The 56,812-nt window shown below is 39.1% G+C and carries 72 protein-coding genes and 2 other annotated features (1 of these 74 cut by a window edge); of the genes, 2 read left to right on the plus strand and 70 right to left on the minus strand.

Annotation, left to right across the window (positions count from 1 at the left end; genetic code table 11):
- Positions 1-224 precede the first annotated feature (224 nt).
- Positions 225-443 (minus strand): hypothetical protein, encoded by a 219-nt coding sequence (locus SB773_RS25350; RefSeq protein ID WP_033708173.1) that lies wholly within the window; start codon positions 441-443, stop codon positions 225-227.
- Positions 444-636: 193 nt separating this feature from the next.
- Here SB773_RS25350 and pdaB point away from each other — a divergent pair, with 193 nt between their 5' ends.
- Positions 637-1,401, plus strand: coding sequence for a polysaccharide deacetylase family sporulation protein PdaB (gene pdaB, locus SB773_RS25355; protein ID WP_002091556.1), 765 nt, complete (start codon positions 637-639; stop codon positions 1,399-1,401).
- A 124-nt stretch (positions 1,402-1,525) separates the two neighbouring features.
- Here the strand turns inward: pdaB and kbaA are convergent, their stop codons facing one another.
- Positions 1,526-2,137: a KinB signaling pathway activation protein KbaA gene (kbaA, locus tag SB773_RS25360; RefSeq protein WP_002091555.1), complete on the minus strand. Its 612-nt coding sequence runs from the start codon at positions 2,135-2,137 to the stop codon at positions 1,526-1,528.
- Between the two features lie 139 nt (positions 2,138-2,276).
- On the opposite strand from kbaA, the gene gerD reads away from it, so the two are divergent.
- The gene (gerD, locus tag SB773_RS25365) at positions 2,277-2,894 is read left to right on the plus strand and encodes a spore germination lipoprotein GerD (protein ID WP_410592889.1); all 618 of its coding nucleotides are present in this window, start codon (positions 2,277-2,279) and stop codon (positions 2,892-2,894) included.
- Between the two features lie 50 nt (positions 2,895-2,944).
- Here the strand turns inward: gerD and SB773_RS25370 are convergent, their stop codons facing one another.
- The 68 genes from SB773_RS25370 to mcsB form a co-directional block, all read right to left on the minus strand.
- Entirely contained in the window at positions 2,945-4,012 is a 1,068-nt protein-coding gene (locus tag SB773_RS25370) for an Mrp/NBP35 family ATP-binding protein (RefSeq protein WP_410592892.1), read from the minus strand.
- Positions 4,013-4,156: 144 nt separating this feature from the next.
- Complete coding sequence (cwlD, locus tag SB773_RS25375; protein WP_002009721.1) at positions 4,157-4,870, minus strand: N-acetylmuramoyl-L-alanine amidase CwlD; 714 nt, start codon at positions 4,868-4,870, stop codon at positions 4,157-4,159.
- Positions 4,871-4,936: 66 nt separating this feature from the next.
- Positions 4,937-5,365 (minus strand): DUF2521 family protein, encoded by a 429-nt coding sequence (locus SB773_RS25380; protein ID WP_410592894.1) that lies wholly within the window; start codon positions 5,363-5,365, stop codon positions 4,937-4,939.
- 161 nt (positions 5,366-5,526) lie between these two features.
- Entirely contained in the window at positions 5,527-5,919 is a 393-nt protein-coding gene (rpsI, locus tag SB773_RS25385; protein ID WP_002009728.1) for a 30S ribosomal protein S9, read from the minus strand.
- Positions 5,920-5,940: 21 nt separating this feature from the next.
- Entirely contained in the window at positions 5,941-6,378 is a 438-nt protein-coding gene (rplM, locus tag SB773_RS25390) for a 50S ribosomal protein L13 (protein WP_002029337.1), read from the minus strand.
- A 152-nt stretch (positions 6,379-6,530) separates the two neighbouring features.
- Entirely contained in the window at positions 6,531-7,274 is a 744-nt protein-coding gene (gene truA, locus SB773_RS25395) for a tRNA pseudouridine(38-40) synthase TruA (RefSeq protein WP_410592897.1), read from the minus strand.
- Between the two features lie 14 nt (positions 7,275-7,288).
- Positions 7,289-8,083 carry an energy-coupling factor transporter transmembrane component T family protein gene (locus SB773_RS25400; protein WP_002124692.1) on the minus strand — a complete coding sequence of 265 codons (795 nt, stop codon included), beginning with the start codon at positions 8,081-8,083 and terminating at the stop codon, positions 7,289-7,291.
- Positions 8,071-8,952, minus strand: a complete 882-nt coding sequence (locus tag SB773_RS25405; protein WP_002124690.1) for an energy-coupling factor ABC transporter ATP-binding protein — start codon at positions 8,950-8,952, stop codon at positions 8,071-8,073. The genes SB773_RS25400 and SB773_RS25405 overlap by 13 nt, the downstream gene beginning before the upstream one ends.
- Entirely contained in the window at positions 8,928-9,770 is an 843-nt protein-coding gene (locus SB773_RS25410) for an energy-coupling factor ABC transporter ATP-binding protein (RefSeq protein ID WP_002009740.1), read from the minus strand. The genes SB773_RS25405 and SB773_RS25410 overlap by 25 nt, the downstream gene beginning before the upstream one ends.
- 104 nt (positions 9,771-9,874) lie before the next feature.
- A complete protein-coding gene (rplQ, locus tag SB773_RS25415; RefSeq protein WP_000331490.1) occupies positions 9,875-10,237 on the minus strand; it encodes a 50S ribosomal protein L17 in 363 nt (120 codons plus the stop codon).
- 35 nt (positions 10,238-10,272) lie between these two features.
- Positions 10,273-11,217: a DNA-directed RNA polymerase subunit alpha gene (locus tag SB773_RS25420; protein WP_002009743.1), complete on the minus strand. Its 945-nt coding sequence runs from the start codon at positions 11,215-11,217 to the stop codon at positions 10,273-10,275.
- Positions 11,218-11,397: 180 nt separating this feature from the next.
- The gene (gene rpsK / locus SB773_RS25425; RefSeq protein WP_002009745.1) at positions 11,398-11,787 is read right to left on the minus strand and encodes a 30S ribosomal protein S11; all 390 of its coding nucleotides are present in this window, start codon (positions 11,785-11,787) and stop codon (positions 11,398-11,400) included.
- A 24-nt stretch (positions 11,788-11,811) separates the two neighbouring features.
- Complete coding sequence (gene rpsM, locus SB773_RS25430; RefSeq protein WP_002009746.1) at positions 11,812-12,177, minus strand: 30S ribosomal protein S13; 366 nt, start codon at positions 12,175-12,177, stop codon at positions 11,812-11,814.
- A 21-nt stretch (positions 12,178-12,198) separates the two neighbouring features.
- Positions 12,199-12,312 carry a 50S ribosomal protein L36 gene (gene rpmJ / locus SB773_RS25435; protein ID WP_000868344.1) on the minus strand — a complete coding sequence of 38 codons (114 nt, stop codon included), beginning with the start codon at positions 12,310-12,312 and terminating at the stop codon, positions 12,199-12,201.
- Between the two features lie 35 nt (positions 12,313-12,347).
- Complete coding sequence (gene infA / locus SB773_RS25440; RefSeq protein ID WP_001029884.1) at positions 12,348-12,566, minus strand: translation initiation factor IF-1; 219 nt, start codon at positions 12,564-12,566, stop codon at positions 12,348-12,350.
- A gap of 68 nt (positions 12,567-12,634) precedes the next feature.
- On the minus strand, positions 12,635-13,381 hold the full coding sequence (map, locus tag SB773_RS25445) for a type I methionyl aminopeptidase (protein WP_000582542.1): 747 nt from the start codon (positions 13,379-13,381) through the stop codon (positions 12,635-12,637).
- On the minus strand, positions 13,381-14,031 hold the full coding sequence (locus tag SB773_RS25450; RefSeq protein WP_002009751.1) for an adenylate kinase: 651 nt from the start codon (positions 14,029-14,031) through the stop codon (positions 13,381-13,383). The genes map and SB773_RS25450 overlap by 1 nt, the downstream gene beginning before the upstream one ends.
- A 54-nt stretch (positions 14,032-14,085) precedes the next feature.
- Complete coding sequence (gene secY, locus SB773_RS25455; RefSeq protein WP_002091534.1) at positions 14,086-15,387, minus strand: preprotein translocase subunit SecY; 1,302 nt, start codon at positions 15,385-15,387, stop codon at positions 14,086-14,088.
- Entirely contained in the window at positions 15,387-15,827 is a 441-nt protein-coding gene (gene rplO, locus SB773_RS25460) for a 50S ribosomal protein L15 (protein WP_002009754.1), read from the minus strand. The genes secY and rplO overlap by 1 nt, the downstream gene beginning before the upstream one ends.
- Before the next feature lie 33 nt (positions 15,828-15,860).
- Positions 15,861-16,043 carry a 50S ribosomal protein L30 gene (rpmD, locus tag SB773_RS25465; RefSeq protein WP_002009757.1) on the minus strand — a complete coding sequence of 61 codons (183 nt, stop codon included), beginning with the start codon at positions 16,041-16,043 and terminating at the stop codon, positions 15,861-15,863.
- A gap of 13 nt (positions 16,044-16,056) precedes the next feature.
- A complete protein-coding gene (rpsE, locus tag SB773_RS25470) occupies positions 16,057-16,557 on the minus strand; it encodes a 30S ribosomal protein S5 (RefSeq protein ID WP_002009759.1) in 501 nt (166 codons plus the stop codon).
- A gap of 21 nt (positions 16,558-16,578) precedes the next feature.
- Positions 16,579-16,941, minus strand: coding sequence for a 50S ribosomal protein L18 (rplR, locus tag SB773_RS25475; RefSeq protein WP_002009761.1), 363 nt, complete (start codon positions 16,939-16,941; stop codon positions 16,579-16,581).
- Between the two features lie 31 nt (positions 16,942-16,972).
- Positions 16,973-17,512: a 50S ribosomal protein L6 gene (gene rplF / locus SB773_RS25480; RefSeq protein WP_002009762.1), complete on the minus strand. Its 540-nt coding sequence runs from the start codon at positions 17,510-17,512 to the stop codon at positions 16,973-16,975.
- 32 nt (positions 17,513-17,544) lie between these two features.
- Positions 17,545-17,943 carry a 30S ribosomal protein S8 gene (rpsH, locus tag SB773_RS25485; RefSeq protein ID WP_002009764.1) on the minus strand — a complete coding sequence of 133 codons (399 nt, stop codon included), beginning with the start codon at positions 17,941-17,943 and terminating at the stop codon, positions 17,545-17,547.
- A gap of 29 nt (positions 17,944-17,972) precedes the next feature.
- Positions 17,973-18,158, minus strand: coding sequence for a 30S ribosomal protein S14 (gene rpsN / locus SB773_RS25490; protein ID WP_001085700.1), 186 nt, complete (start codon positions 18,156-18,158; stop codon positions 17,973-17,975).
- 33 nt (positions 18,159-18,191) lie between these two features.
- Positions 18,192-18,731, minus strand: a complete 540-nt coding sequence (gene rplE, locus SB773_RS25495; RefSeq protein WP_002091528.1) for a 50S ribosomal protein L5 — start codon at positions 18,729-18,731, stop codon at positions 18,192-18,194.
- A gap of 26 nt (positions 18,732-18,757) precedes the next feature.
- Positions 18,758-19,069: a 50S ribosomal protein L24 gene (gene rplX / locus SB773_RS25500; protein WP_000558201.1), complete on the minus strand. Its 312-nt coding sequence runs from the start codon at positions 19,067-19,069 to the stop codon at positions 18,758-18,760.
- A gap of 38 nt (positions 19,070-19,107) precedes the next feature.
- Positions 19,108-19,476: a 50S ribosomal protein L14 gene (gene rplN, locus SB773_RS25505; protein ID WP_000615912.1), complete on the minus strand. Its 369-nt coding sequence runs from the start codon at positions 19,474-19,476 to the stop codon at positions 19,108-19,110.
- Between the two features lie 43 nt (positions 19,477-19,519).
- Positions 19,520-19,783, minus strand: a complete 264-nt coding sequence (gene rpsQ, locus SB773_RS25510; RefSeq protein WP_002091526.1) for a 30S ribosomal protein S17 — start codon at positions 19,781-19,783, stop codon at positions 19,520-19,522.
- A 20-nt stretch (positions 19,784-19,803) separates the two neighbouring features.
- On the minus strand, positions 19,804-20,004 hold the full coding sequence (gene rpmC / locus SB773_RS25515; protein ID WP_002091523.1) for a 50S ribosomal protein L29: 201 nt from the start codon (positions 20,002-20,004) through the stop codon (positions 19,804-19,806).
- Complete coding sequence (gene rplP, locus SB773_RS25520) at positions 19,994-20,428, minus strand: 50S ribosomal protein L16 (protein WP_000928969.1); 435 nt, start codon at positions 20,426-20,428, stop codon at positions 19,994-19,996. The genes rpmC and rplP overlap by 11 nt, the downstream gene beginning before the upstream one ends.
- Before the next feature lies 1 nt (position 20,429).
- The gene (rpsC, locus tag SB773_RS25525) at positions 20,430-21,089 is read right to left on the minus strand and encodes a 30S ribosomal protein S3 (RefSeq protein ID WP_002009771.1); all 660 of its coding nucleotides are present in this window, start codon (positions 21,087-21,089) and stop codon (positions 20,430-20,432) included.
- Positions 21,090-21,092: 3 nt separating this feature from the next.
- Complete coding sequence (gene rplV, locus SB773_RS25530; RefSeq protein WP_002009773.1) at positions 21,093-21,434, minus strand: 50S ribosomal protein L22; 342 nt, start codon at positions 21,432-21,434, stop codon at positions 21,093-21,095.
- Positions 21,435-21,451: 17 nt separating this feature from the next.
- Entirely contained in the window at positions 21,452-21,730 is a 279-nt protein-coding gene (rpsS, locus tag SB773_RS25535) for a 30S ribosomal protein S19 (protein WP_000124452.1), read from the minus strand.
- A 60-nt stretch (positions 21,731-21,790) separates the two neighbouring features.
- Positions 21,791-22,621 (minus strand): 50S ribosomal protein L2, encoded by an 831-nt coding sequence (gene rplB / locus SB773_RS25540; RefSeq protein ID WP_000511584.1) that lies wholly within the window; start codon positions 22,619-22,621, stop codon positions 21,791-21,793.
- A gap of 28 nt (positions 22,622-22,649) precedes the next feature.
- The gene (rplW, locus tag SB773_RS25545) at positions 22,650-22,940 is read right to left on the minus strand and encodes a 50S ribosomal protein L23 (protein WP_001205557.1); all 291 of its coding nucleotides are present in this window, start codon (positions 22,938-22,940) and stop codon (positions 22,650-22,652) included.
- Positions 22,940-23,563 (minus strand): 50S ribosomal protein L4, encoded by a 624-nt coding sequence (rplD, locus tag SB773_RS25550; RefSeq protein ID WP_001127261.1) that lies wholly within the window; start codon positions 23,561-23,563, stop codon positions 22,940-22,942. The genes rplW and rplD overlap by 1 nt, the downstream gene beginning before the upstream one ends.
- A gap of 25 nt (positions 23,564-23,588) precedes the next feature.
- Entirely contained in the window at positions 23,589-24,221 is a 633-nt protein-coding gene (rplC, locus tag SB773_RS25555) for a 50S ribosomal protein L3 (protein ID WP_000160209.1), read from the minus strand.
- A gap of 34 nt (positions 24,222-24,255) precedes the next feature.
- The gene (gene rpsJ / locus SB773_RS25560) at positions 24,256-24,564 is read right to left on the minus strand and encodes a 30S ribosomal protein S10 (RefSeq protein WP_001040595.1); all 309 of its coding nucleotides are present in this window, start codon (positions 24,562-24,564) and stop codon (positions 24,256-24,258) included.
- 400 nt (positions 24,565-24,964) lie between these two features.
- A complete protein-coding gene (gene tuf, locus SB773_RS25565; protein WP_002009778.1) occupies positions 24,965-26,155 on the minus strand; it encodes an elongation factor Tu in 1,191 nt (396 codons plus the stop codon).
- Positions 26,156-26,272: 117 nt separating this feature from the next.
- The gene (fusA, locus tag SB773_RS25570; protein WP_002113318.1) at positions 26,273-28,351 is read right to left on the minus strand and encodes an elongation factor G; all 2,079 of its coding nucleotides are present in this window, start codon (positions 28,349-28,351) and stop codon (positions 26,273-26,275) included.
- A 206-nt stretch (positions 28,352-28,557) separates the two neighbouring features.
- Positions 28,558-29,028 carry a 30S ribosomal protein S7 gene (gene rpsG / locus SB773_RS25575; RefSeq protein ID WP_001137492.1) on the minus strand — a complete coding sequence of 157 codons (471 nt, stop codon included), beginning with the start codon at positions 29,026-29,028 and terminating at the stop codon, positions 28,558-28,560.
- 29 nt (positions 29,029-29,057) lie between these two features.
- Entirely contained in the window at positions 29,058-29,480 is a 423-nt protein-coding gene (rpsL, locus tag SB773_RS25580; protein WP_001142341.1) for a 30S ribosomal protein S12, read from the minus strand.
- A 114-nt stretch (positions 29,481-29,594) separates the two neighbouring features.
- Entirely contained in the window at positions 29,595-29,843 is a 249-nt protein-coding gene (locus tag SB773_RS25585; RefSeq protein WP_060750890.1) for a ribosomal L7Ae/L30e/S12e/Gadd45 family protein, read from the minus strand.
- A gap of 113 nt (positions 29,844-29,956) precedes the next feature.
- Entirely contained in the window at positions 29,957-33,568 is a 3,612-nt protein-coding gene (rpoC, locus tag SB773_RS25590; protein ID WP_002009783.1) for a DNA-directed RNA polymerase subunit beta', read from the minus strand.
- A 37-nt stretch (positions 33,569-33,605) separates the two neighbouring features.
- Positions 33,606-37,139: a DNA-directed RNA polymerase subunit beta gene (gene rpoB, locus SB773_RS25595; RefSeq protein ID WP_002113316.1), complete on the minus strand. Its 3,534-nt coding sequence runs from the start codon at positions 37,137-37,139 to the stop codon at positions 33,606-33,608.
- A gap of 291 nt (positions 37,140-37,430) precedes the next feature.
- Entirely contained in the window at positions 37,431-38,030 is a 600-nt protein-coding gene (locus SB773_RS25600; protein ID WP_002124684.1) for a class I SAM-dependent methyltransferase, read from the minus strand.
- A gap of 76 nt (positions 38,031-38,106) precedes the next feature.
- Positions 38,107-38,466, minus strand: coding sequence for a 50S ribosomal protein L7/L12 (rplL, locus tag SB773_RS25605; protein WP_002009788.1), 360 nt, complete (start codon positions 38,464-38,466; stop codon positions 38,107-38,109).
- Between the two features lie 67 nt (positions 38,467-38,533).
- A complete protein-coding gene (rplJ, locus tag SB773_RS25610) occupies positions 38,534-39,034 on the minus strand; it encodes a 50S ribosomal protein L10 (protein ID WP_002009790.1) in 501 nt (166 codons plus the stop codon).
- A gap of 39 nt (positions 39,035-39,073) precedes the next feature.
- Positions 39,074-39,219: a sequence feature (ribosomal protein L10 leader region), on the minus strand.
- 49 nt (positions 39,220-39,268) lie between these two features.
- Complete coding sequence (gene rplA / locus SB773_RS25615) at positions 39,269-39,961, minus strand: 50S ribosomal protein L1 (RefSeq protein WP_002009792.1); 693 nt, start codon at positions 39,959-39,961, stop codon at positions 39,269-39,271.
- A 180-nt stretch (positions 39,962-40,141) separates the two neighbouring features.
- The gene (rplK, locus tag SB773_RS25620; protein WP_001085872.1) at positions 40,142-40,567 is read right to left on the minus strand and encodes a 50S ribosomal protein L11; all 426 of its coding nucleotides are present in this window, start codon (positions 40,565-40,567) and stop codon (positions 40,142-40,144) included.
- A gap of 168 nt (positions 40,568-40,735) precedes the next feature.
- On the minus strand, positions 40,736-41,269 hold the full coding sequence (gene nusG, locus SB773_RS25625; RefSeq protein ID WP_002009795.1) for a transcription termination/antitermination protein NusG: 534 nt from the start codon (positions 41,267-41,269) through the stop codon (positions 40,736-40,738).
- A 131-nt stretch (positions 41,270-41,400) separates the two neighbouring features.
- Positions 41,401-41,580 carry a preprotein translocase subunit SecE gene (gene secE, locus SB773_RS25630; protein ID WP_002009797.1) on the minus strand — a complete coding sequence of 60 codons (180 nt, stop codon included), beginning with the start codon at positions 41,578-41,580 and terminating at the stop codon, positions 41,401-41,403.
- 32 nt (positions 41,581-41,612) lie between these two features.
- Positions 41,613-41,759 (minus strand): 50S ribosomal protein L33, encoded by a 147-nt coding sequence (rpmG, locus tag SB773_RS25635; RefSeq protein ID WP_012260172.1) that lies wholly within the window; start codon positions 41,757-41,759, stop codon positions 41,613-41,615.
- Between the two features lie 128 nt (positions 41,760-41,887).
- The gene (locus SB773_RS25640) at positions 41,888-42,547 is read right to left on the minus strand and encodes an RNA polymerase factor sigma-70 (protein ID WP_410592921.1); all 660 of its coding nucleotides are present in this window, start codon (positions 42,545-42,547) and stop codon (positions 41,888-41,890) included.
- Positions 42,548-42,614: 67 nt separating this feature from the next.
- Positions 42,615-43,127 carry an NYN domain-containing protein gene (locus SB773_RS25645; protein ID WP_002009801.1) on the minus strand — a complete coding sequence of 171 codons (513 nt, stop codon included), beginning with the start codon at positions 43,125-43,127 and terminating at the stop codon, positions 42,615-42,617.
- A gap of 3 nt (positions 43,128-43,130) precedes the next feature.
- Positions 43,131-43,874 (minus strand): 23S rRNA (guanosine(2251)-2'-O)-methyltransferase RlmB, encoded by a 744-nt coding sequence (gene rlmB, locus SB773_RS25650; protein ID WP_002091503.1) that lies wholly within the window; start codon positions 43,872-43,874, stop codon positions 43,131-43,133.
- A complete protein-coding gene (locus tag SB773_RS25655) occupies positions 43,871-44,278 on the minus strand; it encodes a Mini-ribonuclease 3 (protein WP_002009804.1) in 408 nt (135 codons plus the stop codon). Before SB773_RS25655 ends, rlmB begins: the two co-directional genes overlap by 4 nt.
- Before the next feature lie 2 nt (positions 44,279-44,280).
- On the minus strand, positions 44,281-45,678 hold the full coding sequence (cysS, locus tag SB773_RS25660; RefSeq protein ID WP_410592925.1) for a cysteine--tRNA ligase: 1,398 nt from the start codon (positions 45,676-45,678) through the stop codon (positions 44,281-44,283).
- Complete coding sequence (gene cysE, locus SB773_RS25665; RefSeq protein ID WP_002091498.1) at positions 45,659-46,324, minus strand: serine O-acetyltransferase; 666 nt, start codon at positions 46,322-46,324, stop codon at positions 45,659-45,661. Before cysE ends, cysS begins: the two co-directional genes overlap by 20 nt.
- 137 nt (positions 46,325-46,461) lie before the next feature.
- Positions 46,462-46,707: a binding site (T-box leader), on the minus strand.
- Positions 46,708-46,754: 47 nt separating this feature from the next.
- Complete coding sequence (gene gltX, locus SB773_RS25670) at positions 46,755-48,212, minus strand: glutamate--tRNA ligase (protein WP_002091496.1); 1,458 nt, start codon at positions 48,210-48,212, stop codon at positions 46,755-46,757.
- Positions 48,213-48,301: 89 nt separating this feature from the next.
- A complete protein-coding gene (ispF, locus tag SB773_RS25675) occupies positions 48,302-48,778 on the minus strand; it encodes a 2-C-methyl-D-erythritol 2,4-cyclodiphosphate synthase (protein WP_000488386.1) in 477 nt (158 codons plus the stop codon).
- Positions 48,779-48,891: 113 nt separating this feature from the next.
- Positions 48,892-49,572 carry a 2-C-methyl-D-erythritol 4-phosphate cytidylyltransferase gene (gene ispD / locus SB773_RS25680; RefSeq protein ID WP_410592929.1) on the minus strand — a complete coding sequence of 227 codons (681 nt, stop codon included), beginning with the start codon at positions 49,570-49,572 and terminating at the stop codon, positions 48,892-48,894.
- A 16-nt stretch (positions 49,573-49,588) separates the two neighbouring features.
- The gene (locus SB773_RS25685) at positions 49,589-50,692 is read right to left on the minus strand and encodes a PIN/TRAM domain-containing protein (RefSeq protein WP_002063406.1); all 1,104 of its coding nucleotides are present in this window, start codon (positions 50,690-50,692) and stop codon (positions 49,589-49,591) included.
- A 160-nt stretch (positions 50,693-50,852) separates the two neighbouring features.
- Positions 50,853-51,926 (minus strand): DNA integrity scanning diadenylate cyclase DisA, encoded by a 1,074-nt coding sequence (gene disA / locus SB773_RS25690; protein WP_000392162.1) that lies wholly within the window; start codon positions 51,924-51,926, stop codon positions 50,853-50,855.
- Positions 51,927-51,929: 3 nt separating this feature from the next.
- On the minus strand, positions 51,930-53,306 hold the full coding sequence (gene radA / locus SB773_RS25695; protein WP_002009817.1) for a DNA repair protein RadA: 1,377 nt from the start codon (positions 53,304-53,306) through the stop codon (positions 51,930-51,932).
- Between the two features lie 94 nt (positions 53,307-53,400).
- Positions 53,401-55,836 (minus strand): ATP-dependent protease ATP-binding subunit ClpC, encoded by a 2,436-nt coding sequence (clpC, locus tag SB773_RS25700; RefSeq protein WP_002009819.1) that lies wholly within the window; start codon positions 55,834-55,836, stop codon positions 53,401-53,403.
- Positions 55,837-55,858: 22 nt separating this feature from the next.
- A protein-coding gene (mcsB, locus tag SB773_RS25705; RefSeq protein ID WP_002169332.1) for a protein-arginine kinase McsB crosses the window boundary here: on the minus strand, positions 55,859-56,812 show its 3' portion. Its footprint extends 111 nt past the window's final position; the window shows 954 of its 1,065 coding nt (coding positions 112-1,065); its start codon lies beyond the right edge, outside the window — the gene reads right to left on this strand; its stop codon occupies positions 55,859-55,861.

Here is a 56,812-nt window from a genome sequence, read left to right on the forward strand (position 1 = left end):
AGTTAGTTTGTCTAGCATCTAAAAATAAAAATTGACGTTCACGTTGTTTGTTTCGTTCAGTTTTCAAAGAACTACTTGGTCGCTCATTTGCGACTTCCTTATGTTAACATCTTCATTTTTCGATGTCAACCAAGTTTTTTAATTTCTTTTTTGTCGTTTTCTGCGTTTCTGCATCAGCGACGTTTATTAATTTATCATATCCTTACTCTTAGCGTCAACACTTTTTAATAAAAAATTCTTTTTCTTACATAACGAATACATTCTTCTCTATTAGCAACTCTCCGAAATAAACAAAAAATGATTTTATACCTTTCTTCCATCGCCTTTTTTACAACGCTATGTATACGCTCATCTTCAAAATCAAATAAAAGTTCCTCTAACTCTCTCTTCAGTATGTATTCAATTTCTTTTTTCTCTTCCTTCGTCAACATAATCCCAAGCAAATTATCACCCCAATAACTCCTTACGTGTACCGATAAACGCCCCACTCATTTTCAATTATCAATACTGTATCATCAAAAAACAAAATTCTATCACTCATTATATCCACCACTTACGATATTAATCCCTTGTTCTCTTTTTTTAATTTAAAGCATATATGTAACTGAAAAGGATTGGACAAAGGGGCGTAATATTATGTTTTTCTTTTTTATTACGAGTAAAAGAACATTTAAACACATTAGCTTAATAATCGTACTTTCCTTATTTACAGCATGGCTACTCTTTTTAAAAACATATTCACATGAATCTGCTTTTTCAACTGCTACTGGCCCTAAAGTGATTTACAAAGGGGACACTGCAAAAAAACAAGTTGCATTCACGTTTGACATTAGTTGGGGGGACAAAAAAGCTATTCCAATCCTTAATACACTCAAAGAAAGAGAAATTAAGAATGCAACCTTCTTTCTCTCTGCTGCATGGGCTGAAAGACACCCTGATATTGTCGAACGCATCATGAAAGATGGACATGAGATTGGTAGTATGGGCTATAATTACACATCCTACACTTCACTAGAAGCAAATGAAATACGACGAGATCTTTTGCGGGCACAAGATGTTTTTACGAAACTTGGCGTAAAACAAGTCAAGCTATTACGTCCACCTAGTGGCGATTTTAACAAAACAACTCTTAAAATAGCGGAATCACTCGGATACACCATCGTTCATTGGAGTAACAATTCAAATGACTGGAAAAATCCCGGCGTAAATAAAATCATTTCCACAGTCTCTAGCAATTTAAAGGGTGGAGATATCGTCTTATTACATGCTTCTGATTCTGCCCTTCAAACAAATAAGGCTTTACCATTACTCTTACAAAAATTAAAGAGCGACGGATATGAACAAACATCTGTATCACAACTTATTTCCAACACAAGTACAAAAAGTGAAGATATTAAGTAGTTCCTTTCTACACGGTTCTTCACACATAAAAAGCTCTGCTATCTTTTGTTAAGATAGCAGAGCTTTTTTATCCTAGCATTTACAGACGATAAGAATCTGGATAATTAAAAATCCACTCTCCTCATTAAGCTGACTTACTCTTTTGTCCAATTAAACGATGCAATACAAGTAACTGATATGAATTACATAATAAAAGTGGTATCACCATTAAATATAACCAATCTGTATCATTAATCCGGAGCGCTGGTACCCATTCAAGAATTGTTACAACAACCATAAAGAACAGAGCGGGAACAAAAGCTTTTTTATTCGTTTCTTTACTCTTTATATAAGCGACAATTGCCCCAAACATAAATAACATCCCAGCAACAAGTATGTTATTCCCTAATGAAACTTCCCCATTTGCAACAAGTACTGACCTTAAATAAACGAAATCAAACAATACGAACGCAATAAAGAACAGTTGCACGGTATTCCATAAAGAAGATGACCGAAACATCCCTAATCCAAAACGATGGATCGTTAAATACGCAAAGAACCCCATTTGACTTATAACACTAAAAATAAATCCTACGCCCATCAACCAAAAGGAAATTGCTAAAATCTCTTTTCCGTCGAAATTTTGAAAAAATTTAGCGTACTTGTCCCACTCTAAAACAAAACCAATAAAGACTGTGCTAATCCCACCAAGAAACAACGTCGTAAAAAATAGTCGTACCCACTTGCGGCTATTCACAACACATCCCCCATTATTCTTATATTTCTAATTAAATTGTAACAATGACAATTTCAAAAAGCTAGCCATGTTAATGTATAAATTCCTTAAAGAGATTTATATTAAAAAAAGAGAACTTTGCTGAAAGGAGCTCCAACTTATGAAACGGATGCTGCTCGTTTTGATTTCTTCTTTTCTATTTATAGCACTAGCGGCATGTGCACAAGAAAAAGAAGCAAAATCCGAACTTGATTATGATCAAACAAAAAAAATGATTGTTGATATTTTAAAAACCGATCAAGGAAAAAAAGCGATCCAAGATGTATTAACTGATGAAAAAATGAAACAAGCACTCATACTAGATGAAACAGTAGTAAAGAAAACGATTGAAGATGCACTGGTATCTGAAAAAGGGCAACAATTCTGGGAAAAGCTCTTTAAAGACCCTGAGTTCTCATCGAAATTTGCTAAAAGTATGGGAAAAGAACAAACAAACTTAATGAAAACTTTACTAAAAGATCCTGAATACCAATCAGGTGTTATAGAGATTATGAAAAATCCTGAAGTAGAGAAAATTATGTTACAAACAATGAAGAGTAAAGAATATCGTCAATATTTACAGCAAGTACTAACTGAAACTGCCGAAAGCCCTCTCTTCCAAGCTAAGATGATTGACATCATTAGTAAAGGTGTACAAAAAGCCGAAAAAGGTGGGGCTGATAAGAAAGGCGCAGGTGGTGAAGGCGGTTCTCAAGATGGGAACAAAGAACAACAATAAAAATTATAGCAATGAGTGGACAATGTATATATTGTCCACTCATTACTACTTTACTTTTGCGCGACAGCTGTTTTATCAATAACTGTCTCAGCTATCGTACGATAAATGAGACCCGTTGTATGTGTATCTTCATATACCGACGGCGCAAAGTCCTCTTTATTCCAATCAGGTTGTTGAAGTGGAATTCGGCCAAGTACATCCGTTTGGAGTTCCGTAGCCAATTTATCTCCTCCACCTCTTCCAAACACATACTCTTTTTCACCAGTTGCTTTACTTTCAAAATACGCCATATTTTCAACAACACCAAGAATACTATGTTCTGTACGTAAAGCCATGGCTCCAGCGCGCGCTGCTACAAATGCCGCTGTTGGATGCGGCGTTGTTACAATAATCTCTTTACAAGCCGGCAACATCGAATGTACATCTAAAGCAACATCACCCGTACCTGGTGGTAGGTCCAATACTAAGTAATCTAAATCACCCCACTCTACTTCTGTGAAAAAGTGATTTAACATTTTCCCAAGCATCGGTCCTCTCCAAATAACAGGTGCGTTATCTTCTACAAAGAATCCCATTGAGATTACTTTCACGCCTAGACGCTCCACTGGTATTATCTTATCACCTCTTACGATTGGACGTTTTTCTATACCCATCATATCCGGTACACTAAAACCGTAAATATCCGCGTCGATGATACCAACCTTTTTGCCTAAACGAGCTAAAGCAATTGCAAGGTTAACAGAAACAGTTGATTTCCCTACTCCACCTTTTCCACTTGCCACTGCTAAAAATGTTGTATTTGAGTTCGGTGATAATAAGGATTCACTTTTCTCTTCCTCTTGCGGTGGTGCAAACTGAGCTAATTCCTCTTCTGTAAATTCTGCAAAACGAAGTCCCACTGTTGTTGCTCCAAGTTCTTTTACTAACTTTACAATTCCAGACTGCAACTGCATTTGTTCCGCTGTACCCGTCTTTACAATTGCAATTTTAACACTTACATGTTCCTTCTCAGGCTTGACTGTCACCTCTTTAATTGCATTTGTTTCTTTTAACGTTTTATGTATAAACGGATCTAAAATCCCTTCCAATGCTTCCACTACCTGCTCTTTTGTTACCATAATTAGCCCAGCCCCCTGTATGAAAAATAACGTATTGTTAATTAAATTTATCTCTCTTTATTTTTGAAATAAATGCGTTTACATTTCCAGTATAACATATTTTCGGAAAACTTCGTTAACGAGAGAAACTCGAAAAAATCCTCCTTATTCTGGAGGATTTCCTTTTTCCGTAAAATAACGTAATATACCACGATATATTGCAGCAGCTACTTTTTGTTGGTATTTCTCCGAATTTAACATATATCTTTCATTCACATTCGATAAAAAGCCAGCCTCAATTAAAGCACCTGGTGTTTTGGCATACTTCAATAAATACACGTGAGGAATTGTTTTAGCAGAACGATTCGTATTTTCTAAGCTTGTTCTCAATTCAGCTTGTATAAATTTCGCAGCCCGTTCATTTTCAATAGAAGAACGATAGTAGAACGTTTGTGCGCCCTTAGATCCACTACTAGTTAGGGCATTTAAATGAATACTCGCAAAAAAGTCTACATCAGGCTTATTAATGATCTCAACACGCTTTTTTAAATCCTCTGCTTTACGTCTACTATATGACTTTGTATCTTTATTAGCTAAATCATAATCTCCTTCACGCGTTAAAATAACTAAAGCACCTTGTTCTTGTAAATAATCTTGTACCTTTTTTGTAATCTCAAGTGTAATATCTTTTTCTACAATATCCTTTCCACCAACAGCCCCTCCGTCTGGCCCACCATGCCCAGCATCTAGTACAATCACTTTCCCTGATAAGGGTAAATTCCAAGCTCGCCACGATTTTGTAATTTGAAATTCTTGTTTAACTAAAAAAAACAAAACAACCGCAGCGAGCGCAAAAGAGATAATTCGAATTCTCTTCATACCTTTCCTCCTCCAGCTAGTCCCTCTAATTACTTATATGGGACAAGAGGAAAGTTTATGCTTGTCTTAGTGTAGCTTTAATCGATATCTTCTTTCGCCTTTTTCATAGCCTTCCTGCCACCACAAGCCGATAAACTGCTGGCAAGATTCAAAAAGCAATTCCTCGTCTTGCAACCTAATTTCACGTATAGTCATACTCGTTAAAAATTGAAATAGCGTTTCAGTTAATTGTTGTTCTTCTTCTAAAGCCCTATATTTCACATCAAAGAATGATTCGCCATGATAACCAAATTTACTGTATCTCGCTCCTAATAAATAAGATTCTATCCCTAGTTCAATGCAATAATCTTCATACTGACGATGAAGTTCTTGCATTTGAAAGGCATCACGAATATTTAAACGCAATGTTTTTAATGATAATTCTCGCAGCATCTTCCGCTCGTATTTTAACTGCTTTTCTTTTTGTTTTTCTTGTAAGCTGACAATGACATTCATAGTACTTATAAACCTCCCTAATACGTATTAGTCTAAACTTCTAAAGAAGAAGCATACGTAGGACGGTAGCACTAAAATATTCCAAGCTAAAAAAATTACAAAAGAAGAATTAAACATAAAAAACCCCAACCAAAATGGTTGGGGTTTGTAGTTCGCAAAAATTAACGTTTTGAGAACTGAGGTGCACGACGTGCGCCTTTAAGACCGTATTTTTTACGCTCTTTCATACGTGCGTCACGAGTTAATAGACCCGCACGTTTTAATGTTAGACGGTATTCTGGATCAGCTTTTAATAAAGCGCGAGAAATACCGTGACGAATAGCACCAGCTTGACCAGTGTATCCACCACCATTTACGTTTACAAGTACATTGTAGTTACCTAAAGTTTCTGTTGCAACTAGAGGTTGTTTCACTACTTCACGTAATGCAGCAAATGGGATATAGTTTTCAAAATCACGACCGTTAATAATAACGCGTCCTTCGCCTGGAACTAGGCGTACGCGCGCTACTGAACTCTTACGACGTCCAGTGCCATAGTATTGAACCTGTGCCAAAGTAAGCCCTCCTTTAATTAATTATCCGCGAAGTTCGTAAACTTCTGGTTGTTGTGCTTGGTGTGGATGCTCTGCTCCAGCATACACGTTTAATTTCTTAGACACTTGACGTCCTAAACGTCCTTTTGGAAGCATGCCTTTAATTGCAAGCTCTAACATTTGTACAGGGTAGTTTGTACGCATTTCTAGAGCTGTTCTTTGCTTAAGTCCACCTGGGTGGTTAGTGTGACGGTAGTAAATTTTATCGTTTAATTTATTACCTGTTAAATGAATTTTCTCAGCGTTAATAATAATTACATGATCACCCGTGTCAACGTGTGGTGTAAATGTTGGTTTGTGTTTACCACGTAAAATGGATGCTACTTCAGTAGATAGGCGACCTAAAGTTTGACCTTCAGCATCAACCACATACCATTTACGCTCAACTTCGTTAGCTTTTGCCATAAAAGTCGTACGCATGTGTTTCCCTCCTCGTTATCTTTTCCATAGAAAAAATCTATTGTTTATCTTAAACACGATTTCCTTCCGGGGCTAATCGTGGTTTTAGAAACAATACCATATGTTATGATATACTTTTGAGTTTCTAATGTCAAGCAAATGTTACACCAGGATTAGTTGTTATAGTTTACCTGCCATAAGTAAAGTCCATGACCTGGAGCCATCTTTCCAGCAAACTGGCGATTTTGCTTCGCTAAAATCTCTGGAATACTATCCGGATCAAGCTTTCCTTGACCTACGCTAAGTAACGTACCAACAATAATTCTGACCATATTATATAAAAATCCATTACCTACAAAGCGAAAAATTAATTCATCGTCTTGCTCAATTAATTCGATTTCATAAATTGTTCGTACTTTATCTTTTTTGTCAGTTTTTGCCGAACAAAAAGAAGTAAAGTCATGCGTTCCAATAAAATAAGGAATCGCTTTTCTTATAGAGTTTATTTCGAGTGGATATGGATATTGATATACGTAATTTCTACGGAATACATCCGCAGTCTTTGATAATAATACACGATAGCGATATTCTTTTTTCTCGACACCGTAACGTGCATGAAATTCTTCTGTTTTCTTCTCTACCTGCCTGATAATAATATCATCCGGTAACATTGTATTTAAAGCATTACTCCATTGCCACTCTTCAAGAGACAAAGGTGTATCAAAGTGTATCACTTGTCCTTTGGCGTGAACAGTAGAATCCGTTCTGCCTGATGCCTGCACACCAACAAGTTCTCCTTTATGCAACTTCTGCAATGCTTTCTCTATTTCTTGTTGAACAGTCCGATGCTGTGGTTGAATTTGGTAACCACAAAAATGAATGCCATCATATGCAACTGTACATTTTATTCTTTCCATTTCTCTATTCTCCATTACGACCGCACCCATGCCAAAATACAAGCTAAACAAAGTAAGCTTACAATTGTTACTGTATCACTTATTTTCCAGCGTAGTTGCCTAAATTTAGTACGTCCTTCGCCACTTTTATATCCACGAGATTCCATCGCAATCGCTAAGTCCTCTGCACGCTTAAAAGCACTGATAAATAATGGAACGAGTAGTGAGATAATAGCTTTCATCCTATCTTTTATAGGTCCCCCGGCGAAATCAATGCCCCGTGACGCTTGTGCTTTCATAATTTTACTCGTTTCATCCATTAATGTCGGGATAAAACGTAGTGAAATTGACATCATTAATGCGATTTCATGAACAGGAACTTTTATACGCTTGAACGGCTTTAATAACGTCTCCAACCCATCTGTAATTTCAATAGGTGTCGTCGTTAACGTTAATAATGTCGTCATTAAAATAATAACGAAGAATCGTATAGAAATGTATATCCCTTGCTCTAATCCTTTTTCATGTATCGAAAACCAACCAAGCTGGAATAGTACTTCCCCTTCTTTATTTGTAAAAATATGCAGGAAAAATGTAAAAAGAAAAATCCACAGAATTGGTTTTAAGCCCGAAAGTACATAACGAATCGGCACTTTTGCAAAAAATAAAGCAATGAGTGCATATAAAAATAAAAATCCATATGAAATCGCATTATTTGCTAAGAAAACAACAAATACATATAAAAAGACAATCAACAGCTTCGTACGAGGATCAAGTTGATGAATGAGTGACTGACCTGGAATATATCTCCCAATAATCAACTGCTGCATGATTCATGACCACCTTTTCGTAACACCTGTACAACTTCATGAGTAAGATCCTCTAAAGATAAGGTAGCCTTCGAAATTGAAATACCAAACTTCTCTTCAATTGCACGTTTATACTTTAAAGACATTGGAAGATCCACACCGATTTGTTCTAATTCATCAGCATATGAAAATACTTCCTCTGCTCTTCCTTGCAAAAAGACCGTTCCTTTATGCATGACCACTATTTGATCTGCATACTTAGCGGCATCCTCCATATTATGGGTAACAAGAATGACTGTAAGCCCCTGTTCCTTATGCAAATTGTAAAACATCTCCATGAGCTCGTGCTGTCCTTTTGGATCAAGCCCTGCTGTAGGTTCATCTAATACAAGCACTTCGGGTTCCATCGCAAGTACGCCTGCTATTGCAACACGCCTCATTTGCCCACCGCTTAATTCAAACGGAGAACGTGCTAATAACTCTATGTCCAATCCAACAAGCTGGATTGCATCTTTCGCCTTTTGTTTTGCCTCTTCTTCAGATACACCAAAATTAGTCGGTCCAAAACAAATGTCCTTTTCAACTGTTTCTTCAAATAGTTGATGTTCTGGAAACTGAAAGACAACCCCTACTTTTTTTCGTAGCGGCTTAAGCTTTTTCTCTTTCTTCCCTGCTGAAATTAAATGTTCACCAATTTGAACCGTACCATTTGTCGGCTGCAATAAACCATTTAAATGTTGAATCATCGTCGACTTACCTGAACCAGTATGACCGATAATGGCATAATAGCCCCCACTTGGAAACGACACGTCTACATCATAAAGTGCGCGTCTTTCAAATGGAGTTTTATATTGATAACGATGTTCTACTTTTTGGAATGTAATCTCCAAAGTTCGTTCACCAAGCTTTCCATTGTAAGATGCGTATTTTGCAAGTGAATTTCATTTCTTTTTAATAATTCTGCTATTTTCACCGAAAAAGGTACATCTAATCCAATCTCTTGGAGCATATGAGAGGATTTGAAAATTTGCTCTGGAGTACCTTCCTCTAGTATTTCTCCCTTGTTCAAAATAATAATACGGTCTGACTGTGCCGCTTCTTCTAAATCGTGCGTAATCGATAATACCGTAATACCCTTTTGATCAACAAGTTGTCTGACTGTTTCTACTACTTCACGTCTCCCCTGAGGGTCTAACATTGAAGTTGCTTCATCTAGTATTAAAATAGATGGTTGAAGTGCTAGAACACCTGCTATTGCGACTCGCTGCTTTTGTCCACCAGATAACGAATGGGGTTCTTCATTTAAAAAATCTTCCATACGGACAAGTTGCAGAGCTTGTTCTAGTCTTTCTATCATCTGCTCCCTTGGCATTCCGATGTTCTCTAGGCCGAATACAACGTCATCTTGTACTGTCGTTCCAACAAATTGATTATCTGGATTTTGAAATACCATGCCAATTTGCTTTCGAACATCCCATACTGTTTCCTCTGATAAAATCATTGTATCATTTAAAGTAATTTTCCCTGATTCCGGTAAAAATAAGCCATTCAATAATTTTGCAAGTGTAGACTTCCCTGAACCATTTTGTCCAATAACAGATACCCATTCTCCTTCATATAAGGAAAACGAAACATCTTTTAATGCATAAGAGGCTGCCCCAGGATATTGAAATGATATATTTTCTGTCCGAAGTTTCTCTTTTTTCAATACAAGGCACCCTTTCTTTCGTCAAGTTAGCCTATTTTTATACTTAAAAAAAAAGGGCCATGACCAGTTACTTGAAAAGAACTGTCCTGCCCTTTTAATCATCATTATACTAACTCGATAATTACCATTGGTGCTGCGTCTCCGCGACGTGGACCAATTTTTGCAATACGAGTGTATCCGCCTTGGCGCTCAGCATAGCGTGGAGCTACATCAGCGAATAATTTTTGAAGTGCATCTTGACCAGTCTCAGCGTTAGCAACCTCATTACGGATGAAAGCTGCTGCTTGACGACGAGCATGAAGATCTCCGCGTTTACCTAAAGTGATCATTTTTTCCACTACAGAACGAAGTTCTTTTGCACGAGTTTCTGTCGTTTGGATGCGCTCGTTGATAATTAAATCAGTAGCTAAATCACGTAACATAGCTTTACGTTGCGCACTTGTACGGCCTAATTTTCTGTATGCCATTCGTAGTTCCCTCCTTTGTTGATGGGTTTAAATCCTCAGTCGTCTTTACGTAAACCTAAACCTAATTCCTCAAGTTTATGTTTAACTTCTTCTAAGGATTTACGTCCTAAGTTACGAACTTTCATCATATCTTCTTCTGTTTTGTTCGCAAGCTCTTGTACAGTATTAATTCCTGCACGTTTTAGGCAATTATAAGAACGAACAGAAAGATCTAGTTCTTCGATAGTCATCTCAAGAACTTTTTCTTTTTGATCTTCTTCCTTCTCGACCATAATCTCAGCATTTTGTGCTTCGTCAGTTAAACCAACAAAGATATTTAAATGCTCAGTTAAGATTTTGGCACCTAAAGAGATAGCTTCTTTTGGCCCGATGCTTCCATCCGTCCATACATCAAGCGTAAGCTTATCATAATTAGCCACTTGTCCGACACGTGTCTTTTCCACTTGGTAAGTCACACGTGATACTGGAGTATAAATAGAATCAATAGGAATTACTCCTATTGGTTGATCTTCGCTTTTATTTGCATCAGCTGGCGTATACCCACGGCCACGCTTTGCAGTTAAACGCATGCGGAAATGCGCATTTTTTGCTAACGTCGCAATGTGTAAATCTGGATTTAAGATTTCAACATCACTATCGTGAGTAATATCAGCAGCTGTGACAATACCTTCGCCCTGTACATCGATTTCCAACGTCTTCTCTTCTTCAGAGTAGATTTTAAGAGCTAACTTTTTCAAGTTTAAGATCATCGTCGTAACGTCTTCTACTACGCCCTCAACTGTTGAAAATTCGTGTAAAACGCCATCGATTTGGATAGCAGTTACAGCGGCACCAGGGAGTGAGGATAAAAGAATACGACGTAAGGAGTTACCCAAAGTAGTACCATATCCACGCTCAAGCGGTTCAATCACGAATTTGCCATACTTAGCATCTTCGTTAAGTTCAACCGTTTCGATTTTCGGTTTTTCGATTTCAATCATTAACTAAACCCTCCTTCAAAACGTCGAAACCCCGGTTAAACAAAGGAAGAACCTCTGTTTAACCGAAAGTCCCCCTTAGGCAGTTCCCGATTGTGCACAACAAGCGATGTTTCTGTACGAAATTTCTCGATAATGCATCATATCCATTATAGACAAAAGGGAAAATTCTATACAGAAAAATTACACACGACGACGTTTTGGTGGACGACATCCATTATGAGGAACTGGAGTAACATCTCTAATTGCTGTTACTTCTAGACCTGCCGCTTGAAGAGCACGAATTGCAGCTTCACGACCAGCACCAGGACCTTTAACAGTAACCTCTAAAGTTTTTAAACCATGCTCCATTGCAACTTTAGAAGCAGCTTCAGCAGCCATTTGCGCAGCGAATGGAGTAGATTTACGAGATCCACGGAAACCAAGTGCACCAGCACTAGACCAAGAAAGTGCGTTACCATGAGTATCTGTAAGTGTTACGATTGTGTTGTTGAAAGTAGAACGAATATGAGCTATACCAGCTTCAATATTCTTTTTCACACGTTTTTTACGAGTGTTTGTTTTACGTGCCATTGTTAGTTCAACCTCCTTTACTTATTATTTCTTTTTATTTGCTACTGTACGACGTGGACCTTTACGTGTACGAGCATTGTTTTTAGAGTTTTGACCACGAACTGGTAAACCACGACGGTGACGAAGACCACGGTAAGAACCGATCTCCATTAGACGTTTAATGTTAAGAGATACTTCACGACGAAGGTCTCCCTCAACTTTAATACGATCGATGATATCACGGATACGTCCTAATTCATCTTCCGATAAATCACGAACTCGTGTTTCCGAAGAAATACCAGCTTCTGTAAGAATTTTTTCAGCAGTTGTGCGACCAATGCCGAATACGTAAGTTAAAGAAATAACAACGCGCTTGTCACGAGGAATATCTACACCTGCGATACGTGCCATTTTGAATGCACCTCCTTCTGATTAACCTTGTTTTTGTTTATGTTTAGGGTTTTCACAAATAACCATTACTTTTCCACGTCTACGAATAACTTTACATTTTTCGCAGATTGGTTTAACTGACGGTCTTACTTTCATGTCTCGAACCTCCTTAAAGATTACGGAGTGCTATATTATTTAAAACGGTACGTAATACGACCACGATTTAAATCGTACGGAGATAATTCTACCGTAACTTTGTCTCCTGGTAAAATACGAATGAAGTTCATACGGATTTTACCAGAAACGTGAGCCAATACGACATGCCCATTCTCTAATTCTACTTTGAACATAGCATTTGGCAACGTTTCAAGAACGGTACCTTCGACTTCAATTACATCATCTTTAGCCATTCAATAGTTCTCCCTTCTTCAAATCAGTAACATTTTACACTGCTCTGAAATCCCGGAGAGCCAGCTACTTATAAAGTGGTAAGGATTTCGTATCCTGCTTCTGTAAGAGCAATCGTGTGCTCAAAATGGGCACACCATTTACCATCTACCGTTACCACTGTCCAGTCATCAGATAGTGTTTTTACATATCGTCTTCCTTGATTCACCATCGGCTCAACACAGATGACCATTCCCGGCTTTAATCTAGGGCCTCTATTTGGTGGACCATAGTGCGGGATTTGAGGGTCCTCATGTAAGTCTTGCCCGATTCCGTGACCAACATACTCCCTAACGATCGAGAACCCATTCTCTTCAGCATGTGTTTGAACCGCATGCGAGATATTTGATAATCTTTCGCCTGGTTTTACTTGTTCTAGACCAAGATACAACGATTTTTCTGTGACATCAAGTAGCTTTTGAACAGATTCAGAAATGTTTCCAACTGGATACGTCCATGCAGAATCACCATGGTACCCATTGTATTTCGCACCAATATCGATACTGATGATATCGCCCTCTTCGAGCTTACGCTTCCCTGGAATCCCGTGTACAAGCTCTTCATTTACAGAAGCACAAATGCTCCCCGGAAATCCGTTGTATCCTTTAAAAGATGGCGTAGCACCATATTTTCGAATCGTCTTTTCCGCTATTTGATCGAGCTCTTTCGTTGTAATTCCTGGAGTAATATGTTGTTTCAACTCTTGATGAGTTAAAGCAACGATCCTGCCAGCTTCTCGCATGATTTCTATCTCGCGAGGAGTTTTGCAGATGATCATTACGCTAAGTCTCCGATGAGAACATCGATATCAGCAAATACTTTATTGATATCTTGCTCACCATTAATGCTTTGTAAGTAGCCAAGCTCCTCGTAGAAATCAAGCAAAGGTTTTGTTTGCTTAATATTTACATCTAAACGATTTGCTACAGTTTCTTCATTGTCATCAGAGCGTTGATATAATTCGCCACCACATTTATCGCACACATCAGCTTTTGCTGGCGGATTGAATTCTAAGTGGTAAGTCGCACCGCATTCTTTACAAATGCGACGGCCTGTAAGGCGTTTTAATAACAACCCTGAATCCACATTAATGTTTAAAACATAGTCGATTTTTTTGCCAAGATCTTTCATAATCTCTTCAAGAGCTGATGCTTGTGCAACAGTTCGTGGGAAACCATCTAATAAGAAGCCTTTAATACAGTCTTCTTGGCTTAAACGTTCACGAACAATTCCAATTGTAACTTCATCTGGAACAAGCGCACCTTTATCAATAAAAGATTTTGCTTGTAAACCAAGTTCAGTTTCAGCCTTCATAGCTGCACGGAACATATCTCCTGTTGAGATGTGAGGGATGTTATACTTGGCAATAATCTGTTCGGCTTGTGTACCTTTACCAGCACCAGGAAGCCCCATTAAAATCAAGTTCATCCTTGTTCCCCCTCAGTACATGAGCATGTAGGGAAGACAGTTCTTCCCACTTACTCACTGCTTGATAAACCCTTTGTAATGGCGTTTTACCAATTGGCTTTCTAGCTGCTTCATTGTTTCTAAAGCAACGCCGACAACGATTAACATACTCGTTCCACCAATCTGTGCAGATGGAGGAAGATTTCCCAATTTCGTAAAGATAACTGGTAAGATTGCAATCGCTGCTAGGAAAATTGATCCCACAAAGGTCAAACGATACAAGATTTTTGTTAGATATTGTTCTGTATTCTTACCCGGACGAATACCTGGAACATATCCACCTTGCTTGTTTAGATTCTCTGACATTTGCTCTGGATTAACCTGAACAAATGCATAGAAATATGTGAAGGCTACAATGAGCGCAACATATATGATCATTCCCACTGGGTGAGAATAGTTAAAGTTTGCAATAATCCACTGCGACACATCATGTTTCGGGAAGAACTGTGCAATAGTTGGAGGCGTAATTAAGAATGAAACAGCAAAAATGACTGGAATAACACCCGCACTATTTACCTTAAGTGGTAAATGAGTGTTTTGTGCTCCAGCATGATTCCCATTCCCTCCTGTTACACGCTTCGCGTATTGAATTGGGATCTTTCTAACAGCCTGTTGAATGAAAATAACACCAACAATAACCGCTAGCACAGCTAGTAAAATCAATGCAACTTTAACGATACTCATGAACAATTGATCTCCGATATTTTGAAACTGTTGTTGATACACTTGAGATATAACACTTGGGATCGCTGCGGCAATACCACCAAAGATAAGAATGGAAATACCATTACCTACACCTTTAGATGTAATCTGTTCACCTAACCACATTAAAAATGCAGTACCAGCAGTCAGTACCGTAGCAATGTATAAATAAGTGCTCCAACCTGGATTCAAAATTAATTGCCCACCTACCATACCGTTAAAACCGATTGACATACCAAACCCCTGAATAAACGCAAGAACAATTGTAAAGTAACGCGTGAATTGCGTTAGTTTACGACGGCCCATTTCGCCTTGCTTCGACCATTCCGAAAATTTAGGAACAACATCCATCTGCAATAATTGCACGATGATGGATGCTGTAATATACGGCATGATTCCCATCGCGAAGATGGAGAAGTTCTTCAAGGCGCCACCGCCAAATGTATTTAGGATACCTAAGGCATTTAATTGATCTTGTGCTTTCAGTACGTCTCCATTTGTAAATGGCACTGGGATAAACGTGCCAATCCTGAATACGACTAACATCGCTAAAGTGAATAATATTTTACGTCTTATCTCAGCAACGCGCATAAAGTTGGAGATTGTACGAAACATTAGATCACCTCAACTGATCCGCCAGCTGCTTCAATTGCTTCTTTAGCACTTGAAGAGAACTTGTGCGCTTTAACAGTTAATTTTTTCTCTACTGCTCCGCTTGCAAGAATTTTAACACCGTCGTTTAACTTGCTGATAACGCCAGTTTCCAGCAATAATTCAGGTGTTACTTCTGTACCATCTTCAAAACGATTTAACGTTGATAAGTTTACAATAGTAAACTCTTTACGGTTAATGTTTGTGAAGCCGCGTTTTGGTAAACGACGGAATAGTGGAGTTTGACCACCTTCGAAGCCAAGACGAACACCGCCGCCAGAACGTGCGTTTTGTCCTTTATGACCTCTACCAGCAGTTTTACCGTTACCAGAACCGATACCACGACCGACACGGTTACGTACTTTACGAGAACCTTCTGCAGGTTTTAATTCATGAAGTTTCATTCCCAGGCACCTCCTTATATTAATGAGTTATCCTTAAGCTTCTTTTACAGAGATAAGGTGAGAAACTTTGTTGATCATACCAAGAATAGCAGGAGTTTCTTCCTTAACTACAGTTGAATTCAACTTTTTAAGACCTAAAGCTTCTACCGTCGCACGTTGATCTTGTGGACGACCAATTACACTACGAGTGAGGGTAATTTCTAACTTTTTCGCCATTTGTTTTCCCTCCTTAACCTAGTAGCTCTTCTACAGATTTACCGCGTAATTTTGCAACATCTTCAGCGCGCTTAAGTTCGCTTAATCCGTTCACAGTAGCGCGAATCATGTTGATTGGTGTGTTAGAACCAAGAGATTTCGAAAGAATATCTTGTACACCAGCTAATTCTAGTACCGCACGAACAGGTCCACCAGCAATAACACCAGTACCCTCAGCAGCAGGTTTTAAGAATACTTCACCAGCTCCAAAATGACCGTTGATTGTGTGAGGAATTGTTGTACCAACTAATGGTACAGCGATTAGGTTTTTCTTAGCGTCTTCGATAGCTTTACGGATTGCGTCTGGTACCTCTTGTGCTTTACCAGTACCGAATCCAACATGACCGTTTTTATCGCCAACTACAACTAGTGCAGCAAAGCGGAAACGACGACCACCCTTAACAACTTTCGCGACACGATTTATCGTAACTACACGTTCTTCAAGTTCTAATTTACTTGGGTCAATGCGTTGCATCAATTTTCCCTCCTTTGACCATTAAAATTGTAATCCAGCCTCACGAGCAGCTTCAGCTAGAGCTTTAACACGGCCATGGTATAAGTAACCACCGCGATCAAATACTACTTCTTTAACGCCTTTCTCTACAGCACGCTTAGCAACTGATTCTCCAACTTTCGTAGCAGCTTCAGTATTGCTAGTACCGTTAAGAGCAAGGTCTTTATCAAGAGTAGATGCACTTACTAATGTTACACCATTTACATCATCAATAACTTGAGCGTAAATATGTTGGTTAGAACGGTACACGTTTAAACGTGGACGTTCTGCAGTACCAGTAAGTTTAGCACGTACACGTGCATGTCTTTTCTTACGAGTCGCATTTTTAGCAGCTTTAGTGATCATTCTTGTCACTCCTTTCTTTCACCTAACGGGTTTACTTAGCAGTTTTACCTTCTTTACGACGAACAACTTCGCCTTCGTAACGAATACCTTTACCTTTATATGGTTCAGGAGCACGTACAGCGCGGATGTTAGCAGCAAATTCGCCAACACGTTGCTTGTCGATACCTTTAATTACGATTTTAGTTGGTACAGGTACTTCAACTTCAAGTCCTGCTTCTGGAGTCATTTCTACTGGATGAGAATAACCTACGCTTAAAACAAGTTTATCTCCTTGTTTTTGAGCACGGTAACCAACACCGACTAATTCAAGTCCGCGTACGAAACCTGTAGTTACACCTTCAACCATGTTTCCGATTAAAGCACGAGTTGTACCGTGTAATGCACGGTGTTCCTTCTGTTCAGATGGACGCTCAACTGTTAGTGTATTTTCTTCAATTTTGATAGACATATCAGTTTTGAAAGTACGAGTTAATTCACCTTTAGGGCCTTTTACTGTTACAGTATTGTCTTCTGCAACTGTAATAGTAACACCTGCAGGGATTTCAAGAATCTTTTTACCAATACGAGACATGTGGTCACACCTCCGTTCGTTTTAAATATATATTACCAAACGTATGCTACTACTTCTCCACCAGTTTGTAATTGACGAGCGTCTTTGTCTGTCATTACTCCCTTAGATGTAGAAACAAGAGCGATACCTAATCCGTTAAGTACACGTGGTACTTCATCAGCTTTTGCGTAAACGCGTAAGCCAGGTTTACTGATACGTTTTAATCCAGTGATTACACGTTCATTGTTTGCACCATATTTCAGGAAAATACGAAGGATACCTTGTTTGTTATCCCCAATGTATTCTACATCACGAATGAAACCTTCACGTTTTAAAAGTTCAGCGATCTCTTTTTTGATTTTAGAAGCAGGAACCTCTAATTTCTCATGACGTACCATGTTCGCATTACGGATGCGAGTAAGCATGTCTGCAATTGGATCTGTCATCACCATGTGTTTTACCTCCTTCCCATTTGTGGGTTTTACCAACTAGCTTTTTTAACACCAGGAATTTGACCTTTATATGCAAGTTCACGGAAACAAATACGGCAAAGCTTAAATTTGCGGTATACAGAATGCGGACGACCGCAGCGTTCGCAACGTGTATACTCTTGTACTTTAAACTTAGGAGTACGCTTTTGTTTCGCGATCATAGATTTTTTAGCCACGTTTTCGCCTCCTCTACTTAGCGTTGGCTTCCATTATTTTTGGAATGGCATACCGAATTGTGTTAAAAGTTCACGAGCTTCTTCATCAGTTTTCGCTGTAGTAACGATTACGATGTCCATACCGCGGACTTTACTTACTTTATCATAATCAATCTCAGGGAAAATTAGTTGCTCTTTAACACCTAATGTGTAGTTCCCACGACCATCGAATGATTTCTTAGAAACACCACGGAAATCACGTACACGTGGTAAAGAAACTGATACTAATTTGTCGAAGAACTCATACATTTGTTGTCCGCGTAAAGTTACTTTCGCACCGATTGGCATACCTTCACGAAGACGGAAACCAGCGATTGATTTTTTAGCGCGAGTTACAACAGGTTTTTGACCTGCGATTTGCGTTAATTCTTCTACTGCATTGTCTAAAGCTTTTGAGTTAGATACCGCGTCACCAACACCAGTGTTGATTACGATCTTTTCGATTTTCGGTACTTCCATCACAGATTTATAGTTAAACTTGCTCATTAGAGCAGGAGTAATTTCCTTTTGGAACTTCTCTTTAAGGCGATTCAATGAAGTGACCTCCTTTCTTAAGAAAATTATTTATCTAATAATTCACCAGATTTTTTTGCAATACGAACTTTTTTACCATCTTCTACTTTGAAGCCTACGCGAGTAGGTTCGCCTGTTTTCGGATCTAATACCATAACATTAGAAACGTGAATAGGTGCTTCTTTCGTAATAATTCCACCTTGTGGATTTAATTGAGATGGCTTAGAGTGTTTTTTAACGATGTTAACACCCTCAACGATAACACGGTTTTGCTTTGGGAAAGCCACAAGGATAACGCCTTGTTTTCCTTTGTCTTTACCAGTGATTACCTGAACTTTATCACCTTTTTTTACATGCATCTTAATTCTGCACCTCCTTAGCAAGGCAATACCTTAAATTATAGAACTTCTGGAGCTAAAGAAACGATCTTCATGAAGTTGCTATCACGTAATTCACGAGCTACTGGTCCGAAGATACGAGTACCACGTGGGCTCTTATCGTCTTTGATGATAACCGCTGCGTTTTCATCAAATTTAATATAAGAACCGTCCGGACGACGAGCTCCGCTCTTCGTACGTACCACTACTGCCTTAACAACGTCACCTTTTTTAACAACGCCACCTGGTGTTGCTTGTTTTACCGTAGCAACGATAATATCACCAATATTAGCATATTTACGACCAGAGCCGCCTAATACTTTAATTGTTAAAAGTTCACGTGCACCAGAGTTGTCAGCAACTTTCAAACGAGATTCTTGTTGGATCATGTTATGAAACCTCCCTTCGGACTAAAAATTCCGATTCGTCTATTTAGATAACAACCGCTTCTTCAACGATTTCAACTAAACGGAAACGCTTAGTAGCAGAAAGCGGGCGAGTTTCCATGATTTTAACGATATCGCCAAGTTTTGCTTGGTTTTGCTCATCATGGGCTTTGTACTTTTTAGAATACTTAACACGTTTTCCGTACAAGGAATGAGTTTTGTAAGTTTCAACTAAAACTGTAATCGTTTTGTCCATTTTATCAGACACAACACGACCAGTATAAACTTTGCGTTGGTTACGTTCGCTCACTATGCAAACCTCCCCTCAATTTATCGATTAATTCCGATCTCTCTTTCACAAACTACAGTTTTCATACGAGCAATCGCTTTACGCACTTCACGGATGCGAGTTGGATTCTCTAATTGTCCTGTAGCAAGTTGGAAGCGAAGATTGAACAATTCTTCCTTTAAAGCTTTAACTTTTGTTTCGATTTCGGCAGTGGTTAATTCACGAATATCATTAGTTTTCATTAGATTCACCACCATTTTCTTCACGTTTTACGAACTTACATTTCACAGGTAGTTTGTGAGCTGCAAGACGTAATGCTTCGCGTGCTACCTCTTCAGATACACCCGCGATTTCAAACATAATTTTCCCAGGTTTTACTACTGCTACCCAGCCTTCTGGTGCCCCTTTACCGGAACCCATACGTACTTCTAGAGGTTTTGCAGTGTAAGGTTTAGAAGGGAAAATTTTAATCCATACTTTACCGCCACGTTTCATGTAACGAGTCATTGCACGACGAGCAGCTTCGATTTGACGGTTTGTAATCCATGAAGCAGCTTGTGCTTGTAAACCGAATTCACCGAAAGCAATTTCAGTTCCACCTTTTGCACGACCACGCATTTTACCACGATGCTCTCTACGATATTTTACGCGTTTTGGCATTAACATATTATTTTCCTCCTTCCTCAGAAGCTTTCTTTTTTGTAGGAAGGACTTCTCCACGGTAGATCCATACTTTTACGCCTAATTTACCGTATGTTGTATCAGCTTCAACTGCTGCATAGTCAATATCAGCGCGAAGTGTATGAAGTGGAACAGTTCCTTCACTGTAAGATTCTGCACGAGCGATATCAGCCCCGCCAAGACGACCAGAAACCTGTGTTTTAATACCTTTTGCTCCTGCACGCATAGCACGTTGAATAACTTGCTTTTGTGCACGACGGAATGATACACGGTTTTCTAATTGACGAGCGATGTTTTCGCCCACTAATTTAGCGTTAAGATCAGCTCTCTTAACTTCTAAAATGTTAATGTGTACACGCTTGCCTGTTAATTGGTTAAGAGCTTTACGAAGTGCTTCAACTTCAGTACCACCTTTACCAATTACCATACCAGGTTTTGCAGTGTGAATTGTAACATTTACACGATTTGCTGCACGTTCGATTTCTACTTTAGCAACAGCAGAATCTTTTAAGCGTACAGTAATGTACTCACGGATTTTGATGTCTTCATGTAATAACGTAGCATAATCTTTCTCAGCGAACCAACGAGATTCCCAGTCGCGGATAATACCGACACGAAGACCAATTGGATTAACCTTCTGACCCATCGATTATCCCTCCTTCTTTTCTGATACCACAACTGTGATGTGGCTTGTGCGTTTGTTAATTTGGCTTGCACGACCCATTGCACGTGGACGGAAACGTTTCAACGTTGGACCTTCGTCAACGAAGACTTTTTCAACAACTAGGTTGTTAATATCCATCTCATAATTGTGCTCTGCATTTGCGATTGCAGATTTTAAAACTTTTTCTACAACTGGAGAAGCAGTTTTTGGTGTGTGGTTAAGGATAGCAATCGCTTCACCCACTTGCTTACCTCGGATTAAGTCTACTACTAAACGAACCTTACGAGGAGCAATACGAACTGTTCTCACTACTGCTTTAGCTTGCATTGAAGTGCCTCCTCTCATTATCTTCTAGTTTTCTTATCGTCAGCAAGGTGACCTTTATACGTACGAGTTGGTGCGAATTCACCTAACTTATGGCCAACCATATCCTCAGTGATGTACACAGGTACGTGTTTACGACCATCATATACAGCAATTGTATGTCCGATGAACTGAGGGAAGATTGTTGAACGGCGAGACCAAGTTTTAACAACTTGTTTTTGCTCAGATGCAACTAATTTTTCCATTTTGTTCATTAAGTGATCATCGACAAATGGTCCTTTTTTTAAGCTACGAGCCATTTTGGTGCCTCCCTTCGTGATTGGCGTACGGTTCTTGAAATGAACCGTACTACAATCCCATTATTTTTTACGACGACGAACGATAAATTTATCAGACGCTTTGTTTTTCTTACGAGTCTTGAATCCAAGAGTTGGTTTACCCCATGGAGACATTGGAGACTTACGTCCGATTGGAGAGCGTCCTTCACCACCACCGTGTGGGTGATCAACCGGGTTCATTACAGAACCACGAACTGTTGGGCGCTTACCTAACCAGCGAGAGCGACCTGCTTTACCGATTTTGATAAGTTCGTGTTGTTCGTTACCAACTTGACCGATTGAAGCGCGACAAGCAGATAATACTAAACGTACTTCACCAGAAGTTAAACGTACAAGTACGTATTTTCCTTCTTTACCAAGTACTTGAGCAGATGTACCAGCAGAACGGACTAATTGTCCTCCACGACCAGGCTTAAGCTCGATATTATGAACAACAGTACCTACTGGAATGTTGATTAATGGTAATGCGTTACCGATTTTAATGTCAGCTTCAGGGCCAGACATAACTTCCATACCTACTTCTAAAGTTTTAGGAGCAAGAATGTAACGTTTTTCACCGTCAACGTAGTTAATTAATGCGATATTCGCAGAGCGGTTTGGATCGTATTCGATCGTAGCAACGCGTCCTGGAATTCCATCTTTGTTACGCTTAAAGTCGATGATACGGTATTGACGCTTATGTCCGCCACCTTGATGACGTACAGTAATTTTACCTTGGTTATTACGACCAGCCTTTTTGCTTAAAGGAGCAAGTAAAGACTTTTCTGGTCTGTCGGTCGTGATTTCAGCGAAATCATTCGTAGTCATGTTACGACGACCGTTAGTAGTTGGATTATACTTTTTAATTCCCATCTCAATTTCCCTCCTTCTTTAGTAAGAATTAAACGCCTTGGAAGATTTCGATTTCTTTGCTGTCAGCAGTTAGCTTAACGATTGCTTTACGACGACGGCTAGTAAAACCAGCGTGACGACCAACACGTTTTGCTTTCGGCTTGTAGTTCATGATATTTACTTTGTCTACATTAACACCAAAGATCGCTTCTATAGCGTCTTTAACCTCTGTTTTATTAGATTTAACGTCCACGTCGAACGTGTATTTTTTTTCAGCCATCATTTCCATAGAACGTTCAGTGATAACTGGGCGCTTAATGATATCACGAGGATCTCTCATTATGCAAGCACCTCCTCTACTTTTTCCACTGCCGCTTTTGTCATGATTAGCTTATCATGATGAAGCACATCTAGCACGTTTACGCCATCAGCAGTGATTACTGTTACTCCAGGGATATTGCGAGCAGATAACTCTACAGATTCGTTTGCATCAGCAGTTACGATAAGAGCTTTCTTCTCAACAGTTAATCCTTTAAGTACTGCTACCATGTCTTTTGTTTTTGGTGCATTTAACACTAGGTCCTCAAGAACTACAATGTTGTTCTCAACTACTTTAGTAGCTAATGCAGATTTGATTGCTAAACGACGAACTTTCTTAGGAAGTTTGTACGCATAGCTTCTTGGTGTAGGTCCGAATACCGTACCACCACCACGCCATTGAGGAGAGCGGATAGAACCTTGACGAGCACGTCCAGTTCCTTTTTGACGCCATGGTTTACGACCACCACCACGAACTTCAGAGCGAGTTTTTACTTTGTGTGTACCTTGACGTAAAGATGCACGTTGCATCATTACAGCTTCAAATAGTACAGCTTCATTTGGTTCGATACCGAAAATAGCTTCAGCTAATTCGATTTCACCAACCTGTGAACCAGTTTGGTTATATACAGTAACTTTTGGCATTGGAATTCCTCCTTCCTATTGTGAATTATTTGCTAACCTTCACAGCGCCTTGAACAACTACAAGAGATTTCTTAGCACCTGGAACGTTACCTTTTACTAGTAATAAGTTGCGCTCAGTGTCAACTTGAACGATTTCTAAGTTTTGGATAGTAACTTGGTCTCCACCCATACGTCCAGCAAGTTTTTTGCCTTTGAATACACGGTTCGGAGCAACTGGCCCCATTGAACCTGGACGACGGTGATAGCGAGAACCATGAGACATAGGTCCGCGAGATTGTCCGTGGCGTTTAATAACACCTTGGAAACCTTTACCTTTAGAAATTCCTGTTACGTCAACGATTTCACCTGCAGCGAAAACTTCAACTTTTACCTCTTGACCAACCTCTAATCCGTCCACGTCTGCATCGCGGATTTCGCGAATGAAGCGCTTAGGAGTTGTAGATGCTTTAGCAGTGTGGCCTTGTTCAGGTTTGTTAGTTAACTTTTCACGTTTATCTTCAAATCCTAACTGAATTGCGTTGTAGCCATCAGTTTCAGTTGTTTTCTTTTGAAGAACAACGTTTGGATTAGCAGCGATTACCGTTACTGGGATTAACTCACCGTTCTCAGCAAATACTTGAGTCATACCGATCTTTCTTCCTAAGATTCCTTTGGTCATGAGTTACACCTCCTACATTTTTAAGTTATATGAATTATAGTTTGATTTCGATATCTACACCAGATGGTAAATCTAAACGCATTAATGAATCTACTGTTTGCGGAGTAGGACTCACGATGTCGATTAGACGTTTGTGTGTGCGCATTTCGAATTGTTCACGAGAATCTTTGTACTTATGAACAGCACGAAGAATTGTGTAAATAGTCTTCTCAGTTGGTAATGGGATCGGACCAGAAACTGTTGCCCCAGAACGCTTAGCTGTTTCTACAATTTTCTCAGCTGATTGATCAAGAATACGGTGATCATAAGCTTTTAAACGGATACGAATTTTTTCTTTTGCCATTATTTTCCCTCCTTCGTTCGCCTATTTCTAAAATAGACCTTCTCCATGGAAATTTCCCCACACCATGCCATGGCAAAGCGGCCGGGTGTGTCAGCAACCTTCCACTTCATCGCAGTCAAAGACCAACATTGTCTATTATACAATGTTATTCGTCTAGATGCAAGCATCTTTTTGTTCGCATCTGCTTTTCTCTACTTTTGCTATTATACATGGCACTTTAAAGAATATCAAGTTTTCATCTACTCTTATTCACCTTACAGTTTTTGGGTGTTGTTTTCGTTTTATATACTATAGAAGAAACTCATCCAAAAATAGAAAATACATCTCTTTCTTCTATAGTAATAAGCAATAAAAAAACTCAAGGGAGAATCCCTTGAGTTTTTAATAATCTAATTAAAGACTACTCAGCAACGATTGTAGCAACTACACCGTAACCTACTGTACGTCCACCTTCACGAATAGAGAATTTAGTTCCCTCTTCGATAGCGATTGGAGCGATAAGTTCGATAGTCATTTCGATGTTGTCACCAGGCATTACCATTTCAGTACCTTCTGGTAATTGGATGATACCAGTTACGTCAGTTGTACGGAAGTAGAACTGTGGACGGTAGTTAGCGAAGAATGGAGTATGACGTCCACCTTCTTCTTTAGATAATACGAAAACCTCAGCTTTGAATTTAGCGTGTGCTTTTACAGAGCCAGTTTTAGCAAGAACTTGTCCACGTTGGATGTCTTCACGAGCAACCCCACGAAGTAGAGCACCGATGTTGTCTCCAGCTTGAGCTTGGTCAAGAAGCTTACGGAACATTTCTACACCAGTTACAGTTGTAGTAGCATTCTCTTCAGCAAGACCGATGATTTCTACTACGTCACCAACTTTAACGATTCCACGCTCAACACGACCAGTTGCAACTGTACCACGACCTGTGATAGAGAATACATCCTCGATAGGCATTAAGAATGGTTTGTCAGTTTCACGTTCTGGAGTTGGGATGTAAGCATCAACTTCAGTCATTAATTCGATGATTTTTTCTTCCCACTCAGCTTCTCCTTGAAGAGCTTTAAGAGCAGAACCTTTAATTACAGGAATATCGTCGCCTGGGAATCCGTATTCAGATAATAGGTCGCGAACTTCCATTTCTACTAATTCTAATAATTCTTCGTCATCTACCATGTCGCATTTGTTTAAGAATACAACGATGTAAGGAACACCTACTTGACGAGAAAGAAGGATGTGCTCACGTGTTTGAGGCATTGGACCATCAGCAGCAGATACTACTAAGATACCGCCGTCCATTTGAGCAGCACCAGTGATCATGTTTTTAACATAGTCAGCATGACCTGGGCAGTCAACGTGTGCATAGTGACGAGTTTCAGTTTCGTACTCAACGTGTGCAGTTGAGATTGTGATTCCGCGCTCTCTTTCTTCTGGAGCAGCGTCGATTTGATCGTATCCGCGTGCTTCAGCACCACCAGCTTTTGCAAGAACTGTAGTGATCGCAGCAGTTAATGTAGTTTTACCATGGTCAACGTGGCCGATTGTACCGATGTTAACATGGGGTTTAGAACGTTCGAATTTAGCTTTAGCCATTCTAAATTCCTCCTTAGTTTATATGGGTTATTTTATATTTAGACTAGAAAGTGAAACTTGCGTCTCACTTTCTAAGCTTACATAAGTAGTTATACTTGAACAATCGATAAAAATCAATTATTCACCTTTATTTTTTTTAATAATTTCTTCAGAAACAGACTTCGGTACTTCTTCATAATGATCAAATGTCATTGAGAATGTTCCGCGTCCTTGAGTGTTAGAACGTAATGCCGTTGCATAACCGAACATTTCAGAAAGTGGAACCATAGCGCGAACAACTTGAGCGTTACCGCGAGCTTCCATACCTTCTACACGTCCACGACGAGATGTTACGTCGCCCATAATGTCACCCATGTACTCTTCAGGAATTACAACTTCAACTTTCATCATTGGCTCAAGAATTACTGGGCTACATTTAGAAACCGCAGCTTTAAGCGCCATAGATGCAGCGATTTTGAACGCCATCTCAGATGAATCGACATCATGGTAAGATCCGTCAACTAACGCAGCTTTGATGTCAACTAGTGGATAACCAGCTAGTACACCATTTTTAAGTGAGTCTTCAAGACCCGCTCCAACAGCTGGGATGTATTCACGTGGAACTACACCGCCGACGATTTTGTTTTGGAATTCAAAACCTTTACCTTCTTCATTAGGTTCAAACTCAATCCAAACGTGACCGAATTGTCCACGACCACCAGATTGACGAGCGAACTTACCTTCAACTTTCGCAGCAGCGCGGAAAGTCTCACGGTATGCTACCTGAGGAGCACCAACGTTTGCTTCCACTTTGAATTCACGGCGCATACGGTCAACGATGATATCAAGGTGAAGTTCACCCATACCAGCGATGATTGTTTGGCCAGTTTCTTGGTCAGTGTGAGCACGGAATGTTGGATCTTCTTCAGAAAGCTTAGATAATGCTGTACCCATTTTATCTTGGTCAGCTTTAGATTTTGGTTCGATAGCTACAGAGATAACTGGTTCTGGGAATTCCATAGACTCAAGGATAACAAGGCTCTTCTCGTCACAAAGAGTATCACCAGTAGTAGTATCTTTTAAACCTACAGCAGCAGCGATATCACCAGCGTAAACTGTTGAAATCTCTTCACGGCTGTTAGCGTGCATTTGTAGGATACGACCTACACGCTCACGCTTACCTTTAGTTGAGTTTTTCACGTATGATCCAGAGTTTAACACACCAGAGTACACACGGAAGAACGTTAACTTACCAACATAAGGATCAGTCATGATTTTGAATGCTAAAGCTGCGAATGGTTCTTCATCGCTAGACTTACGCTCGATAGCTTCATCTGTATCCGGAAGAGTACCTTTAATAGCAGGTACATCTAATGGAGATGGTAGGTAGTCGATAACTGCGTCTAACAGAATTTGAACACCTTTATTTTTGAATGCAGAACCACAGATTACTGGGAAGAATTCTACAGAAGTTGTAGCCTTACGGATACCAGCTTTAAGCTCTTCTACAGTGATTTCTTCACCTTCTAGGTACTTCATCATCATTTCTTCATCAAGCTCAGCTACCGCTTCAATAAGTTTTCCACGGTATTCTTCAGCTAATTCTTTATGCTCTTCAGGAATTTCGACACGCTCGATGTCTGTTCCTAAATCGTTAGCGTACATGTAAGCACACTCTTCAACAAGGTCAATGATACCATTGAACTCATCTTCAGCACCGATTGGCAACTGAATTGGATGTGCGTTTGCTTGTAAACGATCGTGGATTGTTCCTACAGAGTATAAGAAATCTGCACCAATCTTATCCATTTTGTTAACGAATACGATACGAGGTACACCATAAGTAGTAGCCTGACGCCAAACAGTTTCTGTTTGTGGTTCTACACCAGATTGTGCATCAAGTACTGCTACTGCGCCATCAAGTACGCGTAAAGAACGTTCTACTTCTACTGTGAAATCTACGTGTCCTGGAGTGTCAATGATATTTACACGGTGACCTTTCCATTGTGCTGTAGTTGCAGCAGAAGTAATTGTGATACCACGTTCTTGCTCTTGCTCCATCCAGTCCATCTGAGATGCACCTTCATGAGTTTCACCGATTTTATGAATACGTCCTGTGTAATACAGAATACGCTCAGTTGCTGTTGTTTTACCAGCATCGATGTGAGCCATGATACCAATATTACGAGTGTTTTCTAAAGAGAACTCTCTAGTCATTTGGTGTCTTGCTCCTTCCATATATGGATTGGATTATTTTATTTTAAGTAGCAAAAAAGCCACTTTATATTGTTACATATGCCAGTGTCCAGTACCCTCATTATGTAAAACGAGCGCCCAACGAAAGGGAGAGGCATTCTCCCTCTCCACACTTCCATAAGCGACAAATAAAGCGGTTTATGCTTACATTTATTTTACGTTGAATCCTACCAACGGTAATGAGCAAATGCTTTGTTAGCTTCTGCCATTTTATGAGTGTCTTCACGTTTCTTAACAGATGCACCAGCGTTGTTAGCTGCATCTAAGATTTCGTAAGCTAGACGCTCTTCCATAGTTTTTTCACCACGAAGACGAGCATAGTTTACTAACCAGCGAAGACCTAAAGTTGTACGGCGTTCTGGACGAACCTCAACTGGAACTTGGTAGTTAGCACCACCAACACGACGAGCGCGTACTTCAAGAACAGGCATGATGTTCTTAAGAGCTTGCTCGAATACTTCCATTGGTTCTTTATCTGAACGTTCACGAACGATATCGAAAGCGTTATAAAGAATTGTTTGAGATTTACCTTTTTTACCGTCAACCATCATTTTGTTGATTAGGCGCGTTACAAGTTTAGAATTGTACATTGGATCTGGTAACACGTCACGTTTCGCAACAGGTCCTTTACGAGGCATATTGAGTTCCTCCTTTCATTATAAGTTTATTATTTTTTAGCAGGTTTTGGTCGCTTAGTACCATATTTAGAACGTCCTTGCATACGTTTGTCAACACCAGCTGTATCAAGCGCACCACGAACGATGTGGTAACGTACCCCTGGTAAATCCTTTACTCGACCACCGCGAATTAATACTACGCTATGCTCTTGTAGGTTATGACCGATACCTGGGATGTAAGCTGTAACTTCAATACCGTTTGTTAAACGTACACGAGCGTATTTACGTAACGCTGAGTTCGGTTTCTTCGGAGTCATTGTACCAACACGAGTACACACACCACGTTTTTGAGGTGCAGAGATATCAGTTGATTTTTTCTTTAAAGAATTAAAACCTTTGTTTAACGCAGGTGATTTAGACTTCCATACTTTATCAGTACGACCATTTCTCACTAATTGGTTAATAGTAGGCATTTGATTATCCTCCCTTCGCATGTTTGTATGACCACATATCCAGGTGGTTCATTATTAGTTGAAAACAAAGTTTTTGCAAGGAAGAGCAAATGCTCTCTCCTCACAAAAACAGTTTTAACTTATTATTCCTATTGCTGAAGCTCCCACTTGAATCCCCGAAACTTTTCCAAGCTTACGAACTGATTCAACTTTGGTTACGGGTATGTTATGTTGCAAGGCAGTACGAATGATAACATGGGTTAACCGCACATCAGCATCTTCCGCAATAACAACTTCTTTAACTATACCATTTTTGATTGCTTCCAATGTTCGTTTATGACCAACGACTACATTTTCAGCATTTGACACTTTTTGATAAGACATTTAAATATCCTCCAAAGCATCGTTCAGGAGCAACCTTGATTATAGTAACATTTTGTCTCATACAATGTCAACTAGGATCAGCTGTTTTTATACAAAATTTACGACGGAAAATTTTACTGTTCCACATAAACTTCATCGTTTTCTACATTCATGTTATCTTGTGTTGTTTTTACAAGATCCACTTTGCGATAACGATTCATACCTGTTCCAGCAGGAACAAGCTTACCGATAATAACATTCTCTTTCAATCCTAGAAGCTCATCGCGTTTACCCTTAATTGCTGCATCTGTTAGAACACGAGTTGTTTCTTGGAATGACGCCGCAGATAAGAACGAATCTGTCTCAAGTGAAGCTTTTGTAATACCAAGTAGAACCGGTCTAGCCGTTGCTGGTTGTTTACCTTTCAGTAACACCTTCGCATTCGCATCAGTAAACTGATGGATATCTAGTAATGTTCCTGGTAATACATCTGTTTCACCCGCATCACTTACACGAACTTTACGTAGCATTTGACGTACCATTACTTCTACGTGTTTGTCACCAATTTCTACCCCTTGCATACGGTATACTTTTTGAACTTCACGTAATAAGTATTCTTGAACTGCTGTAATGTCCGTTACTTTTAGTAATTCCTTCGGATCAATAGAACCTTCTGTTAACTCTTTACCGTGGCTAATTGGCTGTCCTAGAGTTACTTTCAGACGAGCACCGTAAGGAATAGCATACGTACGAGCTTCAACTTCACCCTGTACAACTACTTCTTGGCGATCTTTAACATCGTTGATCGCTGCGATAACACCGTCAATTTCACTGATAACTGCCTGACCCTTCGGATTACGAGCTTCGAAGATCTCTTGGATACGAGGTAAACCTTGTGTGATATCATCCCCGGCAACCCCACCTGTATGGAACGTACGCATCGTTAACTGTGTACCTGGCTCACCGATAGATTGAGCTGCGATAATACCTACCGCTTCTCCTACTTCTACGTCTGTACCAGTTGCTAAGTTACGACCGTAACACTTCTTACATACACCATGGCGAGTATTACACGTAAACGCTGAACGAATGTTTACAGTTTCAACACCCGACTTTTCAACGATATGAGCAATATCTTCAGTAATTAATTGATTTTCAACAACTAATACTTCACCTGTTTCAGGATGTTTTACAGTTTTTCTTGCAAAACGTCCAACAAGACGATCATATAGTGACTCAATAACTTCATTACCCTCTTTAATCGCACCAATTAGTAAACCGCGATCTGTTCCACAATCATCTTGACGAACAATTACATCTTGTGCAACGTCTACAAGACGACGTGTTAAGTAACCAGAATCGGCAGTTTTAAGTGCTGTATCGGCAAGACCTTTACGCGCACCATGCGTAGAGATGAAGTACTCAAGTACTGTTAAACCTTCACGGAAACTCGATTTGATCGGAAGCTCAATGATACGACCAGATGGATTGGCCATCAGACCACGCATACCAGCAAGCTGAGTAAAGTTCGATGCGTTACCACGGGCACCGGAATCACTCATCATGAAGATTGGGTTGCGTTTATTCAAGGATTTCATCAGCTTTCCTTGGATAACATCTTTTGCATTACTCCAAATAGAGATAACGCGATCGTAACGTTCTTCTTCCGTGATTAAACCGCGACGGAATTGTTTAATTACATTATCTACTTTTGCTTGTGCTTCATGGAGAATTTCATCTTTTTCACCTAATACAAGAATATCTGATACCCCAACTGTAATACCAGCTTTTGTAGAGTATTTAAATCCTAAGTTTTTCATACGGTCAAGCATGCGAGACGTTTCTGTAATTTGGAAACGTTTGAATACTTCCGCAATAATATTACCAAGGATTTTCTTGCTAAATGGTGCCACTTCTTCGCGACTAGCAATAATTTCTTTAATGTTCGCACCTTTTTCAACGAAATATTCCGCTGGTGTTTCTTTTTCAAGGTTTGAGTTTGTTGGTTCATTAATATAAGGGAACGACTCTGGTAAGATTTCGTTAAATATTAATTTACCAACTGTTGTTAATAGAAGCTTACTCTTTTGCTCTTCAGTAAACGTTACATTATTTACCGAACTCGCAGCAACTGCAACACGTGTGTGCAGATGTACATATCCATTTTGGTATGCAAGTATTGCTTCGTTTGCATCTTTGAAGACCATACCTTCACCGATTGCACCCTCGCGCTCAAGTGTTAAGTAATAGTTACCTAATACCATATCCTGAGATGGAGTAACAACTGGTTTTCCGTCTTTTGGATTCAAGATGTTTTGTGCCGCTAACATAAGGATACGAGCTTCCGCTTGTGCCTCTGATGATAACGGAACGTGAACCGCCATTTGGTCACCGTCAAAGTCCGCGTTGTATGCAGTACATACAAGTGGGTGAAGACGGATTGCACGACCTTCTACTAGTGTAGGTTCAAACGCCTGGATACCAAGACGGTGAAGTGTTGGTGCGCGGTTTAGAAGCACTGGATGCTCTTTGATCACAGATTCTAAAACGTCCCAAACTTCAGGGTGTACACGCTCGATTTTACGTTTAGCACTCTTAATGTTGTGTGCTAATCCTTTTCCAACTAACTCTTTCATAACGAAAGGTTTAAACAATTCAAGTGCCATTTCTTTCGGCAATCCACATTGGTACATCTTTAAGTTCGGTCCTACGACGATTACAGAACGGCCAGAGTAGTCAACACGTTTACCTAATAAGTTTTGACGGAAACGTCCTTGTTTACCTTTAAGCATGTGAGATAGTGATTTTAATGGACGGTTACCTGGTCCAGTAACTGGACGGCCACGGCGACCATTATCGATTAATGCGTCTACAGCTTCTTGTAACATACGTTTTTCGTTTTGAACGATAATGCTTGGTGCACCTAAGTCCAATAGACGTTTTAAACGGTTGTTACGGTTAATTACACGACGATATAAGTCGTTTAAGTCAGAAGTAGCAAAACGTCCACCATCTAACTGTACCATCGGGCGTAGTTCTGGTGGGATAACCGGAAGAACCTCTAAGATCATCCAAGATGGGTGATTTCCAGAGTTACGGAATGCTTCTAATACTTCTAGACGTTTAATAGCACGAGTACGGCGTTGTCCTTGTGCTGTTTTTAATTCTTCTTTTAAGAAGTCTACTTCTTTATCTAAATCGATGTCTTGCAGTAATTTTTTAATCGCTTCTGCACCCATAGCAGCATGGAATGTACTGCCATATCGATCACGATATGCACGGTATTCTTTTTCAGAAAGTAATTGCTTCTTATCAAGTGGTGTATCTCCACTTTCTGTTACAACATAAGAAGCGAAATAAATTACTTCTTCAAGCGCGCGAGGGGACATGTCTAAGACAAGTCCCATGCGGCTCGGGATACCTTTGAAATACCAAATATGAGATACAGGAGCAGCTAATTCGATATGACCCATACGTTCACGACGAACTTTTGCACGCGTTACTTCAACGCCACATCGATCACAAACTACACCTTTATAACGTACACGTTTATATTTCCCGCAATGACATTCCCAGTCCTTTTGTGGTCCGAAAATACGCTCACAGAACAAGCCATCTTTTTCAGGCTTTAACGTACGATAGTTAATTGTTTCTGGTTTCTTAACTTCACCGTATGACCAAGAACGAATCTTGTCAGGTGAAGCAAGTCCAATCTTCATATATTCAAAGTTATTTACATCTATCAAGGGGCCTACCTCCCTTTTAGTCTACAGGTTATCCCAATTATTCCTTAGTTGTCTCAACTTCAACATTCAATTTATCTGCTGATTGATGATCATCGTCATCTTCCGTATCACGCATTTCAATTTCTGTATCGTTGATAGACATCATTTTAACGTCCATACCTAAACTTTGCAGTTCTTTAATCAATACTTTGAATGATTCAGGAACGCCTGGTTCTGGAACATTTTCACCTTTAACAATTGCTTCATACGTCTTAACACGTCCAATAACATCATCAGACTTCACTGTTAAGATTTCTTGAAGAGTATAAGCAGCACCATAAGCTTCAAGTGCCCAAACCTCCATCTCACCGAAACGCTGTCCACCGAACTGAGCTTTACCTCCAAGAGGTTGCTGCGTTACAAGTGAGTATGGTCCAGTAGAACGAGCATGAAGTTTATCGTCAACCATGTGCGCAAGTTTGATCATATACATGACACCAACAGATACACGGTTATCGAATGGCTCACCAGTACGTCCGTCATACAGGATTGTTTTCGCGTCATTTGCCATACCAGCTTCTTCAATTGTGCCCCATACATCTTCCTCACGAGCACCATCGAATACCGGTGTTGCAATGTGAATACCAAGGTATCTTGCTGCCATACCAAGATGAAGCTCTAATACCTGACCGATATTCATACGAGATGGTACCCCTAATGGGTTTAACATGATATCGATTGGCGTACCATCTGGTAAGTAAGGCATATCTTCTTCCGGTAAAATACGGGAGATAACACCTTTGTTACCATGACGACCGGCCATTTTGTCACCTTCAGAAATTTTACGCTTTTGAACGATATATGCACGTACAAGTTGATTCACGCCTGGTGGCAATTCATCGCCATCTTCACGGTTAAACACTTTTACGTCTAAGATAATACCGCCACCACCGTGTGGTACACGTAGTGATGTATCACGTACTTCACGTGCTTTTTCACCGAAGATTGCATGTAATAGACGTTCTTCTGCCGTTAATTCTGTTACACCTTTTGGCGTTACTTTACCAACAAGTAGATCTCCATCTTTTACTTCAGCACCGACGCGAATAATACCGCGCTCGTCAAGATTACGAAGTGCATCTTCTCCAACATTCGGGATATCACGTGTAATTTCTTCTGGTCCAAGCTTCGTATCACGAGCTTCTGATTCATATTCTTCAATATGGATAGAAGTGTACACATCATCTTTTACAAGGCGCTCACTCATGATGATCGCATCCTCATAGTTATAACCGTCCCATGTCATAAAGCCAACAAGCACGTTACGTCCAAGCGCCAGTTCACCTAGTTCCATAGAAGGACCATCCGCAAGGATTTCACCTTTTACAACTTGGTCTCCAACACTTACGATTGGACGTTGGTTGTAGCAAGTTCCTTGGTTAGAACGAATGAATTTTTGCATTTTGTAGCGATCTAAGTCGCCTTTTACTGTTTGACCGTCAACGTCTACATAGCGACGTACCCAAACTTCACGTGCTTCTACGCGCTCAACAACACCAGGCTGTTTACAGATTACTGCAGCACCTGAGTCTTTTGCTGATACGTACTCCATACCTGTACCTACAATCGGAGATTCCGGATTTATTAACGGAACCGCCTGACGTTGCATGTTCGCTCCCATAAGTGCGCGGTTAGAGTCATCGTTTTCTAAGAACGGAATACAAGCTGTCGCTGCCGACACTACTTGTTTTGGAGATACATCCATGTAGTCGATGCGTTCTTTATTTGTGACAATGTTTTCACCACGGAAACGAGCTACGATATCTTCATCAAGGAATTCCCCTACTTCAGATAATTTCATATTCGCTTGGGCTACAACATAGTTATCTTCTTCATCTGCTGTTAAATAATCAACCTGCCCTGTTACAAGACCAGTTTCTGGGTCAACACGACGGTATGGCGTTTCAATGAAACCAAACTCATTTACTTTCGCAAACGAAGATAATGAGTTAATCAAACCGATGTTTGGTCCCTCTGGTGTTTCAATTGGACACATACGACCATAGTGAGAGTAGTGAACGTCACGTACTTCAAAGCCTGCGCGCTCACGCGTTAAACCACCGGGTCCTAATGCAGATAGTCTTCGTTTGTGAGTTAACTCTGCTAATGGGTTTGTTTGATCCATGAACTGAGATAACTGAGAACTTCCGAAGAACTCTTTAATAGATGCAATAACCGGGCGAATGTTAATTAACGCTTGTGGTGTAATTGCATTTGTATCTTGAATCGACATTCTCTCACGAACAACACGTTCCATACGAGAAAGACCGATACGGAATTGGTTTTGTAGTAACTCTCCTACAGAACGCAGACGACGATTTCCTAAGTGGTCAATATCATCTGTATCCCCTACTTTATATAGCAAGTTAAAGAAGTAGCTAATAGAAGCAAGAATATCACCTGGTGTGATGTGTTTTATATCACGAGTAATATTTGCATTCCCAATTACGTTTATAGATCGTTCGCCTTCTGATTCTGGAGCATAAATCTTAATAGATTGCAGCTCAACATCGCCTGCTACCACTCCACCCATTGGTTTCGCTGTTTTGAATCCAATGTTTTTCTCTAAGTAAGGTAGAATGCGATCCAGTGTACGACGATCTAAGACTGTTCCTTCTGCCGCTAAAATTTCACCAGTTTCTGGATCCACCAGTGTTTCAGCTAAACGTTGGTTAAACAATCTGTTTTTAATGTGTAGCTTTTTGTTGATCTTATAGCGACCTACATTTGCTAAATCGTAGCGCTTCGGATCAAAGAAACGAGACACAAGTAAGCTCTTTGCATTTTCTACTGTTGGTGGTTCACCAGGGCGTAGACGCTCATAAATTTCAAGCAATGCCTTCTCAGTGCTATCTGTGTTGTCTTTTTCTAACGTATTGCTTAAGTATTCGTTATCACCTAAAAGCTCGGTGATTTCTTGATCAGAGCCAAACCCTAATGCGCGTAACAAAACAGTTACAGGAAGTTTACGCGTACGGTCAATACGCACATATACAACATCCTTAGCATCTGTTTCATACTCTAACCAAGCTCCGCGGTTTGGAATTACAGTAGCAGTAAAACCACGTTTTCCGTTTTTATCCACTTTGCCACTATAGTATACGCTTGGAGAGCGAACTAACTGGGAAACGATAACACGTTCTGCACCGTTAATTACGAATGTTCCAGTCTCTGTCATGAGTGGGAAATCTCCCATGAACACATCTTGTTCTTTTACTTCACCAGTTTCCTTGTTGATTAGACGCACTTTTACACGAAGTGGTGCTGCATACGTCACATCACGCTCTTTGCATTCTTCTACAGAGTATTTAGGTTCACCCAAGCTGTAGTCGATAAATTCAAGCGATAGATTTCCCGTAAAGTCTTCGATCGGAGAAATGTCTTGGAACATTTCTCGCAAACCCTCATCAAGAAACCACTGATAAGAAGAGGTTTGAATTTCGATAAGATTTGGTAACTCTAATACTTCACTAATACGGGCATAACTTCTTCGTTGGCGGTGGCGTCCGTATTGAACTAGTTGACCTGTCAACTGCTTCACCCCTCAAATCATGAGTATTATAAATGCACAAAAAAATTTGTGCAAAATCACAAATAAATACAACTACTGCTATTAGCGTAGTTTTTTTCTCTTAAAGATAGATACGTTGAGTCTTTCTACCTGCTCAAAAAAGAAAAATGGCTTCTATAAGAAAACCATCATTCTGTTTCATAATCTGCTGATTTTACTATCTTTTCCAAGAGAAGCAAAAATATACATCTTTCTCAACGCAGAAAATCATATATTGGCATTGTATAATGTTAACATAGCCAAAAATAACCGTCAACGCTTTTTTGATTTTATGATATAATATCCTTTTTTCTTTTCTACAACTTCAACTTCAGAAAATACTTCTTCTAGTTTTTTCATCGCAGATGGCGCACCTTGTTTCTTTTGAATAACAATCCACAATTCTCCACCTGAAACTAAATACTCCACAGCCTTTTCTAAAATCTCATGCACGATATCTTTACCAGCACGAATTGGAGGATTAGATAGAATAACAGCATACTTGCCATCTACATTTTCATAGACACTACTTTGCAAAATACGTATATTTTCAATTCTGTTATTAGCGGCATTTTCTTTTGCAAGTCCCAAGGCCCTTTCATTCACATCCACCATGTGAATTTCACGATTTTGAAACTCTTTCGCTAACGACAAACCGATTGGACCGTACCCACATCCTACGTCTAACACATTACCTTTAACATCTGGCATTTGAAACGCTTCAATTAAAAGACGAGAACCAAAGTCCACTTCGTTTTTCGAGAACACCCCATGGTCAGATAAAAAAGTAAATCGAGATTCACGAAGTGTAACTTCCCATCGTTTACGATCACTTTTACTAGAAGGGTCGTTAGAAAAATAATGGTCTGCCATATGGCCACCTCTTTTCTTTACAGTTAAAAAAAAAGCTCGCATAAGAGCGAGCTTTTTTTAAAGCACCAAAAGTTAATTACTTAACTTCTACAGCAGCGCCAACTTCTTCAAGTTTAGCTTTCATTTCTTCAGCTTCCTCTTTAGTAACGCCTTCTTTGATTGCTTTTGGAGTGTTGTCAACTAATTCTTTAGCTTCTTTTAAGCCAAGACCAGTGATTTCACGTACAGCTTTGATAACTTTGATTTTTTGAGCGCCAGCACTTGCAAGTACTACGTCAAATTCAGTTTGCTCAGCAGCAGCTTCACCAGCGCCACCAGCTACAGCTACAGGAGCAGCAGCAGTTACGCCGAATTCTTCCTCGATAGCTTTTACTAAGTCGTTAAGTTCTAATACAGTCATAGATTTAACTGCTTCAATGATTTGTTCTTTAGTCATTGTAAATATCCTCCCTTAAATAGGTTTGTATTGTTTTATAGATAACAAGTAATTATCTTTTAAAAAATTAAGCGCCTTGCTCTTCCTTTTGATCTGCAACTGCTTTAGTAGCAAGTGCAAGGTTACGGATTGGAGCTTGAAGAACGCTAAGAAGCATAGAAAGTAAGCCTTCACGTGATGGAAGAGTAGCGATAGCTTTAACCTCATCAAGTGTTACAAGTTTACCTTCGATTACGCCCGCTTTAATTTCTAAAGCTTCATGATTTTTAGCGAAGTCGTTTAATACTTTCGCAGGAGCAACTACATCCTCGTTACTGAACGCGATTGCGTTTGGTCCTGTTAAGAATTCGTTTAACTCAGCCATTTCAGCAGACTCTGCAGCACGACGAGTTAAAGAGTTTTTGTAAACTTTGAACTCAACGCCAGCTTCACGTAAGTTTTTACGTAATTCTGTTGCTTCAGAAACTGTTAAACCACGGTAGTCAACAACAATTGTAGATTTACTCGCGCGAAGTTTTTCAGCGATTTCAGTTACAACTTGTTGTTTAGTTTCGATTACTTTGCTCATGTTATTACACCTCCTGTAGATTATATAGAAGATGTACCGAAAGTGCACTAAAAACCTCCATGCCCAACTTGTAGACATGGAGGCATATAGTCACAGAAAAAAGATTCCGCTTCGTATATTAACACCTAGGTAGGAAATTAAGTCGAATCGACTCCTACTGTCTACGGTACACTATTAAAATTCACAACATAAATGATTATATTAAAACTTCTTTATGAAGTCAACTTCCAATTTTTACGCAAGTGTAGAAACGTCTACGCGTACGCCAGGTCCCATTGTAGAAGCAACAGTTGCGTTCTTCATGTAAGTACCTTTTGCAGCAGCTGGCTTAGCTTTTTGTAGCGTGTCAGCAATTGTTTTGAAGTTTTCTACTAATTTAGCATCTTCGAAAGATACTTTACCGATTGGAACGTGGATGTTACCAGCTTTATCAACGCGGTATTCAACTTTACCAGCTTTGATTTCGTTAACAGCTTTAGTTACATCGAAAGTAACCGTTCCAGTTTTAGGGTTTGGCATTAAACCTTTAGGTCCTAATACACGACCAAGTTTACCAACTTCACCCATCATATCAGGAGTTGCTACTACTACATCGAAATCAAACCAACCTTTTTGGATTTTACCGATGTAATCAGCATCGCCTACGAATTCAGCGCCAGCAGCTTCAGCTTCTTTTGCTTTTTCGCCTTTAGCGAATACTAATACACGTTGTACTTTACCCGTACCGTGTGGAAGAACAACTGCACCACGAATTTGTTGGTCAGCTTTCTTAGGGTCAACACCTAAACGGAATGCAGCTTCTACAGTTGCATCAAATTTAGCTGTGTTTGTTTTCTTTACTAATTCTACTGCTTCTGTTGCAGAGTAAGCAGATGCACGATCAACAAGCTTCGCAGCTTCAACGTACTTTTTACCTCTTTTAGCCATGTTTGTTTCCTCCTTGAATGTGGTTTTAGCGGAATAACCTCCCACGTTTACGCCTTCATTCCGGGAACCCCCGAGGATGTGCGCCCATCCATTTATTTAAAAATGATGATCATTTACGATAATAAAGGTTGCGAATTGGAATTCCAGACCCGCAACCTTTTTTACAAAAAACAAATCGAATTAGTCTTCGATAACGATGCCCATACTGCGCGCAGTACCTTCAACCATACGCATTGCAGCTTCTACGCTAGCAGCGTTTAGGTCAGGCATTTTAGTTTCAGCGATTTCGCGTACTTTATCACGCTTAACAGTTGCCACTTTATTACGGTTTGGTTCACCAGAACCAGACTCAATACCAGCTACTTTCTTAAGAAGAACAGCAGCAGGAGGAGTTTTAGTAATGAAAGTGAATGAACGGTCCTCAAATACCGTAATTTCAACAGGGATGATAAGACCAGCTTGATCAGCTGTACGAGCGTTAAACTCTTTACAGAAGCCCATGATGTTAACACCTGCTTGTCCTAATGCTGGACCAACCGGCGGAGCTGGATTAGCTTTACCTGCAGGAATCTGAAGTTTTACCATTTTAATTACCTTTTTAGCCACGAGACACACCTCCTTAAGTCCGTGATGTGGTCAATTGGGCAGTGATTTGCCCTCCCACTTCATATTTTATCATAATGATAAAATCTTTTTCAAAAAACGTCTCCGTTACCGAAGACGTACTGACTTAAAAGATATTATCACTTTTTACAATTCATTTCAAGTTTCATTTTATAATTTTTCAATTTGATGGAAATCAAGTTCAACCGGAGTCTCGCGACCGAACATGTCTACAAGCACGCTAACTTTTTTCTTTTCCACATCAATTTCTTCAATCGCACCTGTATAATCCGCGAATGGCCCCTCATTTACACGCACTGTTTCATGAAGTTCAAATTCGAAATCAACCACTTCATTGTCCATTCCCATATGCTTCATGATGGTAACAACTTCCTCTTCTAATAGAGGCGATGGTTTAGATCCTGAACCAGAAGAACCGACAAAGCCTGTTACACCTGGCGTATTACGAACAACATACCAAGAATCATCAGTCATGATTAGTTCTACTAATACGTAACCTGGGAACACTTTTCTTTTCGTTATTTTTTCTTTACCATTTTTCATTTCTACTTCTACTTCTTCCGGGACAACAACACGGAAAATTTTATCTTGCATACCCATTGATTCTACACGTTTCTCTAGGTTTGCTTTTACTTTATTTTCATATCCAGAATAAGTATGGACAACATACCAACTTTTTTCCATTCATTTAGGACGAGCGTCCTTCCCTCCCTGACGTACATTTTTTTGCGCAAATGAAAAAACCCGTTCACCGGGCTTTTACACAGTTCTTATAAATAACATTATATCATGGATAAGTGCTTCTTATTCAAGAATTAACCAAGAATTAACCGAATTAAAGAAGAAATGCCCATATCAACCACTGCGAAGAAAATCGCAAAGAACACAACTGTCGCGATAACAGTCGTTGTTGATCGGAGTAATTCATCTTTTTTAGGCCAACTTACTTTTTTCATTTCGCGACCTACATCGCCGAAAAAGTTCGTTAAACGCATCTACGGGACCTCCAGTTTATTATTTCAATTATTTATTTTGTTTCTTTGTGAACTGTATGCTTATTGCATGTTTTACAAAACTTCTTTATCTCAAGTCGCTCTACTGAGCTCGTATCTTTCATCGTAGAGTAGTTTCGATTTTTACACTCTTCACATGAGAGTACAACTTTTTTCCTCATTAGTTACACCAACCTTGTAACATTGTCCCTAAAAATGTATCATACAACAAAAGACAATGTCAATGTCATGACTTTCACTCTCTTAACAAAAAGAAAACAGGTGAATTATTTTACACCTGCGGCACTTGCTATGCATTTAAAGTTGTGCTCTCTCTCATCTCCATATATCTTTCTAATTTCCTTTTTACACGCTGCAATGCGTTATCAATAGATTTCACGTGCCTGTTTAACTGTTCTGAAATTTCTTGATAGGAACGACCATCTAAGTATAAAGAGAGCACTTTTCTTTCTAAATCGCTTAATAATTCAGATATTTTAGATTCTATGTCTGTATATTCTTCCTGACTTATAATCATCTCTTCTGGATCAGTTACTTTCGATTCCGAAATAACATCTAATAATGTTCGATCAGATTCCTCATCGTAAATTGGCTTATCTAAAGACACATACGAATTTAACGGAATATGTTTTTGCCTTGTTGCTGTTTTAATAGCGGTAATAATTTGTCGAGTGATACACAGTTCAGCAAATGCTTTGAACGAAGACAGCTTGTCCCCTTTATAATCACGAATAGCTTTAAACAATCCAATCATGCCTTCTTGAACAATATCTTCTCGATCGGCACCCACTAAGAAATAAGATCTTGATTTCGCGCGAACAAAGTTCTTATATTTGTGAATTAAATATTCTAGAGCGTCAGTATTACCTTTTCGAACTAACTCAACGATTGCCTCATCCTCTAAATCACGAAATGTAACGTCGCCTACACTTACGAAGCCTGCTTCCACCCTGATCCCTCCGACCGCTATATATTTAGCAATATTATACAGTAAAAAGATAAAGAGCGTCAATGCTTCAACGCTCTCCTCTTCTTAATTTTTCTAATTTTTCTGTAATATCTTCACTAAATATCTTTCGCATGGCGGGTTGCTTTTCTTTCGTGTCTTTTGTACACCTTCTTACTTGTTGTTCCATCGCTTGCACTTCTAACTCTAATTCACGCGCAGATTTTCGAAGTGCACCTTGCGCAAATATAATCCATTGCTCCGTATAATCCGAAGTTGCAACGTATATTTGTGTATTTATATTTCTAAGCTCAATCGCAAGTTGTTCTATCTTTTCATCTGCAGTTTGATTTTTTCTCGTGAATATTACTTCCACCCGTGATTGTTTCATCTTTTTTTCAATACCATAGACTGTATAGGCATCAAAGACAATCATTACCTTTGTGCCTGTATACCCTTGATAATCCGCCATCTTATCAATAAGTGCGTCTCTTGATGACTGTAAATCTACATCCCGCAGTTTCTTCAAGTCTCCCCAAGCCCCGATAATGTTGTAACCGTCAACGATTAAAATATCGTTCATTTTTTATTTACCAATTTCGTGACGTTTACGATATACCTCATACATTAACAAACTTGCGGCTACTGAAGCATTTAAGGATGTAACTTTACCGACCATCGGTAAAGTAATTAGGAAATCACACTTTTCACCAATAATACGACTCATACCTTTTCCTTCACTACCAATTACTAGTCCGATTGGCATATTACCATCTAAATTACGGTAATCTGTTTTCCCTTTGGCATCTGTACCAGCAATCCAAAGTCCACGTTCTTTTAATTCATCAATTGTACGCGATAAATTTGTTACACGTGCAACAGGAATATATTCAATTGCCCCAGTCGACGCTTTCGCAACTGACGCTGTAAGCCCCACAGCTCTTCTTTTTGGAATAATAACCCCATGAGCCCCTGTTGCATCCGCAGTACGCATAATAGAGCCTAAGTTATGCGGGTCTTCAATTTCATCTAAAATTAAGAAGAACGGATCTTCATTGCGTTTTTCTGCTAATTTAAACAAATCCTCTAACTCAGCATATTGATATGCAGCTACTTGAGCAATTACACCTTGATGATTACCCTCAACCAATTGATCTAATTTCTTCTTTGGTGCGTGTTGCAAAATAACCTTATTCTCTTTTGCTAATGCTAGTACAATTTGCACTTGTCCTTTGGCAGCACCTTCCGCTACCAAAATTTTATTAATATCTCTCCCCGCTCTTAAAGCTTCAATTACAGGGTTACGTCCGATAATATATTCACTACTCATGATGATGTGCTCCCTTCCTTTTCTTCCAAAACGTCAATCGCCTTATATACAATCTCGTCCAATCTTTCACGATTATTCAACAAGTGATGATAACCGATTAGCGCTTCAAAGGCTGTACTGTGTCGATATGTTTGTACATCTGTATTTTTTGGAACAGTACCCGAATTCGCATTACGCCCTCTTCTTAATACCGCCTCTTCCTCTTCTGTCAAAAATGCCGTTTCTAATAAATGATAAACAACTTTCGCCTGTGCTTTTGCCGAAACAAAGCCCGTCCCTAAGCGATGTAATTGATTAGGGCGAACTGTCCCCTTTTGAAGGAGGTGATAGCGGATATATTGCTCATATACCGCATCACCCATATATGCTAAAGCTAAGCTGTTTAATTGCTTTGCATCAATCATTCTTATCCTCTTTTCCATCTTGTACCTTGAGCGGTATCTTCTAAAATAATATTACGTCCTTTTAAATCATCGCGAATTTGATCAGATAATGCGAAGTCACGATTTTGACGAGCTTCAATACGCTTTTGGATTAGTGCTTCAATTTCTTCATCAAGCAACTCTTCTTGCGCTAATTCTAATCCTAAAATACTAAATAATGTTTCAAGTTGTTTTACATACGCTTCAATTACAACTTTAGAAGTATGTTCTTCTAACAAATATTGATTTGCGTGATTTGCTACGTTATATAATTCAGTAATCGCATTAGCCGTATTGAAATCATCATCCATCGCTTCTTCGAATGCAACCTGGAACTTTTCCATTTCAGCTAACCATTTTTCATTATGGTCCGTTAAATCCGTACTACTTTCCATACGATGCTTTAAGTTACCGTAAGCTGTTTTAATTCTTTCTAGTCCATTATTAGTACTTTGCAATAAATCCTCGCTAAAGTTAATTGGGTGACGGTAATGTACCGATAGCATAAAGAACCTGATTAACTGTGGATCATATTGTTTAATGATATCGTGAACTAAAATGAAGTTTCCAAGCGACTTAGACATCTTCTCGTTATTAATATTAATATATCCGTTATGCATCCAATAACGTGCAAATGTTTTTCCTGTCAACGCCTCAGACTGCGCAATTTCATTTTCATGATGAGGAAATGATAAATCTTGACCACCAGCATGAATATCAATTGTATCCCCTAAATATTTACGCGCCATTGCTGAGCATTCAATATGCCACCCTGGGCGTCCTTTCCCCCAAGGGCTTTCCCAGAAGATTTCTCCTTCTTTCGCAGCTTTCCATAAAGCAAAATCAAGAGGGTCTTGTTTCTTTTCTCCTACTTCAATACGTGCACCGTGACGTAAGTCTGCAATCGGTTGATGTGATAATTTACCGTAACCTTCGAATTCTTTCGTTTTAAAGTACACATCACCTTCTGATTCATATGCATACCCTTTATTCACAAGTTCTTGAATAAATTCAATAATGATATCCATATTTTCCGTTACACGTGGATGAACCGTTGCATGTTTGCAACCTAGTGCCGTTACATCTTCAAAGTAAGCTTCAACAAAACGATCTGCAATTGTTGGCACATCTTCACCTAATTCGTTTGCCGCCTTAATTAATTTATCATCCACGTCAGTAAAGTTAGATACATACTGCACATCATATCCTTTATATTCTAAGTAACGGCGTACTGTATCAAACACCATAGGTGGTCTTGCATTCCCAATGTGAATGTAGTTATACACTGTAGGTCCGCACACATACATCTTTACCTTATTTTCTTCTAATGGCATAAACTCTTCTTTTTGACGCGTTAACGTATTATAAATGTGAATAGTCATTTTTATCCTTCCTTCCTACCTTTACTTCAAGTTGCTTTCTCAATTTATCAAGTTCTACTTCCATAACCTTTAATTTATCAAAAATCGGATCCGGAAGATCAGAATGATTTAATTCTTGACCAATTTTTACTCCATTTTGAATAACGACTCGGCCAGGTATACCTACAACTGTAGAATGCGCAGGAACTTCCTTTAACACGACAGATCCTGCTCCAATTTTAGAATTCTCTCCAATAGTAATAGAACCTAGTACTTTAGCACCTGTTGCAATTAATACATTATCCTGAATTGTAGGGTGCCTCTTTCCTTTTTCTTTACCTGTACCACCTAATGTGACACCTTGATAAATTGTTACGTTTTCGCCAATTTCACACGTTTCTCCAATCACAACCCCCATTCCATGATCAATGAAAAAACGACGACCAATAGTTGCTCCTGGATGAATCTCAATGCCAGTAAAAAAACGACTAACTTGCGAAATCCAACGTGCCATAAAGAAAAAATTCCTTTTATAAAAAGCATGTGCAATTCGATGGGCCCAAACTGCATGTAATCCAGAGTAAGTTAAAATGACTTCGAAATAACTTCTTGCCGCTGGATCCTGTTCAAAAACGACTTCAATATCTTCCCGAAGCCTCTTAAACATCGATGTTCCCTCCCCTTTATGGGCTGCTTTTTTCGAGTGAACTAACTCCCCACTTCCCCCTAAATCTTTATACAAGGGGATAAGACTTATACTCACACCATTTACATGGTATAAAAAAAAGACGCCTCTGTCATATAGACAGAGACGCCTTTTAAGCGCGGTTCCACTCTGTTTAGGCTAAAGAAGCCTCAAACTCATCCATGATAACGGTTTACACCGCTTCTGTTTACTTTGCGCCCTAAGACGTTCCGCGAAATACTTCGCTGTTCAACAGAAGACTCGAAGGGGCATTTCAAAAATCCGCTTATAAACCACTTCCAGCCTAAGGGTGGTTCTCTCTGTAAAAAGCCTGATTTTCTACTTCTCCTTCTCGTCGCTTTTCCTTATTAGATTTTAGATATACTTATTATATTGCTAAACCTAGAAAATGTTAACCAATTACTTTTTGAATACGATTTAAAACTTTTTCTTTTCCAAGAAGAGCAATAGCGTTAGGAAGCTCTGGACCATGTGTTTGTCCAGTAGTAGCAACACGGATTGGCATAAATAGGTTTTTACCTTTATGTCCTGTTTCTTTTTGAACTGCTTTAATAGCCGCCTTAACTGCCGCTGGCTCCATTGCTTCTAAAGCTTCTAATTGATCGGCAAATGCACGAAGTACTTCAGGTACTTGTTCACCTTTCAATACTTCTTGTCCCTCTTCTTCATGATCAACATGATCTTTAAAGAACATTTCAGAAAGCTCTACAATTTCAGCTCCAAAGCTCATTTGGTCATGATATAAAGCAATTACATCACGAACCCACGCTTGTTCTTGTTCGCTTAAGTTTTCACCTACGCGACCCGCTTTCACTAAATGCGGTAAGCTTAGTTCAACAACCGTATCTAAATCTTGTTTTTTCATATATTGGTTGTTCATCCATTTTAGTTTTTGGGAATCAAATAATGCAGGTGATTTTGATAAACGAGCTGCATCAAACATTTTGATGAACTCATCTTGAGAGAAGACTTCTTCTTCACCTACTGGTGACCAACCTAGTAATGCAATAAAGTTAAAGATTGCTTCTGGAAGATATCCAAGCTCTTTATATTGCTCAATAAATTGAATAATAGATTCGTCACGCTTACTTAGCTTTTTACGGCTTTCGTTTACAATTAAAGTCATATGACCGAACTTCGGGATATCCCAACCGAAAGCTTCGTAAATCATCATTTGTTTTGGCGTGTTTGAAATATGATCATCACCACGAAGTACGTGTGTAATCTCCATTAAGTGATCATCTACCGCTACCGCAAAGTTATAAGTTGGAATTCCATCTTTTTTCACGATAACGAAATCACCAAAATCATTTGAATGGAATGCAACTTCATCTTTTACGAGATCTTTAAACGTGTAGTCGCTATCAGCCGGCACACGGAAGCGAATACTTGGAATACGGCCTTCAGCCTCAAATCCTTTAATTTGCTCCTCAGTTAAATCACGGTGGTTTCCTGCATAACGCGGTGTTTCACCACGAGCGATTTGACCTTCACGCTCTGCTTCTAGCTCTTCTTCTGTCATATAACATTTGTAAGCTAAATCACGCTCTAATAAATCTTTATATAATTTTTTATAAATATCTAAACGCTCTGTTTGACGATATGGTCCAAATTCACCACCAACATCAACACCTTCATCCCAGTCCATACCGAGCCATTTCAAGTATTTTAATTGGCTTTCTTCTCCACCAGCAACATTACGTTTCACATCAGTATCTTCAATACGAATAATAAACTTACCATCTTGATGACGAGCAAATAAATAATTAAATAATGCCGTACGCGCATTTCCGATATGTAAGTGTCCTGTTGGACTTGGCGCATAGCGCACTCTCACTTGCTTTTCCATAGTTGGTACACCTTCCAATCTTAATGTCAACACATTCTATAATTGTACACCAAAAAAACGTGATTATCCATCTTACGAATTAAAAACCACTATTTTTTCTGTAATAAAACAACCGCTTGAGAAGCAATCCCTTCTTCTCTACCTGTAAATCCTAATTTTTCTGTTGTTGTTGCCTTTACATTAATATTATCAATAGACGTTTCTAATAGTTCACTAATGCGTTTACGCATGCTTTCAATATGCGGTGCCATTTTTGGCTTTTGGGCAATAATTGTACAATCTAGGTTCCCTAGCTCATAACCTTGTTCACGCACAAATTCCCAAACCTTTTGTAACAATACAGCTGAATCCGCATCTTTGAAGGCAGGATCTGTATCGGGAAAATGTTTTCCAATATCTCCTGCTGCAATTGCTCCTAGACATGCGTCAGCAATCGTATGTAACAATACATCTGCATCCGAGTGACCGATTAATCCTTTTTCATGAGGAATTGTAATTCCACCGATAATTAACGGTCTACCTTCCGCAAATTCATGTACATCAAAACCTTGTCCAATTCGAAACATTCTTTACATCCTCCTCAATCTAAACTACTTTATGAATTCTATATTATATTGCTATCTCTATAAAGAAAAGCCCGGCAACTGCCGAGCTTTTCTTTACTATAATACCATCACTTCTATTTCTTCTGAACATGAAGGAAACTTTCAGCAATTAGTAAATCCTCTGGAGTCGTCACTTTAATATTATAGTAACTCCCCTCTACTACGCCTACTTTCTTCCCTATACGTTCTACGAGACTTGCGTCATCTGTACCAAGAAAACAACTTTGCTTTGCACTTCTATGAGCTTCTAATAAAAGAGGAACAGAAAATCCTTGCGGTGTTTGAACCGCTTTAAGCTGAGAACGTTCTACCGTTTCGACAACAACACCCTGTTCTACTTTCTTAATGGTATCCTTCACTGGCACCGCACAAATGGAAGCACCATATTTCTCTGCTGCAGTTAATACATCTTGCATCATCTTATTCGTTACGAACGGGCGCGCACCATCGTGTACGAGAACATATTCAACACCACTCACGTACTGAAGCGCATTATACACACTATCTTGTCTTTCGGCCCCGCCTTGAATAAATTGCACCTGCTTTTCAACCGGGTACTTCTGCATTAACTCCTCAAAATAAGGGCGTTCCTCTTCGTTAATTGCCATGATAATACGTTTACATGCTTTATCTTTTTCAAAAGCACGTAATGTATGCACAATGATAGGTACTCCATTTATAAGTAAGAACAACTTGTTTTTGCCAGCACCCATCCGTTTCCCTTGACCCGCTGCTGGAATAATTAACGTATACATATTAATAATCCTCTACTTATAATGCTTTTTCTAATAATTTACGTTTTGCGAAAATCATACGACCAGCCGATGTTTGCAACACACTTGTAACTAGTACATTAAGTTGCGAACCGACATATTCTCTACCGTCTTCTACTACAATCATCGTGCCATCATCTAAATATGCCACACCTTGATTTTGTTCTTTACCATCTTTCACAACATAAACACTTAATTCTTCGCCAGGGAGTACGACTGGTTTAATTGCATTTGCTAAATCGTTAATGTTTAATACTGTTACTCCTTGTAATTCAGAAACTTTGTTTAAGTTGAAATCATTTGTTACAACAGTTCCACCAGTGATTTTAGCTAACTTTACAAGCTTGCTATCCACCTCTTGGATATCCTCAAAATCGCCTTCATAAATTTCCACCGGAATTGGTAGCTCTTTTTGAATACGATTTAAAATGTCTAATCCTCTGCGACCACGATTACGCTTTAAAGCATCAGAAGAATCGGCAATATGCTGAAGCTCTTCTAATACGAATTGTGGAATCACAATTGTTCCTTCTAAAAACTTCGTTTGGCAAATATCCGCAATACGTCCATCAATAATTACGCTTGTATCGAGAATTTTCCAATGAGTTGTAGATTTTTCTACCTCTACCTCTTCGTTCTCGCTATTGTTTTTCTTCTTACCTCCACGCTGGGGTAATGTAAATAATCCTAGCAATTCATTTCTCTTTTTAAATCCTACTTGGAATCCTAAATAACCAAGTAAAAGAGTAAAGAACACTTGTAATACTGTACTAATGACTGGAATCGTGAATTCACGAATTGGTATCAAAATTAAATATGCAACAATAAGACCAGAGATCAACCCTAATGTACCAAATAAAACATCCGCTACCGGTGCCTTTACAAGGGCTTCTTCGATATGTTTAATAAGTTGAACAATATAATCCACAAGCCAAAATGTTGTTAAAAATAAAATAATTGCACCAATAATTGCACGAACGTACGATCCCTCAAGCAAAGGAACAGCACCAACGTCCAATACATTAATAACTTTTGGGATTAGAAAAATCCCTAACGCTCCCCCGATCACTAAAAAGAAGAGCTGTACGATCCTTTTTAACATCCAACCACCTCCTACTCATTATTAACCATTGTTTTGCTAATCAAAACGCCGAATGCAAAAGCGGACGTGTTTTTTTGTAAATAGTTTTATTTACCAATATACCATATCATATAACAAAAATGTTCTAGTGTCGTTATATTATGGAATCAATGTAATATTCTTAATTGTGTCTACTCATATAGAGATGCTCTTGAATTCTTTTTAGGCCCTCTCGTATTTTCTTCGCCCTAACTTCCCCAATTCCTTCCACATCATCCAATTCATTAATAGTTGCACGACAAACACCTTGCAATGTTTTAAATCGATTAATTAAATTTTCAATGATAAGTGGTGGAACACGAGAAATTTTGCTTGCGATTCGGTATCCCCTCGGTGTCACGCTTTCTTCTAAGCTCATTTGCCCTGGATAGCCGAGCAATTTAACTAAATCGCTATCCTCTAAAAGCTGTGTATTTGCAAGATCTTGTAACTTTTTCAAAATTTGATGGTGATCCTGCGTTTTTTCTTGATAATAATCCTTAATTAATAACGCTGCCTCTGCTTCTAAGTCGGCTAGTAATTCTGTAAGTTGTAAACGAATTAACCTTCCTTCCGTTCCTAACTCATGAATGTAGCTCACTATTTCATTTTTAATACGCAGTACCATTTCAACACTATGTAAAACGTGGACTACTTCGGACATTGTAACGACCTCTTCAAATTCTAGAATGCCCAAATTCGTAATCCCATCATTCCATACAGCTTTATATTTTTCTAACGTTTGAATAGCTTGGTTTGCCTTTGTTAAAATTACACCTATATCTTTTAGTGTATAACGTAAGTTCCCTTGATATAGTGTAATTACGTTACGTCTTTGTGAAATAGCCACAACAAGGCTAGCCGTCTGCTTTGCTACACGCTCTGCCGTTCGGTGACGCATACCTGTTTCAATAGAATCAATGGATGGATCTGGAACTAATTGTGCATTTGCAATTAAAATTTTGCTCCCAGTTTCATTTAAAATAAGTGCCCCATCCATTTTTGCTAATTCATATAAACTAGCCGGTGAGAATGCACAATTAATGTGAAATCCTCCATCAACAATACTTTTAATCTGCTCATTATACCCAAGAACAATTAGCCCTCCAGTTTGCGCACGAAGTACGTTATCTATCCCTTCGCGTAGTGGTGTTCCTGGGGCAACAAGCTGTAGAATATTAATCATACTTTTGACACGTTGCTTGTTTTCCTCCATAGCCTAGCCTCCTAATGTCAAACGAAGCGCTTCTCCTAAATTAGAAACACCTACTACCTCAATCCCATCTGGAATTGTCCATCCTCCCAAATTTTTTCTAGGAATAATAGCACGTTGAAATCCTAATTTCGCTGCTTCTTGTACACGTTGTTCAATTCTTGATACTCTTCTTATTTCTCCAGTTAGGCCTACTTCTCCTATTACCGCATCGGCTGGTGCAGTAGCTTTATCTCTGAAGCTTGAAGCAATACTTAAGGCGACAGCTAAATCGATTGCTGGTTCATCTAATTTCAAGCCACCCGCAACTTTTAAATATGCGTCTTGATTTTGCAACAATAAACCTGTTCTTTTTTCTAGCACTGCCATAATAAGTGAAACGCGGTTATGATCAATTCCCGTCGCCATTCTTCGAGGATTTCCAAAACTAGTAGGGGAGATTAATGCTTGTATTTCTACTAAAACCGGTCTTGTTCCTTCCATTGAAGCAACCACTGTGGATCCTGCAACTCCAACTGGACGTTCCTCAAGGAAAATTTCAGAAGGATTTAGTACTTCTGCAAGACCTAGTTCCTTCATTTCAAAGATACCCATTTCATTTGTGGAACCAAAACGGTTCTTCACAGCTCGCAAAATACGATATGTATGGTGACGATCTCCTTCAAAGTAAAGAACTGCATCAACCATATGTTCTAGCATACGTGGTCCTGCAATTGCACCTTCTTTTGTCACATGTCCGACGATAAAAATAGGAATCCCTTTCGTCTTTGCAAGTTTCATTAATTCCGCTGTACATTCACGTACTTGCGTTACACTCCCTGGGGCTGACGTCACTTCAGGTAAATGTATCGTCTGAATGGAGTCAATAACAACAAAAGCTGGATTCATCTCTTCAATGTGCGCTGCAATTCTCTGTAAATCAGTCTCTGCTACAACAAATAGATTACTACCCTTTACATGCAAACGATCTGCACGAAGTTTGATCTGCTTTGCTGACTCCTCACCTGATATGTATAGTACATCATATGAAGAATCTGCTAATTGCGATGAAATTTGTAATAACAATGTTGATTTCCCAATCCCAGGGTCTCCACCAATAAGTACTAAAGATCCATCTACAATCCCGCCACCAAGTACACGGTTAAACTCTTGAAATTTCGTTTCAATACGCGCCTCAGACTTTGTTTCTACCTCTGTTAAGCGTCTTGGTTTTGTTACTTCTGATTGAATTGCATTGGCATAATTAAGGCGTCTTGATGATACAACTGGTTCCATCTCTTCAACAAGCGTATTCCATTGACCACATCCAGGACATTTCCCCATATATTTTGGCGACTGATAACCACATTCTTGACATGTAAATTTTGTTTTCTTTTTAGCCATATCTTTTATAGTTCACTTCACTTTCATCTACAAACGTTTATCCTTCTCGTACAAGAAAGAGGGCTATCGCGTAGCCCTCTTTGTTTGTCTATACTTATTTTACCTTTTCCGCACTATGAATGACAAATGATTCTCCTTCTATATCAAAGATAACTTTTTGTCCTTTCTCAATAGCACCTTTTAACAGTTCTTCTGATAGTCTATCTTCTACATGTTTTTGAATTGCTCTACGAAGCGGACGAGCACCGTACTCTCGATCAAATCCTTTATCAGCAATTGCTGAAATTGCTCCTTCTGTTAAGTGCAATTCAATCTCTTGTTCTTTTAAGCGTTTCACTAACTGATTCACCATAAGAGTTACAATTTCTTGAATATGCTTTTTCTCAAGCATATGGAACACGATAATTTCATCAATACGGTTTAAGAATTCTGGACGAAATGCTTTTTTCAATTCATCCATTACTTTACCTTTCATATCTGAATAATCGCGGCTCTCATCTTGTACGTTAAATCCAAGATGTTTATTACGTTTTAATGCGTCTGCACCAACATTAGACGTCATAATAACAATTGTATTACGGAAATCAACTGTACGTCCTTTAGAATCTGTTAAACGGCCATCTTCTAATACTTGTAGTAAAATATTAAACACATCAGGATGAGCTTTCTCTACTTCATCTAATAAGACAACTGAATATGGCTTACGACGAACTTTCTCTGTTAATTGTCCACCTTCTTCATATCCAACATATCCTGGAGGAGATCCAACTAAACGAGAAGTAGAATGCTTTTCCATGTACTCAGACATATCGATGCGGATCATTGCATCCTCATCACCGAACATAGATTCTGCTAATGCCCTTGCTAGTTCTGTTTTACCTACACCAGTAGGTCCTAGGAAAATAAATGAGCCAATTGGACGTTTCGGATCTTTTAATCCCGCTCTCGCACGACGAACAGCTTTTGCCACAGCTACAACTGCTTCATCCTGCCCAATTAAACGATCATGTAAAATTGATTCCAAGTTTAATAATTTATCTGTCTCTGTTTGTGCAAGTTTAGAAACTGGAATACGTGTCCATGTGGAAACGACATTTGCAATATCTTCTACTGTTACTTCTGAGTTTTCTTGTCCTTGTTTCTCTTTCCACTGACGCTTTGTATCTTCTAACTTTTCACGTAAACGTTGTTCCATATCACGTAAGGAAGCAGCTTTTTCAAATTCTTGGCTTTGTACAGCTGCATCTTTTTCTTTTCTAATTTCCTCAAGCTTCACTTCAAGCTCTTTTAAGTTTGGCGGTGTTGTATAAGAACGTAAGCGCACTTTTGATGCAGCCTCATCAATTAAATCGATTGCTTTATCAGGTAAAAAACGGTCTGTAATGTAACGATCTGAAAGTTTTACAGCCGCATCGATTGCATCATCTGTAATAGATACGCGGTGATGCGCCTCATAACGGTCACGTAAACCTTTTAAAATTTGAACTGATTCTTCTAAGTTTGGTTCATCAACATGAATTGGTTGGAAACGTCTTTCTAATGCCGCATCCTTTTCAATATATTTACGATATTCGTCTAAAGTTGTTGCACCAATACATTGTAATTCACCACGTGCTAAAGATGGTTTTAAAATATTCGATGCATCAATTGCACCTTCCGCCCCTCCTGCACCAATTAACGTATGAAGCTCATCAATAAATAGAATGATGTTACCAGCTTGGCGAATCTCATCCATCACTTTCTTTAAACGATCCTCAAATTCACCACGATATTTTGTTCCAGCAACAACTGTACCCATATCTAATGTCATAACACGCTTATCTCTTAAAGTTTCAGGAACTTCATTATTTACAATTTGCTGTGCTAATCCTTCCGCAATTGCTGTCTTACCTACACCAGGTTCTCCAATTAATACTGGATTGTTTTTTGTTCTACGGCTTAACACTTCAATTACACGTTGAATTTCTTTACTACGTCCAATAACAGGATCTAAACGATTTTCACGTGCAACAACTGTTAAATCACGTGCTAGACTGTCAAGTGTAGGTGTATTCGCATTTGTTGATGAACCACCCTGGTGACCTGAACTAGCTTCATTACTTCCAAGGAGTTGTAACACTTGTTGTCTTGCTTTATTTAGGCTTACACCTAAATTATTTAAAACGCGTGCTGCTACACCTTCACCTTCACGGATTAAACCAAGTAAAATATGTTCTGTTCCAACGTAGGAATGGCCTAGCTTACGAGCTTCGTCCATAGACAACTCAATAACTTTTTTAGCACGAGGTGTGTAATGTACTGTTTGAGAAGCTTCCGTTCCACGTCCAATTAATGCTTCTACCTCTTTTTGAACTTTCTCTGGACTTAATCCAAGAGCAATTAACGCTTTTGCTGCAATTCCTTCACCTTCGCGTACAAGCCCAAGTAAAATATGTTCTGTTCCAATATTATTATGCCCAATGCGAATTGCTTCCTCTTGAGATAAAGCTAATACTTTCTGTGCTCGTTCTGTAAATCTTCCAAACATCATAGAAATCGCCTCCTACTTGCGCTTAATTTTGTTCAATTCGTAATCGCTCACGGATTAAGGTTGCTCTTCGATAATCTCTTTCTTCTGGTCCTAAAGGTCCTCCTGCATATTGTTGCAAAATGCCTGGCTGAGTAAGAACCATTAACTCAGTTAAAATATTTCTCGATATACCTTGTATATATCCTAAGTCAATACCAAGCCGTACATCTGATAAGCAAGTGGCTGCTTCTGCAGATTGAATTAAACGACTGTTAGCTAGTATTCCGTAAGAACGATATACTTTATCTTCAAGCTCAATGCTTGAATTTTGTACAATTAATTCTCTAGCCGTTTTTTCTTGATGGATGATTTGTTGAATGACACTTTTTAAATCTGCAATAATATCTTCTTCTGATTTCCCTAGTGTCATTTGATTTGACACTTGAAATATATTACCTAACGCTTCGCTACCTTCACCGTATATTCCTCTTACTACTAACCCTAATTTTTGAATTACTTGTATAATACGGTTAATTCTTTTCGTTAAAACCAGTCCCGGCAAATGAATCATTACCGAAGCCCTTAATCCTGTACCGACGTTAGTGGGGCAACTCGTAATATATCCAAGCGATTCATCAAAAGCATATTCAACCTGCTCCTCGATCCAATTATCTATTTGATTGGCACTTTGAAGCGCCTCTGATAACTGTAAACCTGAAAATAGGCACTGAATCCTAACATGATCCTCTTCATTAAGCATGATACTTATATGTTCACTTTCTGATAGTAGGCATGCTCCGTATTCTGTTCCTGCAAGATTTGGACTAATTAAATGCTTCTCAACTAAAACTCTCCTTTGAAGAGGATTTAATTCATTCATTTTTAATAGTTCAAACTCCCCAAAAGGTTCAACAGGTTTTTTTATAAACTTCTTCTTAAATAACTCATGAATCTGCTTAGCTTCTTCCTCGTTTTGCATAGTAGAGAATTGATATTT

The organism is Bacillus sp. SIMBA_074 (genome assembly GCF_046534555.1).
Classification (GTDB): domain Bacteria; phylum Bacillota; class Bacilli; order Bacillales; family Bacillaceae_G; genus Bacillus_A; species Bacillus_A mycoides.

Coding starts and splice junctions, on each gene's coding strand:
- SB773_RS25655 (WP_002009804.1), bottom strand. CDS start 44,278: ATGATTGATGCAAAGCAATTAAACAGCTTAGCTTTAGCATATATGGGT.
- secE (WP_002009797.1), bottom strand. CDS start 41,580: ATGCGTTTAACGAACTTTTTCGGCGATGTAGGTCGCGAAATGAAAAAA.
- rpmD (WP_002009757.1), bottom strand. CDS start 16,043: ATGGCGAAAAAGTTAGAAATTACCCTCACTCGTAGTGTAATTGGTCGT.
- fusA (WP_002113318.1), bottom strand. CDS start 28,351: ATGACTAGAGAGTTCTCTTTAGAAAACACTCGTAATATTGGTATCATG.
- truA (WP_410592897.1), bottom strand. CDS start 7,274: ATGGAAAGAATAAAATGTACAGTTGCATATGATGGCATTCATTTTTGT.
- rplQ (WP_000331490.1), bottom strand. CDS start 10,237: ATGGCATACAGAAAATTAGGCCGTACAAGTGCGCAACGTAAAGCTATG.
- SB773_RS25400 (WP_002124692.1), bottom strand. CDS start 8,083: ATGCAGCAGTTGATTATTGGGAGATATATTCCAGGTCAGTCACTCATT.
- rplR (WP_002009761.1), bottom strand. CDS start 16,941: ATGATCACTAAAGCTGCTAAAAATGCGACTCGTAAGAAAAGACATGCA.
- pdaB (WP_002091556.1), top strand. CDS start 637: ATGTTTTTCTTTTTTATTACGAGTAAAAGAACATTTAAACACATTAGC.
- gerD (WP_410592889.1), top strand. CDS start 2,277: ATGAAACGGATGCTGCTCGTTTTGATTTCTTCTTTTCTATTTATAGCA.
- rlmB (WP_002091503.1), bottom strand. CDS start 43,874: ATGAGTAGTGAATATATTATCGGACGTAACCCTGTAATTGAAGCTTTA.
- infA (WP_001029884.1), bottom strand. CDS start 12,566: ATGGCTAAAGATGATGTAATTGAAGTCGAAGGTACCGTTCTTGAAACG.
- map (WP_000582542.1), bottom strand. CDS start 13,381: ATGATCATCTGCAAAACTCCTCGCGAGATAGAAATCATGCGAGAAGCT.
- SB773_RS25645 (WP_002009801.1), bottom strand. CDS start 43,127: ATGAACGATATTTTAATCGTTGACGGTTACAACATTATCGGGGCTTGG.
- gltX (WP_002091496.1), bottom strand. CDS start 48,212: ATGGAAAAGCAAGTGAGAGTGCGCTATGCGCCAAGTCCAACAGGACAC.
- ispF (WP_000488386.1), bottom strand. CDS start 48,778: ATGTTTCGAATTGGACAAGGTTTTGATGTACATGAATTTGCGGAAGGT.
- rpsS (WP_000124452.1), bottom strand. CDS start 21,730: ATGGCTCGTAGCTTAAAAAAAGGACCATTTGTCGATGATCACTTAATG.
- rpsC (WP_002009771.1), bottom strand. CDS start 21,089: ATGGGTCAGAAGGTTAATCCAATTGGTCTTCGTGTCGGTATTATCCGC.
- cwlD (WP_002009721.1), bottom strand. CDS start 4,870: ATGAAGAGAATTCGAATTATCTCTTTTGCGCTCGCTGCGGTTGTTTTG.
- rplC (WP_000160209.1), bottom strand. CDS start 24,221: ATGACCAAAGGAATCTTAGGAAGAAAGATCGGTATGACTCAAGTATTT.
- radA (WP_002009817.1), bottom strand. CDS start 53,306: ATGGCTAAAAAGAAAACAAAATTTACATGTCAAGAATGTGGTTATCAG.
- rpsK (WP_002009745.1), bottom strand. CDS start 11,787: ATGGCACGTAAAACAAACACTCGTAAAAAACGTGTGAAAAAGAATATT.
- rplJ (WP_002009790.1), bottom strand. CDS start 39,034: ATGAGCAAAGTAATCGAAACTAAACAACAAGTTGTAACTGAAATCGCT.
- rplP (WP_000928969.1), bottom strand. CDS start 20,428: ATGTTAATGCCAAAACGCGTAAAATATCGTAGAGAGCATCGTGGTAAA.
- SB773_RS25450 (WP_002009751.1), bottom strand. CDS start 14,031: ATGAACTTGATTTTAATGGGGCTTCCTGGTGCTGGTAAAGGTACACAA.
- rplA (WP_002009792.1), bottom strand. CDS start 39,961: ATGGCTAAAAGAGGTAAAAAGTACGTTGAAGCTGCGAAGCTTGTTGAT.
- rplO (WP_002009754.1), bottom strand. CDS start 15,827: ATGAAACTTCATGAATTAAAACCTGCAGAAGGTTCTCGTAAAGTACGT.
- rpsL (WP_001142341.1), bottom strand. CDS start 29,480: ATGCCTACTATTAACCAATTAGTGAGAAATGGTCGTACTGATAAAGTA.
- secY (WP_002091534.1), bottom strand. CDS start 15,387: ATGTTTCGTACAATCTCCAACTTTATGCGCGTTGCTGAGATAAGACGT.
- rplM (WP_002029337.1), bottom strand. CDS start 6,378: ATGCGTACGACTTTTATGGCAAAAGCTAACGAAGTTGAGCGTAAATGG.
- rplL (WP_002009788.1), bottom strand. CDS start 38,466: ATGACTAAAGAACAAATCATTGAAGCAGTTAAATCTATGACTGTATTA.
- rpmJ (WP_000868344.1), bottom strand. CDS start 12,312: ATGAAAGTAAGACCGTCAGTTAAACCAATCTGCGAAAAATGTAAAGTT.
- rplV (WP_002009773.1), bottom strand. CDS start 21,434: ATGCAAGCTAAAGCAGTAGTGAGAACAGTTCGTATTGCTCCTCGTAAG.
- SB773_RS25600 (WP_002124684.1), bottom strand. CDS start 38,030: ATGGCAGACCATTATTTTTCTAACGACCCTTCTAGTAAAAGTGATCGT.
- cysS (WP_410592925.1), bottom strand. CDS start 45,678: ATGACTATTCACATTTATAATACGTTAACGCGTCAAAAAGAAGAGTTT.
- nusG (WP_002009795.1), bottom strand. CDS start 41,269: ATGGAAAAAAGTTGGTATGTTGTCCATACTTATTCTGGATATGAAAAT.
- disA (WP_000392162.1), bottom strand. CDS start 51,926: ATGGAGGAAAACAAGCAACGTGTCAAAAGTATGATTAATATTCTACAG.
- SB773_RS25380 (WP_410592894.1), bottom strand. CDS start 5,365: ATGAATGTCATTGTCAGCTTACAAGAAAAACAAAAAGAAAAGCAGTTA.
- rpmC (WP_002091523.1), bottom strand. CDS start 20,004: ATGAAAACTAATGATATTCGTGAATTAACCACTGCCGAAATCGAAACA.
- tuf (WP_002009778.1), bottom strand. CDS start 26,155: ATGGCTAAAGCTAAATTCGAACGTTCTAAACCCCATGTTAACATCGGT.
- rpmG (WP_012260172.1), bottom strand. CDS start 41,759: ATGAGGAAAAAAGTTGTACTCTCATGTGAAGAGTGTAAAAATCGAAAC.
- ispD (WP_410592929.1), bottom strand. CDS start 49,572: ATGTATACGTTAATTATTCCAGCAGCGGGTCAAGGGAAACGGATGGGT.
- rplN (WP_000615912.1), bottom strand. CDS start 19,476: ATGATCCAACAAGAATCTCGTTTGAAAGTTGCTGACAACTCTGGTGCA.
- rpsH (WP_002009764.1), bottom strand. CDS start 17,943: ATGGTGATGACAGATCCAATTGCAGACATGCTTACTCGCATCCGTAAT.
- rplD (WP_001127261.1), bottom strand. CDS start 23,563: ATGCCAAAAGTTACTGTATATAACCAAACTGGTTCACAGGTTGGTGAA.
- SB773_RS25585 (WP_060750890.1), bottom strand. CDS start 29,843: ATGTCTTATCAAAAAGTGTCAAATGCTGAAAATGTAGTCGTTGGTCAT.
- rpsG (WP_001137492.1), bottom strand. CDS start 29,028: ATGCCTCGTAAAGGACCTGTTGCGAAACGTGACGTGTTACCAGATCCA.
- SB773_RS25685 (WP_002063406.1), bottom strand. CDS start 50,692: ATGTTAAAAAGGATCGTACAGCTCTTCTTTTTAGTGATCGGGGGAGCG.
- cysE (WP_002091498.1), bottom strand. CDS start 46,324: ATGTTTAAGAGGCTTCGGGAAGATATTGAAGTCGTTTTTGAACAGGAT.
- rpsJ (WP_001040595.1), bottom strand. CDS start 24,564: ATGGCAAAAGAAAAAATTCGTATCCGTTTAAAAGCTTATGATCACCGT.
- rpsM (WP_002009746.1), bottom strand. CDS start 12,177: ATGGCACGTATCGCAGGTGTAGATATTCCTCGTGACAAGCGCGTTGTT.
- rplW (WP_001205557.1), bottom strand. CDS start 22,940: ATGAGAGATCCTCGTGATATCATTAAGCGCCCAGTTATCACTGAACGT.
- rpsE (WP_002009759.1), bottom strand. CDS start 16,557: ATGCAACGCATTGACCCAAGTAAATTAGAACTTGAAGAACGTGTAGTT.
- rplF (WP_002009762.1), bottom strand. CDS start 17,512: ATGTCTCGTATTGGTAAAAAGATTCTTGAAATCCCTGCAGGTGTTACT.
- rplX (WP_000558201.1), bottom strand. CDS start 19,069: ATGCATGTAAAAAAAGGTGATAAAGTTCAGGTAATCACTGGTAAAGAC.
- clpC (WP_002009819.1), bottom strand. CDS start 55,836: ATGATGTTTGGAAGATTTACAGAACGAGCACAGAAAGTATTAGCTTTA.
- SB773_RS25370 (WP_410592892.1), bottom strand. CDS start 4,012: ATGGTAACAAAAGAGCAGGTAGTGGAAGCATTGGAAGGGATTTTAGAT.
- SB773_RS25420 (WP_002009743.1), bottom strand. CDS start 11,217: ATGATTGAAATCGAAAAACCGAAAATCGAAACGGTTGAACTTAACGAA.
- rplB (WP_000511584.1), bottom strand. CDS start 22,621: ATGGGAATTAAAAAGTATAATCCAACTACTAACGGTCGTCGTAACATG.